Annotated in this window: 49 protein-coding genes, 2 tRNA genes, 2 rRNA genes, 2 pseudogenes and 1 riboswitch (1 of these 56 running past the window's edge); of the genes and pseudogenes, 33 read left to right on the top strand and 22 right to left on the bottom strand. The window is 62.4% G+C overall.

Translation table 11 applies throughout. The features are described from left to right. Positions 1–3: 3 nt before the first annotated feature. Genes RSO67_RS14605 through RSO67_RS14595 form a run of 3 tightly spaced genes read right to left on the bottom strand, consistent with a single transcriptional unit; the run spans position 4 to position 2528 of the window. Positions 4–900: a polysaccharide deacetylase family protein gene (locus tag RSO67_RS14605; protein WP_315844021.1), complete on the bottom strand. Its 897-nt coding sequence runs from the start codon at positions 898–900 to the stop codon at positions 4–6. Between the two features lie 36 nt (positions 901–936). Then, the gene (locus RSO67_RS14600; RefSeq protein WP_315844020.1) at positions 937–1836 is read right to left on the bottom strand and encodes a fumarylacetoacetate hydrolase family protein; all 900 of its coding nucleotides are present in this window, start codon (positions 1834–1836) and stop codon (positions 937–939) included. Further along, a complete protein-coding gene (locus RSO67_RS14595) occupies positions 1833–2528 on the bottom strand; it encodes a GntR family transcriptional regulator (RefSeq protein WP_315844019.1) in 696 nt (231 codons plus the stop codon). Before RSO67_RS14595 ends, RSO67_RS14600 begins: the two co-directional genes overlap by 4 nt. Before the next feature lie 217 nt (positions 2529–2745). Between RSO67_RS14595 and RSO67_RS14590 the strand changes: the two genes are divergently transcribed. Together RSO67_RS14590 and RSO67_RS14585 are read left to right on the top strand one after the other, a co-directional pair. Next, a complete protein-coding gene (locus RSO67_RS14590; RefSeq protein ID WP_315844018.1) occupies positions 2746–3822 on the top strand; it encodes a phospholipase in 1077 nt (358 codons plus the stop codon). 101 nt (positions 3823–3923) lie between these two features. Further along, positions 3924–4895, top strand: coding sequence for a S1C family serine protease (locus RSO67_RS14585; RefSeq protein ID WP_315844017.1), 972 nt, complete (start codon positions 3924–3926; stop codon positions 4893–4895). Positions 4896–4981: 86 nt separating this feature from the next. On the opposite strand, the gene RSO67_RS14580 is transcribed toward RSO67_RS14585, so the two are convergent. From RSO67_RS14580 to RSO67_RS14565, 4 genes are all read right to left on the bottom strand, one after another. Then, a complete protein-coding gene (locus RSO67_RS14580; protein ID WP_315844016.1) occupies positions 4982–5944 on the bottom strand; it encodes a DUF1775 domain-containing protein in 963 nt (320 codons plus the stop codon). 44 nt (positions 5945–5988) lie between these two features. Next, on the bottom strand, positions 5989–8202 hold the full coding sequence (locus RSO67_RS14575) for a TonB-dependent receptor family protein (protein WP_315844015.1): 2214 nt from the start codon (positions 8200–8202) through the stop codon (positions 5989–5991). A 70-nt stretch (positions 8203–8272) separates the two neighbouring features. Continuing rightward, positions 8273–8656, bottom strand: coding sequence for a DUF2946 family protein (locus RSO67_RS14570; RefSeq protein ID WP_315844014.1), 384 nt, complete (start codon positions 8654–8656; stop codon positions 8273–8275). A gap of 78 nt (positions 8657–8734) precedes the next feature. Continuing rightward, positions 8735–9622, bottom strand: coding sequence for a cation diffusion facilitator family transporter (locus tag RSO67_RS14565; RefSeq protein ID WP_175366000.1), 888 nt, complete (start codon positions 9620–9622; stop codon positions 8735–8737). 653 nt (positions 9623–10275) lie between these two features. On the opposite strand from RSO67_RS14565, the gene RSO67_RS14560 reads away from it, so the two are divergent. After that, positions 10276–10860, top strand: coding sequence for a L,D-transpeptidase (locus tag RSO67_RS14560; RefSeq protein WP_315844013.1), 585 nt, complete (start codon positions 10276–10278; stop codon positions 10858–10860). Between the two features lie 165 nt (positions 10861–11025). Then, positions 11026–12087, top strand: a complete 1062-nt coding sequence (locus RSO67_RS14555; protein ID WP_315844012.1) for a DUF2252 family protein — start codon at positions 11026–11028, stop codon at positions 12085–12087. A 21-nt stretch (positions 12088–12108) separates the two neighbouring features. Here RSO67_RS14555 and RSO67_RS14550 read toward each other — a convergent pair whose 3' ends face one another. Next, a complete protein-coding gene (locus RSO67_RS14550) occupies positions 12109–12849 on the bottom strand; it encodes an SDR family oxidoreductase (RefSeq protein ID WP_315844011.1) in 741 nt (246 codons plus the stop codon). A gap of 124 nt (positions 12850–12973) precedes the next feature. Between RSO67_RS14550 and RSO67_RS14545 the strand changes: the two genes are divergently transcribed. From RSO67_RS14545 to RSO67_RS14535, 3 genes and pseudogenes are all read left to right on the top strand, one after another. After that, on the top strand, positions 12974–13867 hold the full coding sequence (locus tag RSO67_RS14545; protein ID WP_315844010.1) for a LysR family transcriptional regulator: 894 nt from the start codon (positions 12974–12976) through the stop codon (positions 13865–13867). 11 nt (positions 13868–13878) lie between these two features. Then, a pseudogene (gluQRS, locus tag RSO67_RS14540) lies at positions 13879–14759 on the top strand (tRNA glutamyl-Q(34) synthetase GluQRS). 100 nt (positions 14760–14859) lie between these two features. Next, complete coding sequence (locus RSO67_RS14535; protein WP_315844009.1) at positions 14860–16122, top strand: ATP-binding protein; 1263 nt, start codon at positions 14860–14862, stop codon at positions 16120–16122. Here RSO67_RS14535 and RSO67_RS14530 read toward each other — a convergent pair. Further along, positions 16049–16909 (bottom strand): YihY/virulence factor BrkB family protein, encoded by an 861-nt coding sequence (locus RSO67_RS14530; RefSeq protein WP_210269064.1) that lies wholly within the window; start codon positions 16907–16909, stop codon positions 16049–16051. The two genes, RSO67_RS14535 and RSO67_RS14530, sit on opposite strands and share 74 nt — an antisense overlap. 199 nt (positions 16910–17108) lie before the next feature. On the opposite strand from RSO67_RS14530, the gene RSO67_RS14525 reads away from it, so the two are divergent. From RSO67_RS14525 to RSO67_RS14505, 5 genes are all read left to right on the top strand, one after another. Beyond that, positions 17109–17303: a twin transmembrane helix small protein gene (locus tag RSO67_RS14525; RefSeq protein ID WP_068730376.1), complete on the top strand. Its 195-nt coding sequence runs from the start codon at positions 17109–17111 to the stop codon at positions 17301–17303. A 33-nt stretch (positions 17304–17336) separates the two neighbouring features. Continuing rightward, on the top strand, positions 17337–17909 hold the full coding sequence (locus RSO67_RS14520) for a cob(I)yrinic acid a,c-diamide adenosyltransferase (RefSeq protein WP_315844008.1): 573 nt from the start codon (positions 17337–17339) through the stop codon (positions 17907–17909). Between the two features lie 138 nt (positions 17910–18047). Beyond that, positions 18048–18797 (top strand): electron transfer flavoprotein subunit beta/FixA family protein, encoded by a 750-nt coding sequence (locus RSO67_RS14515; protein WP_315844007.1) that lies wholly within the window; start codon positions 18048–18050, stop codon positions 18795–18797. Beyond that, positions 18797–19732 carry an electron transfer flavoprotein subunit alpha/FixB family protein gene (locus RSO67_RS14510; RefSeq protein WP_089267623.1) on the top strand — a complete coding sequence of 312 codons (936 nt, stop codon included), beginning with the start codon at positions 18797–18799 and terminating at the stop codon, positions 19730–19732. The genes RSO67_RS14515 and RSO67_RS14510 overlap by 1 nt, the downstream gene beginning before the upstream one ends. A 168-nt stretch (positions 19733–19900) precedes the next feature. Then, on the top strand, positions 19901–20782 hold the full coding sequence (locus tag RSO67_RS14505) for a 3-hydroxybutyryl-CoA dehydrogenase (protein WP_315844006.1): 882 nt from the start codon (positions 19901–19903) through the stop codon (positions 20780–20782). A gap of 258 nt (positions 20783–21040) precedes the next feature. On the opposite strand, the gene RSO67_RS14500 is transcribed toward RSO67_RS14505, so the two are convergent. Then, positions 21041–21424, bottom strand: a complete 384-nt coding sequence (locus RSO67_RS14500) for a tautomerase family protein (RefSeq protein WP_315844005.1) — start codon at positions 21422–21424, stop codon at positions 21041–21043. Between the two features lie 109 nt (positions 21425–21533). On the opposite strand from RSO67_RS14500, the gene RSO67_RS14495 reads away from it, so the two are divergent. Both RSO67_RS14495 and RSO67_RS14490 read left to right on the top strand, forming a co-directional pair. Further along, the gene (locus RSO67_RS14495) at positions 21534–22385 is read left to right on the top strand and encodes a LysR family transcriptional regulator (RefSeq protein WP_089267621.1); all 852 of its coding nucleotides are present in this window, start codon (positions 21534–21536) and stop codon (positions 22383–22385) included. A gap of 72 nt (positions 22386–22457) precedes the next feature. After that, complete coding sequence (locus RSO67_RS14490; protein WP_089267620.1) at positions 22458–22652, top strand: putative motility protein; 195 nt, start codon at positions 22458–22460, stop codon at positions 22650–22652. On the opposite strand, the gene RSO67_RS14485 is transcribed toward RSO67_RS14490, so the two are convergent. Continuing rightward, positions 22649–23638, bottom strand: coding sequence for an AraC family transcriptional regulator (locus RSO67_RS14485; protein ID WP_315844004.1), 990 nt, complete (start codon positions 23636–23638; stop codon positions 22649–22651). The genes RSO67_RS14490 and RSO67_RS14485 overlap by 4 nt on opposite strands. A gap of 68 nt (positions 23639–23706) precedes the next feature. Here RSO67_RS14485 and RSO67_RS14480 point away from each other — a divergent pair, with 68 nt between their 5' ends. Continuing rightward, positions 23707–24918 carry an MFS transporter gene (locus RSO67_RS14480; protein WP_315844003.1) on the top strand — a complete coding sequence of 404 codons (1212 nt, stop codon included), beginning with the start codon at positions 23707–23709 and terminating at the stop codon, positions 24916–24918. 41 nt (positions 24919–24959) lie between these two features. Here RSO67_RS14480 and RSO67_RS14475 read toward each other — a convergent pair whose 3' ends face one another. The 3 genes from RSO67_RS14475 to tlpA form a co-directional block, all read right to left on the bottom strand. Continuing rightward, positions 24960–25337, bottom strand: a complete 378-nt coding sequence (locus tag RSO67_RS14475; protein WP_315844002.1) for a VOC family protein — start codon at positions 25335–25337, stop codon at positions 24960–24962. Positions 25338–25357: 20 nt separating this feature from the next. Beyond that, complete coding sequence (locus RSO67_RS14470; RefSeq protein WP_315844001.1) at positions 25358–25717, bottom strand: DUF1428 domain-containing protein; 360 nt, start codon at positions 25715–25717, stop codon at positions 25358–25360. A 150-nt stretch (positions 25718–25867) separates the two neighbouring features. Then, positions 25868–26542, bottom strand: coding sequence for a thiol:disulfide interchange protein TlpA (gene tlpA / locus RSO67_RS14465; protein WP_315844000.1), 675 nt, complete (start codon positions 26540–26542; stop codon positions 25868–25870). 141 nt (positions 26543–26683) lie between these two features. Here tlpA and argH point away from each other — a divergent pair, with 141 nt between their 5' ends. From argH to RSO67_RS14445, 4 genes and pseudogenes are all read left to right on the top strand, one after another. Then, entirely contained in the window at positions 26684–28081 is a 1398-nt protein-coding gene (gene argH, locus RSO67_RS14460; RefSeq protein ID WP_315844252.1) for an argininosuccinate lyase, read from the top strand. A gap of 92 nt (positions 28082–28173) precedes the next feature. Next, positions 28174–28458: an LPS translocon maturation chaperone LptM gene (gene lptM, locus RSO67_RS14455; protein ID WP_089267832.1), complete on the top strand. Its 285-nt coding sequence runs from the start codon at positions 28174–28176 to the stop codon at positions 28456–28458. A 6-nt stretch (positions 28459–28464) separates the two neighbouring features. After that, entirely contained in the window at positions 28465–29730 is a 1266-nt protein-coding gene (gene lysA / locus RSO67_RS14450) for a diaminopimelate decarboxylase (RefSeq protein WP_315843999.1), read from the top strand. A gap of 321 nt (positions 29731–30051) precedes the next feature. Beyond that, positions 30052–32666, top strand: a pseudogene (locus RSO67_RS14445) (TIGR02302 family protein). Between the two features lie 191 nt (positions 32667–32857). On the opposite strand, the gene RSO67_RS14440 reads toward RSO67_RS14445, so the two are convergent. Together RSO67_RS14440 and RSO67_RS14435 are read right to left on the bottom strand one after the other, a co-directional pair. Then, the gene (locus RSO67_RS14440; RefSeq protein ID WP_315843998.1) at positions 32858–33235 is read right to left on the bottom strand and encodes a response regulator; all 378 of its coding nucleotides are present in this window, start codon (positions 33233–33235) and stop codon (positions 32858–32860) included. Positions 33236–33250: 15 nt separating this feature from the next. Next, positions 33251–34114: an MJ0042-type zinc finger domain-containing protein gene (locus RSO67_RS14435; RefSeq protein ID WP_315843997.1), complete on the bottom strand. Its 864-nt coding sequence runs from the start codon at positions 34112–34114 to the stop codon at positions 33251–33253. 128 nt (positions 34115–34242) lie between these two features. Between RSO67_RS14435 and ftsE the strand changes: the two genes are divergently transcribed. From ftsE to RSO67_RS14415, 4 genes are all read left to right on the top strand, one after another. After that, entirely contained in the window at positions 34243–34902 is a 660-nt protein-coding gene (gene ftsE / locus RSO67_RS14430) for a cell division ATP-binding protein FtsE (RefSeq protein ID WP_068729180.1), read from the top strand. Next, positions 34895–35866 carry an ABC transporter permease gene (locus tag RSO67_RS14425; RefSeq protein WP_315843996.1) on the top strand — a complete coding sequence of 324 codons (972 nt, stop codon included), beginning with the start codon at positions 34895–34897 and terminating at the stop codon, positions 35864–35866. The genes ftsE and RSO67_RS14425 overlap by 8 nt, the downstream gene beginning before the upstream one ends. An 80-nt stretch (positions 35867–35946) precedes the next feature. Continuing rightward, entirely contained in the window at positions 35947–36672 is a 726-nt protein-coding gene (locus tag RSO67_RS14420; RefSeq protein ID WP_315843995.1) for a YdcF family protein, read from the top strand. 26 nt (positions 36673–36698) lie between these two features. Further along, positions 36699–37472 carry a lysophospholipid acyltransferase family protein gene (locus RSO67_RS14415; protein ID WP_315843994.1) on the top strand — a complete coding sequence of 258 codons (774 nt, stop codon included), beginning with the start codon at positions 36699–36701 and terminating at the stop codon, positions 37470–37472. 159 nt (positions 37473–37631) lie between these two features. Here RSO67_RS14415 and RSO67_RS14410 read toward each other — a convergent pair whose 3' ends face one another. Beyond that, the gene (locus RSO67_RS14410) at positions 37632–38189 is read right to left on the bottom strand and encodes a gamma-glutamylcyclotransferase (protein ID WP_089267609.1); all 558 of its coding nucleotides are present in this window, start codon (positions 38187–38189) and stop codon (positions 37632–37634) included. A gap of 127 nt (positions 38190–38316) precedes the next feature. Here RSO67_RS14410 and RSO67_RS14405 point away from each other — a divergent pair, with 127 nt between their 5' ends. Then, positions 38317–39507 (top strand): DUF2125 domain-containing protein, encoded by a 1191-nt coding sequence (locus RSO67_RS14405; RefSeq protein WP_315844251.1) that lies wholly within the window; start codon positions 38317–38319, stop codon positions 39505–39507. A 126-nt stretch (positions 39508–39633) separates the two neighbouring features. On the opposite strand, the gene RSO67_RS14400 is transcribed toward RSO67_RS14405, so the two are convergent. The 3 genes from RSO67_RS14400 to RSO67_RS14390 are packed head-to-tail and all read right to left on the bottom strand — an operon-like array spanning position 39634 to position 42555. Beyond that, positions 39634–40572, bottom strand: a complete 939-nt coding sequence (locus RSO67_RS14400) for a prephenate/arogenate dehydrogenase family protein (protein ID WP_315843993.1) — start codon at positions 40570–40572, stop codon at positions 39634–39636. Position 40573: 1 nt separating this feature from the next. Beyond that, positions 40574–41677, bottom strand: a complete 1104-nt coding sequence (gene hisC / locus RSO67_RS14395) for a histidinol-phosphate transaminase (RefSeq protein ID WP_315843992.1) — start codon at positions 41675–41677, stop codon at positions 40574–40576. 26 nt (positions 41678–41703) lie between these two features. Further along, entirely contained in the window at positions 41704–42555 is an 852-nt protein-coding gene (locus RSO67_RS14390) for a chorismate mutase (RefSeq protein ID WP_315843991.1), read from the bottom strand. A gap of 203 nt (positions 42556–42758) precedes the next feature. Next, a riboswitch (SAM riboswitch) is annotated at positions 42759–42838 on the top strand. An 87-nt stretch (positions 42839–42925) separates the two neighbouring features. Between RSO67_RS14390 and RSO67_RS14385 the strand changes: the two genes are divergently transcribed. The 3 genes from RSO67_RS14385 (at position 42926) to RSO67_RS14375 (ending at position 45803) form a co-directional block, all read left to right on the top strand. Next, positions 42926–44128, top strand: coding sequence for a homoserine O-acetyltransferase (locus RSO67_RS14385; protein WP_315843990.1), 1203 nt, complete (start codon positions 42926–42928; stop codon positions 44126–44128). A 2-nt stretch (positions 44129–44130) separates the two neighbouring features. Further along, on the top strand, positions 44131–44817 hold the full coding sequence (gene metW, locus RSO67_RS14380; RefSeq protein WP_315843989.1) for a methionine biosynthesis protein MetW: 687 nt from the start codon (positions 44131–44133) through the stop codon (positions 44815–44817). Positions 44818–45158: 341 nt separating this feature from the next. Continuing rightward, positions 45159–45803, top strand: coding sequence for a TIGR02594 family protein (locus tag RSO67_RS14375; protein ID WP_068729161.1), 645 nt, complete (start codon positions 45159–45161; stop codon positions 45801–45803). 6 nt (positions 45804–45809) lie between these two features. On the opposite strand, the gene RSO67_RS14370 is transcribed toward RSO67_RS14375, so the two are convergent. Beyond that, positions 45810–46583: an MOSC domain-containing protein gene (locus tag RSO67_RS14370; RefSeq protein WP_315843988.1), complete on the bottom strand. Its 774-nt coding sequence runs from the start codon at positions 46581–46583 to the stop codon at positions 45810–45812. Positions 46584–46814: 231 nt separating this feature from the next. Between RSO67_RS14370 and clpB the strand changes: the two genes are divergently transcribed. Both clpB and RSO67_RS14360 read left to right on the top strand, forming a co-directional pair. Continuing rightward, positions 46815–49451, top strand: coding sequence for an ATP-dependent chaperone ClpB (clpB, locus tag RSO67_RS14365; protein ID WP_315843987.1), 2637 nt, complete (start codon positions 46815–46817; stop codon positions 49449–49451). A 72-nt stretch (positions 49452–49523) separates the two neighbouring features. Beyond that, a complete protein-coding gene (locus RSO67_RS14360) occupies positions 49524–50162 on the top strand; it encodes an NAD(P)H-binding protein (protein WP_315843986.1) in 639 nt (212 codons plus the stop codon). 80 nt (positions 50163–50242) lie between these two features. On the opposite strand, the gene RSO67_RS14355 is transcribed toward RSO67_RS14360, so the two are convergent. Then, a complete protein-coding gene (locus tag RSO67_RS14355) occupies positions 50243–52306 on the bottom strand; it encodes a M23 family metallopeptidase (RefSeq protein WP_315843985.1) in 2064 nt (687 codons plus the stop codon). Positions 52307–53141: 835 nt separating this feature from the next. Here RSO67_RS14355 and RSO67_RS14350 point away from each other — a divergent pair. The 4 genes from RSO67_RS14350 to RSO67_RS14335 all read left to right on the top strand — a co-directional run. Continuing rightward, positions 53142–54628 (top strand): 16S ribosomal RNA (locus RSO67_RS14350). A gap of 215 nt (positions 54629–54843) precedes the next feature. Continuing rightward, positions 54844–54920 (top strand) — tRNA-Ile (locus RSO67_RS14345). Positions 54921–55014: 94 nt separating this feature from the next. Next, positions 55015–55090: transfer RNA gene (locus RSO67_RS14340), tRNA-Ala, on the top strand. Between the two features lie 458 nt (positions 55091–55548). Continuing rightward, positions 55549–56376: ribosomal RNA gene (locus RSO67_RS14335) — 23S ribosomal RNA — on the top strand (it continues 1992 nt past the right edge of the window). The 16S and 23S rRNA genes sit together here with 2 tRNA genes alongside, the layout of an rRNA operon.

Here is a 56376-nt window from a genome sequence, read left to right as displayed (position 1 = left end):
GGTTCAGAACACCTCGTCCTTGAACCACCGGCCCTGCGCCAGCGCGTATTCGGCAATCTCCATACGTGTGCCGATCCAGACATCGTCGCGCTTGCGCGCCAGCTTGATCATGGCGTCGTAAACCCACGCGCCTGCCGGGCGACCGAACACATGGGTGTGCGCGGTGACGTCAAGCATGAACGGTGCCGCGTCGGCTTGGCTTGCATTGTCGAGAATGGCGCGGAACTGGTCGATCAGCGTTGCCGGCGCATTGCCGTAGCGGATGCTGTGCGGCAGGTCGTTCACGTCCATCGTCAGCGGAATGCCGACGATGCGTTGTTCCGGCGCATCCTTCTGCGCAATGATCGAGGGCAGGTCGTCGTCATTGCAGTCGCCGAACCAGACATAGCCTTCCTCAGCGAGCAGCTTGGGCGAAATCAGGCTTCCGGTGCCACGTGGGCTGATCCATCCTTTCGGACGTTCGCCGGTGACGGCGGCGATGAGGTCACCGGTGAGGCGGATATTGGCGCGCTCACCGGCCTCGTCGAAATAGACCGGGATGACATCCATGCCATAGGAATGCGCCACGATCTCGTGACCGGCGGCATGCAGCTCCTTCAGCACGGTCGGGTGGGTTTCGGCCAGCACGCCGTTGACCATGATGCTGGTCTTCACATCGTTTGCGGCAGCGATGCGCGTGAGGCGCTGGATGCCGCGCACGGCGCCGTAGCTTGCCCAGGAATGCGCGTTGGTATCGAAAAAGCCGGGCTGCAACACGTTGCCCATCGGCCCGATGCCCGGTGCCTTCCCGGGCGACCAGGCCTCATAGGCCAGGTTGAAGACGATGCCGATGCGTGCGCCATTCGGCCAGCGAAAGTCCGACGTCGCGCGCTGCACGCGAAATGTCCGGGAGTCACTCATGTTGTTGTCCTTGTTTTTGGTGAGTGCGGTGCCGTGTCAGGCCACGATGCTGTTGGACAGGATACCGATGCCTTCGATCTCGGCTGTGACGCGATCTCCCTTGAGCAGGAAGCACGGCGGCGTCATCGCATAGCCGACCCCGGACGGAGTTCCGGTGGCGATCACGTCTCCAGGCTCCAGCGTGAGGCCGCGCGTCAGATGTTCGATGATGGCCGGGATATCGAAGATCATGCGGCTGGTGCGGCTGTCCTGGCGTACCTCGCCATTGACCGTGCTGAAGATCCTGATGTCGGCAACATTCGGCAGCGCGGACGCATGGACCACAACCGGCCCGAACGGGCAGGAGCGATCTAGGCCCTTGCCTTTGAACCACTGGCCGTAACGACGCTGCATGTCGCGACCGGTGATATCGTTGATGATCGAATAGCCGAACACATGATCGAAGGCGTTCTGCGCGGAAATGTTGCTGCCCGGCTTGCCGATGATGACGGCGAGCTCGACTTCGTAATCGAGCTGTTCGGTGACATTGGCATGCTGCGGAATCGTTTCACCTGAAGCGATCACGGCGGTCGGCGGTTTGGTGAAGAATTCCGGCACGCTTGGCAGCGGGGCGGGCGCCTTGCCCTGCGCGCGCATGCCTTCGTCGATATGATCCTTGTAATTGCGGCCAACGCAGAAAACGTTCTTCTTCGGCCGCGGGATCGGTGCCATCAGCGTCAGAGATGCCAGCGCAACAAGGTTCGCGGCATTCGCGGTGGATGCGAGATTACGCACGATGGCGAGCCCCGCTTCGCCGGCTTCGGCGAGATCGCCCACATGGCGCGGCGCGGAGGCCTGGCCTGCATCTGGCCACGCCTTCGTCAGATCGAGCACATTGTCATCGATCACTAGGCCCAGATGCGATCCGTCTGCGGCTGCAAAAGTCAGGAAGATCATGTGGTGGTCTCATTCTGTTCGTGGGGGTCAAATTCTTTCAACGACGCCGCTGCCTGGTCGCGCAGCAAACGGACATGCCGTCGTGCGAGCATTTCCGCGCGGTCGGGATCGCGCTGTGCGATCGCGTCGATGATGTCGTGGTGCTCATGAAACGATTGCGAGCCGCGATTGAGACGCTCGATAAAGCGCAGCCCCGCCATTTTCAGATGACCGAATGAGTCCCATGTTTTGCCAAGCAGGGCGTTGCCGCTCTCTTTGATCATCAGCGCATGAAAGGCGGTGTTGGCAGCGGCATATTCGGCGGGGCGTGCCAGTGCGCCGGCTTCATCGAAATCGGCGAACACGGCCCGCAGGCGGGAGGCGACATCACTCGCACCGTTGAGGGCCACCTCGCGCGCTGCCAGACCTTCCAACATTTCCCGGATCGACAGCCATTCGAGATATTCCGGCAGCGATGTCGGCATCAGCCGTGCGCCGCGGCGCGGGCGAAACGTGATCAGCCCTTCCTGTTCGAGCCTGCGCATGGCCTCACGTACGGGCGTCCGGCTGACCCCGAGCTCTGCCGCAAGCTCCTCTTCTCGAAGTCGCAAGGGGGCCGTGAGGCCGGCCGCGCGCACCCCCAGCCGAACTTTCAGGGCCGTATAGACTTCGTCTCTCAGATAGGGTCTGGCGGCGATCGGGCTGATGCTCATGAATTTTGTATATGTATACAAAATCGAGAAGTCTATGGTATTTCAATGTTGCGTCGCAGCGATTGTGCTGGATTTGAGCGATTTTGATGATCAGCAGCTGGAGCTGCCGGATCTCGCAGGGCGCGGAGATGGCCGCTTTGCCGTCGTATCGATATGGTCTTTGGCCTCTTGCTCGGTCCTGGGTTCATGGGGCCAAACGATCTGCCCGGAGTTTCCGATGAGCGACCTTGTCGTCGACGATATCGTGGTGCTGTTGCCGCCGCTGCTGCAGTCGCTCGAGGCGCTGCAATTCGTTGCGCGCAATCTGCATCCTCCGACTTTCGGTGCCGTCATGGAAGCGGTGGGCGAACCCGATCAGGCGCTCAAGGCGGTGCGCGCAGAGCTCAACGCATGGCCGGATGATTTTAGTGAGCTGCGGGCACATCTCGATGCGGCGAGCGACGCGGCGCTGACGGCCTTTACCGGCTTGCGCGCCGCCCTGCAGCCCGGCGGCGATCTGCCGATGGTGTCTCGTGCATTGCGGCATGCGACACGCGCACAGGAGGCGCTCTACGCCACGGTGGCGCGGCTGCCGCCGGTGAGTACGTTCTTTCTTCCGCCCGACATGCGCGAGAACACGGCACTGCTCGAACGGCTGGCCTCGCCTTCGGCAGAGAACACCGGCGTCATTCATGATGGCGAGCCCGGACGTCGCGGCGGTTTCTCGATGTATGTGCCGGAAACCTACACGCCGGATCGTGCCTGGCCGCTGGTGATGGCGCTGCACGGCGGGAGCGGCAACGGCCGGGCTTTCTTGTGGAGCTGGCTCGCCGATGCGCGCAGCTCTGGCGCGATCCTCATCGCGCCGACGGCGATCGGCAGCACCTGGGCGCTGATGGGCGACGATGCCGATACGCCAAATCTTTCGCGCATTCTCGATCTCGTGCAGTCGCGCTGGCATATCGATCCCGCGCAGCTGTTGCTGACCGGCATGAGCGATGGCGGCACCTTCTGCTATGTCAGCGGCCTCCGCGCCGAGTCGCCCTTCACCCATCTGGCGCCGGTGGCCTCGACCTTCCATCTGCTGATGGCGCAGTTCGCCGATGCAGATCGCCTGCGCGGTCTGCCGATCCATCTCGTCCATGGCCGTCTCGACTGGATGTTTCCGGTGCAGACCGCGCGCGAGGCACAGCAGGCGCTCACGATCGCCGGCGCCGATGTCACCTATCGCGAGATCGACGATCTCAGCCACTGCTATCCGCGCGAGGTCAATGCGGTGCTGCTCGCGTGGCTCGCACAACGTCCCGGTGCGTAACCAAACGCCGCAGGGCCGCTAAGTTCACAGGCTGGACTTCCACGTCCGCCATCGGTTCTTATATGGCGGGGGCTACCCATCCCGGACAAAGGAGATTTTGCATGCCTTCACTGACCGAGTGGAAAGTGCCCCCGGGCGTGCAGCCGCGTGCTGAGGATTACGGATTCGACCTCGAACAGGCGCTGGAGGCGGTGGTTGGGCTGCATTGCATTATCCCGGAAGATGCTTTCACGGCAGATACGCTCGGCTCCGAGCGCGCCGGCAATGGCGTGTTGATCGGTGACGGTCTCATTCTCACCATCGGCTATCTCATCACCGAGGCCGAAACGATCTGGGTGCATCTCGGCGACGGCCGCGTGGTGCAGGGCACGGCGCTGGGCGTCGATCAGGAAAGCGGTTTCGGACTCGTGCAGGCGCTCGGCGAGATCGACATCGCGCCGCTGCCGCTCGGTGAGTCGGCGAGCGCGAAGATCGGCGATCGCGTGGTGGTCGGCGGTGTCGGCGGACGCACGCGGTCCGTGGCCGGGAAGATCGCCGCGACGCAGGAATTCGCCGGCTATTGGGAATACCTGCTCGACGACGCGATTTTCACCCATCCGGCGCATCCGAACTGGGGCGGTGCCGCCCTGATCAACGCCAAGGGCGAGTTGATCGGCATCGGCTCGCTGCAGATCGAGCGCGAGCACGGCGGCAAGAACGAACACCTCAACATGATCGTGCCGATCGATCTGCTGAAGCCGGTCCTCGACGATCTCAAGACCTATGGTCGTGCCAACAAGCCGCCGCGGCCGTGGCTCGGGCTGTATGCCGCCGAGGTCGAGGACAAGGTCGTCGTGGTCGGGATCGCCAGGAAGGGCCCCGCGGCCCGGGCCGAGCTCAAGACCGGCGACGTGATTCTTGCCGTCAACGGTGAGGAGGTATCCGATTCCGTCGAATTCTATCGCGCACTCTGGGCGCTAGGTCCGGCCGGTGTCGACGTGCCGCTGACGCTCTATCGCGGTGGCGATACATTCGATGTCGAATTGGTGTCCACGGACCGCTCCAAGATGCTGAAAGCTCCCCGGCTGCACTAACGCCAGTATACACGCGACACAATCGCGGCCTTGTCGCAGACATCAGGCGCACCGCAACACATGCGGTGCGCAGCATCTTGACGTGATCAGTGCGCGTGTCCGCCGCCGGCCGGTGCCGAAGCGCCGACGGCGTTGACGTCGAGTTCGATGTCCACCTTGCCGGCCTTCTCGAACTGCAGCTGCACTTTCACCTTGTCGCCCTTGGCGAACGGCTTGGCGAGATCCATCAGCATCAGATGAAAGCCGCCGGGCTCGAGCTTCACGGTGGCGCCGGGCTTGATCTCAAGCCCGTCATTAAGCAGACGCATCTTCATCACGCCATCGGTCATGCTCATCTCATGCACCTCGATGCGGCTGCCGCCGGTGAATGTGCCCCCCAGGAGTTTGTCGCTGGTCTTGCCGTTGTTGGTGATGGTGAGATAGCCGCCGGCCACCTTGGCCGCGGGCGGTGTGGCACGCGTCCAGGGCGTCATGATCATCAGGTCGCCCGCATGGACCATGCCGGCCATCTGCGCCATTGCATCGTGTGGTGATGCCGCGGCAAGGCGCACGATCGGCGCCGGTGATTTCAGGCTGTGCGGATCCTGCCCCGCAGCCGGGATCTGCGCCCAGTCTTCCGAACCCTGCTCGCAGCTCTGCAGTGTCGGCAGATACAACGGTGCATCGGCCTTCAATGCGGCAGGCATATAGGCCGAGAATACGAACTCGTCGTAGAAGTCGTTGTCGAGCTTGCCGGTCCAGGTGATTTCCTTGACGCCCTCCGACGCTTTCATGCCGTGCATGAAATCGTAGGACTGCGCATAGGCGCCTTTCTTCACGGCGATGGTCCAGCCCGGCTTCGGCATCGGCTTCACCGCGATCATGCCTTCCGGAATCTGCACGGTGATCTTCGTCGTTGGCGAGGCGCCGCAGCCATGCGGCACGGCGAGCACCGCGCGATAGGAGCCGCCGACCGTGGCCGGACCGCTCTGCACGAAGACATGGGCGTAAGCAGGTGATGCCACTGCGCCCAGCGCGGCGAGAAGCAACAGCATGGAGCGGTTGGTCATGGAACGTCCTTTCGTGGATTGAAGCATAGCGGAATTCGTCATCTTCACCACCTCGCCTTGACGCCGGCATAGATGGCGCGGCCGGTGCCGGGTTCGAATAGCGGCGATGTCGCTGTGGCTTGATTGAGAATGCTGGCGGACGCGATGTAGCGGGTGTCGAGCACGTTGCGTGCTTCGATATAGCCCGAGTATGTGCCGCCATTGTCGACGCCGGCCTTCAGGCCGAGCAGCGCATAGGGTTCGGTCTTCAGCGTATTGGCGCTGTCGACATAGTAAGCTTCCGGCACCCATTCGAGATTGGGGCCGAGATAGAAGCCGTTGGCGTGCTTGTAGAGCAGTTCCGCGCGCAGATAATGACGGGGCGCGCCCGGCAGCAGGTTGTTGCCGAAAGTCGCGTCATTGTCGAAGCGGAAGTCGTTGAACGTATAGGCCATGTTGAGCCAGAGCTTGTCGGGCTGCGGCGAGGCGTCGAACATGCCCTTGAACACGGCGATGCCGAGGCCGGCCTCGATGCCCTGATGGATGGTGCGATCTGCATTCGAGACGTTGCAGCTTCCGTTGGAGCTGTAGATGCACTGTAACTCGTCCCTGATTTCCGCCCGGTAGCCGGTTAATTCCCAAGTCAGGTCAGGACGCCGACCGCGGGTCCCGATCTCATAGGTCGTTGCGCGCTGCGGCCGGATGCTGGTGAAGGGGATCATCGGATTGCTCGCGCCCGAACTGTCCCTGCCAGACACGCTCTCGCCGAAGCTCGGCACTTCGGCGCTGCGCGAGATGTTCGCATAGGCCTGCCATGTCGGGTCGATATTCCAGAGCAATCCGCCCTTCGGGCTCCACAGATTGAACTCGGTTGATCCCGATCCGTCGACCCCATTGGGCTTCAAACGATCCTGTCTGTCGCGCGTCGCATAAAGGAATTGCGTGCCACCAATGACAGCGACAGTCGGCAGGAAATAAAACGAATTCTCAGCATAGACCGAGGTGTTCTTCGATCGATCGATGAACGAGAATGTCAGTGCGCCCTTCTGGCCGGCGACGTTGACATACTGGTTGTTGTCGATCCGGCCATTGATCACATTGACGCCGGCGACAAACACGTTGCGATAGCCGCCGATATTGCGGTCGTCGGTCACTTTCGCGAAGCCGCCATAGTCCTGATAGCTGTAGTCCAGATACTGGAAGATCGGATGCATCAGGTGCCGATCGACGCCGAAGACGCCGAAATCGATCGTGGTGTTGTCGAGACGGATGGTTGTCTTGTTGGCGAGGCGCACGGTGTCGATATTGCGCTGCTGGTCGCCGGTGAGATTGCCTGCTGCTGCCGTCTCAGGAGAATTCAGTGCCGACGCCTTGCTCACCGAGCCTGGAATGCGCTGACGTACGCTGTTGGCATTGAGATAGAAGCGGGTCTCGAAATCCGGCGAGAACTGGTAGCCGACATTGCCGCTGACGCGTGTTGCCTCGCCACTGCTGTGATCGCGGAAGCCATCGGCGGACTGCGTCGAGGCCGTGATAAAACCATCCCACGGACCATTGGCGCCGCCGGCGTTGGCCTGCAGGCGGCGGAAGCCGAAGGCACCCATGTCGATCGACGCGCCGTTCGGAAAAGGATCGCGGCCGGTGGGCGTCACGAAATTGATCGCGCCGCCGAGTGAATTGGCGCCAAAGCGCAATGCGTTGCCGCCCTTGAACACCTCGACATATTTATAGGCGGTCGGGTCGATCTCCTGGAAATCGCCATAGCCGTCGGCAGTGTTGATCGGGATGCCGTCCATATAGAGCTGCACGCCGCGCAGATGGAAATTGCGCGACAGGCTCGATCCGCGGATCGATAGGCGGGTGTCGTCGCCCCATTTCGGCTGCGCGAACACGCCCGGTACGTAATCGAGGATGTCCTTGATGGTGTTCGACGGCGTCGATGTTCGCCACGCATCCGCCGTCACCAGCGCGACGCCGCCGGGCGTCTGCTGGATCTCGCGGAGTGCCTGCTGGGCGGTGAGCACTGTAAGGGCGCCCGGGACGCTCGGAGTCTGCGTCCCTGGTATTGGCGTTGCCGCAGGGGTGCTGCGGGCCGTGCGGGCGCTTGGCGCGGCGTTGCGTGGCTTGCGCGAGGCAGCAGCGCGCTGCTGCGCAGGCGCATCGACGGTGACCGCCGGAAGCGATGTGGAAAGGGCCGATTGGGCCGACACCGCGCCTGGAACGAGCGCGGCCGCGGATGCGAGCAGGACGCTGCGCAGCCGCATGGAAACGGATAGCATGGGGAAAACTCCACCGGGATTAAACTGAGCAACGCGCGCGCTGATGCGCGGCGTCTGACGGCGTGGAACGTCAGCTCAGGCGCGGTGGCGCGCGGGCCCGGTGGTCGGAGGTTGCGGCGGTCGCGACGATGCGATCGTCGAGAGCAGCCACGGGAGCGATCGCGATGGCGATGCGCGAGACGACGAAAGTCGCGGAGGCAGGGGGGGCACCCGGCGCATGGGTGCCGACGCAGATCGGGCAATGCACCGCCGGAGCGCCGGTGGTCTTGCCGGCGTCGTCAGGGGAGACGGCAAGGTCGGGATGGGTAAGGCAGAGCTCGAAGCCTGCGGCCTGCGCAGTCGGCGAGATCGCGGCGAGCAACAGGCTGGACAGCACGACATTGAGCACAAGCGCATAGGCAGCGGCCAAAGATGCCACGGCCCCAAACCAGCGTTTGCGCGAAACATGTGTCACGGGAACGATCCTCGCCTCCCGATTAACACGGGGGCGGAACCTGTCAAAGCCGTTCGTGACCGGATTCGTTGATCCAGGTCAGAGAACCACGATGCCGGAATGCTTCGCCTTGTCGTCGGGTTCGACATGGATGGTGATCAGAGCCTCGCCGATCTCCTGGCGGATCGCGGTCTCGAGCTTGTCGCAAATGTCGTGCGCGGCGCTCACGGTGGTCGATCCTGCCACCACCAGATGGAAATCGATAAAGGTCATGCTGCCGGCGCGGCGGGTGCGCAGGTCATGCGCCTCGATGGCGCCGTCGGCATGGGCCGATATGGTCTGCTTGATGCTCGCGAGCATGGCTGGCGGGATGGCCTCGTCCATCAATCCGCTGAGCGACTCCTTCATCAGGCCCCAACCTGCCCACAGGATGTTGAGCGCGACGAGCGCCGCAAGGATGGGATCGAGAATGGCGATGCCCGACAGGGCCGCTACTCCGACGCCGCCGAGAACACCGATCGAAGAATACACGTCGGACAATAGATGGCGGCCGTCTGCTGCGAGAGCCGGTGAGCGATGGATGCGACCTTGCCTGATCAGTACCCATGCCCAACCTGCATTGATGACGCTCGCCGCTGCGTTGAGGAGCAGCCCGACCCAGGGCGCTTCGACGAGGCGCGGCACCAGATAGCTTTGATAGGCTTCGCGCAGGATCAGGATCGCGGCGAGCACGATCAGCACGCCTTCGAGCACGGCCGAGAAATATTCAGCCTTATGATGCCCGTAGGGATGATCGTCGTCTGCCGGTTTCGCGCTCAGCGTGGTCGCAAGCAAAACAACGATGGCTGTCACGACATTGACGATGCTTTCAATCGCATCGGACAGCAGTGCGACGCTGCCGGTCAGATGATAGGCAGCGTATTTCATCCCGAGGACCAGCAGGCCAACGGCAATGCTGCCTTGCGCAAGACTGCGAACGCTTGTCATCTGAAGATCTCGTTGGGGTAACGCGACGTCTCACGCGGCTGTGTGCTCTAATATGCCGATCAGAACGATGCAAGCCGTGAAATCCAGCTGCAAGTGCTTCGCATTATAAGGCGCGTGTACTTCATCGAACACGTCGTCCGCCCAATGGACATGATATCGATCTCGTCATGCGCGTGGCGTTTGTAGGGGTCATCCGCGCATTGATAGTTGCGGGAAGACATCGTGCGGAATCGTGTCGTCATGGTGCGGCCCTCGATGTTGCCGGTCTCGACGAGGCCGGTGAGACCCACGGTGGAGTGATCCGGCACGCATCGGCGGGCCTAGCTGCTGCGGTTCCGAGGGCAGGCTCGCGCTGCGCGCCGGCCGATCCTCAAAGGCGATCGATCAACCTGAGGTTATTCGTGAGCCTGCGCGGCTGTGGCGCGATCACCACAGCGGCGCGCAAAGTGCGGCGCAGAGCTGTTCCATGAGCGAAATGACACGCTGTTGAGCCTGATTTGATCGCTCAGCCCTGTATGAGGTGCGGGTCGTCCGCGTTGGGCGCGTTGCAGCAAGGGTTGGGAATGACAGGTTTTGGTGGATCACGCGGGCTGCGCCTTCTGGCGCTTTTGATGTTGCCCGCTGTGCTGGCAGGATGTGCAAGCAGCGGGGGGATGGTGTCGTCCACCGGCTTTGGCGGCCCGTCCGCCAGCTATGCCGAGTTGAATGACGGCGAGCACACGCTGCCGGCCATCGACGTCTCCGCAATCGATTCGGCGATGCTGCGTCAGCGCGTCGCTTACCGCACCAAGGAGCCCGTCGGCACCATCGTGGTCGATACGGCCGCACGGCATCTCTATCTCGTCGAAGGCGATGGCAAGGCGATGCGCTACGGCATCGGCGTCGGCAAGGCCGGCCTCGCTTTCGCCGGCGCTGCTGTGATCAAGCGCAAGGCCGAGTGGCCGCATTGGACCCCGACGGAAAACATGATGAACCGCGAACCCGCGCGCTACCGCAAGATGGCGGGCGGCCTGGAGGGCGGCATCGACAATCCGCTCGGGCCGCGCGCGATGTATCTCTATCAGGGCGACCGCGACACCATGTTCCGCATTCACGGCACCACCGAGCCCGAGACCATCGGCCATGCGGTGTCCAGCGGCTGCATCCGGCTGATGAACCAGGATGTCGTGGATCTCTATAATCGCGTGAAGATCGGCAGTCGCGTGGTGGTGATCCAGAGCGGCCGCGCCGACTCCTGAGACGCGCCTTCGACCCAGAATTCAAAACGCCGGGTGTCTCTGATGCCCGGCGTTTTGCGTTCGGCGCCGCGAAATTTGCCGTGGCCGGTTTCGTTGCGCTGTCTTATGGTGCATTCTGTATTAAATACATCTTTTGATTGTCCTCTGAGCGACCGCGAGGCCCAGATGTCTTTCCGCGAAGATAATACTGCGTATGAGGATTGGCTGCGTGGCCAGTGCGACGTCGTGGAAACGGACCTGAAACTCAAGCACAGACTGATGCGCGAGGATTCGTTCGTCTTTTTGCGTGGCACGTATTTTCGGTGGGCAAGGAAGATCGAAGAACTCTGCCCGACTTTATGTGATGCGCCGCATGTCCTCTGCGTCGGAGACGTGCATCTCGAGAATTACGGGACCTGGCGCGATGCCGAAGGGCGTCTCGTATGGGGCATCAACGATTTCGATGAGGCGGCGAAGATGCCGTATCTGTTCGATCTCGTTCGTCTTGCGACCAGCGCGTTGCTTGCGCCGGGCATGAGACTTGGGAGAGCGGCGATCTCGCGTGCCATTCTTGCCGGCTACCGCAAGGGTCTGGCAGATCCCCATCCGGCATTATTGGATCAACGCGAATTCTGGATGCGGCCCTATGCCGTTCGCGCGCGCAAGAAGCCGGCGAAATTCTGGAGCGATGTAAAGAAGTATCCGGCAGCCAAGCCACCGGCCAAGGTGGTCCAAGCGCTCAAGAAGTCTCTGAAGGGTGCGCAGATCGAGCGACTCTGCAGTCGTGTGGCGGGCACCGGTGGCCGCGGCCGGCCGCGCTATGTCGCGGTTGCCGTTGCTGAAGGCGGTTTTTGCTTGCGGGAGGCAAAGGTGCTGGTGCCTTCAGCGTGGCTCTGGGCCCACGGTAGCAAATCCCCGAAATCCCATCTTCACGCCTTGGCGTTCGGACCTTATCGCGCGCCGGATCCGTTTCTGGCCATTGACGGCAAATTCGTGATCCGCCGGCTCGCACCCGACTCCCAGAAGATCGAACTCGGCAAGAGCCCGGGCTCCAAACTGGCAAAACTGACAACGCGATTGCTGAATGCGATGGGACACGATCTCGCATCGATCCATGCCGCGAGCAAGATCGGCGCAAAGGCACTGCGGGCCGATCTCCGGAAACGTCCGCCGGGATGGCTGGGCGAGGCCGCAAAGACCATGTCTGAACTGGTCGAAAGCGACTACCGCGCCTGGAAAAAGAAGTGAGGCGCGGCAGTCGCTCCGATCTCACACAAGCCCGCCATTGGCGCGCAGCACCTGGGCGTTGATCCAGCCGCCCTCAGGGCCGACCAGGAAAGCAACGGCATTGGCGATGTCTTCGGGTGTGCCGAGACGCTCCATTGGCGTCGCCTTGGCGAAACGCTCGATCAGTTCGGGCGACTTGCCATTGAGGAACAGGTCGGTTGCGGTCGGGCCGGGTGCGATGGCATTCACGGTAATCGAGCGGCCCCGCATCTCCTTGGCCATGATACCCGTCATGGTTTCGACCGCAGCCTTGGTGGCAGCATAGATGCCGTAGGTTTCCAGCTTGGTGCCGACGACACCCGTGGAGAAGTTCACGACCCTGCCGCCATCGCGCAGCCGCTTGGCGGCCTCGCGCATGGTGTTGAACGTGCCCTTCAGATTGACCGCGATCTGCTGGTCGAACGACGCATCGTCAGCATTGGCGAATGTGGCGAGCTTCATGATGCCCGCATTGTTAATCAGCACGTCGACGCCGCCAAAGGCGGTCTCGGCGGCATCGAACATCCCGCGCACCGCGGCGGGATCGCTGACATCGGCCTTGGCGGTCAGCGCGCGGCCACCGGCGGCCTCGATCTTCTGTGCGACGGCTTCGGCCGGTGCGGCATTGCCGGAATAATTGACGATGACCGTGAGGCCGTCGCGGCCCAGCCGCTCGGCGATGGCTGCACCGATGCCGCGGGACGCCCCGGTGACGATGGCTACTTTGTTGGACTGGTTGGTCATTCGCTTCTCCTCGATGGGGCGGCCAACTGGCCGAGCCGTTCTGATGGGAGAAATCTAGACAGTTTCATTTGCCGGATAATGATGCATTATCTGGCATCACAATCCGGATTTAACGAACAAAAAGATGGACCGTTTCGAGACGATGCGGGTGTTCACCCGGGTGGTGGAGCGGCGCAGTTTTACGGCTGCGGCGGCGGATCTCGGCCTGCCGCGGTCGACCGTGACCGATGCCGTGAAGCAGATCGAGGCGCGGCTCGGCGTGCGGCTGCTCGAGCGGACCACGCGGCTGGTGCGGCCGACGCTGGACGGCGAGGCCTATCACCAGCGCTGCCTGACGCTGATCGCCGATCTCGAAGATGCCGAAAGCGCGTTCTGCGGTGCCAAGCCGAAAGGGCCGTTGCGGGTGGACATGAACGGCACGCTGGCGCGCAATTTCGTGCTGCCGCATCTGCCGGACTTTCTCACCGAATATCCTGACATCCAGCTCTATCTCAGTGAGGGCGACCGGCTGGTCGACCTGATCCGCGAGGGCATCGACTGCGTGGTGCGTGTCGGCGAGCTCCGCGACAGCGATATGGTGGCGCGCCGGCTGACCATGATGGACGAAGTCACCTGCGCCGCGCCGTCCTATCTCGCGCGCATGGGCGTGCCCTTGTCCATCGATGCGCTCGAAGGTCATAGCATGGTCGGCTATCACTCCTCGGCGACAGGCGCGGTGCTGCCGCTGGAATTTCAGGGCAACGGCGCGCTGCGTCATGTCACATTGCCGGTGGCGATTACTGTGAACAGCGCCGATAACTACGCGGCGATGGCGAAGCTCGGCTTCGGTCTGGTGCAGGTGCCGCGCTATCGCATCAAGGATGAACTCGCCGATGGCACGCTCGTCGAGGTGCTGCCGCAATATCCGCCGACACCGTCGCCAGTGTCATTGCTTTATCCGCGCAACCGCCAGCTCTCGCCGCGGGTGCGCGTGTTCATGGACTGGCTGACGCGTGCTTTCGCGCGTGACCTGATCTAGGCAAACCTGTGATGGCCCCTGTTTTTCGCTTCGCGCCCAGCCCCAATGGCTACCTACATCTCGGCCATGCCTATTCGGCGCTGCTGAATTTCGATCTGGCGCGCGAGGCCCGCGGCCGGTTTCTGCTGCGGATCGAGGATATCGATGTCACGCGTTGCCCGCCGGAATTCGAGGCGGCGATCTACGAGGATCTCGCCTGGCTCGGCATCGCCTGGGAGACGCCGGTGCGGCGGCAGTCGCAGCATTTCGCCGACTACCGCGCCGCGACCGAGCAGCTCGCCGCTATAGGACTGTTGTATCCCAGCTTCGAGAGCCGTGCCGAGATCGCGCGAATGATCGCGGCCGAAGAAGCGAAAGGCTCATGGCCGCGCGATCCCGACGGTGCGCCTCTCTATCCAGGCAGATCGTTGTCGCCGCAGGCTGTGGCCGAACTCAGACAAGCAGATGCCCCGATGGCGCTGCGGCTCGATATGGCCAAAGCCATTGTGGCGAGCGGTTCGCTTACATGGACCGAGCAGGGCGCGGGTCCAGGCGGCGAGACGGGTACCGTCACCGCGCAGCCGGGTGCCTGGGGCGATGTGATCCTGGCCCGCAAGGAAACACCGACCAGCTATCATCTCTCGGTTGTGATCGACGACGCGCTGCAGGGGGGACCCATGTGGTGCGCGGCCAGGATCTGTTCTGGTCGACCAGCGTGCACCGGCTGCTGCAGCAACTGCTCGGCCTGCCGCAGCCGGTCTATCGGCATCATCCGCTGGTGCGCGATACAGCTGGCGCCAAGCTGTCCAAATCGACCGGCTCGACCAGCCTGCGTGAGTTGCGAGCCGGGGGCGCTACACCAGCGGATATCCGTCGCATGGTCGGGCTGCCTGACCCCGATGCCGCAAGTTAGCCGCAAGCGCGCCGCAAGAAATTCGCAAGCCTGACCAGGCCCGCTGCGTGACTCCGCGCGCCTCGCCGTGGCATGGTGCCTCCGGGACGGGTGGCAACATATGGCGCTGACATCGCGCTCTCCGCGCAAGATGCGGACGCGCACCAAGCAAACGCTGAAAAAACGCGTGGTCAAGAAGCGTGCGGTGAAGAAGCCCGCGCCGAAGCCGCGTGCGAAGCGCAGGTCCGTGCCTGCGGATACGATGGTGGAAACCGCGCTGGCGGTGTTCGCCCATGAGGTGCGGACGCCGCTGACCGGCATTCTTGCGGTCAGCGATCTGCTGGCCACCTCCGACCTCGACGAGCGTGAGCGGCGATGGGTCGAGACGATCAAGGCCGGCGCCGAACATCTGGCGGGTCTTGCAACGCTGTTCGTCGATGCGGCGCGCAGCAGCAAATCCAGGTTCGAGCTGCGGCAGGATTTCTTCGATCTGCGCGCGCTTGCCCGCAACATCGGCGACTCGCTCGCAGGCCGCGCGGCTGCCAAGGGGCTGCTGTCGCGGGTTGCGATCTCCGACAGACTGCCGGTGTTCGTGATCGGCGATCCCGTGCGGCTGCGCGCGGCGCTGGAAAATCTGATCGACAATGCGGTGAAGTTTACCGAACAGGGCAATGTCGCGCTGAAAGTTTCGCCCGTGCGCATGGCGGGCAAGGTCGGCGTATCCTTCATCGTCTCCGATAGCGGCATCGGGCTCACGCTCGCCGAGATCAAGCGGCTGTTTAAACCGTTCTCGCAGGCCAATGTGTCGATCGCCTCGCGCTTCGGCGGTGCCGGCCTCGGTCTGTCGTCGGTCAAACAACTCGCCCGCGCCATGGGTGGCGATATCACTGTGGCGCAGAGCCGCGGTGGTGGGACAGTGTTCACGCTGACGGTCGGCCTCGACAAGACGAATGGTCCGATCGCCATCATGTCGAGCGCCGATGATGCGGCTCTTGCGCCGGGACAGGCGCTGCGGGTCTTGAGCGTCGAGGACAATCCGTTTGGTCGTGTCGTACTCAATGCCGTTCTCACCGAACTCGGTCATCAGGCCGAGTTCATCGGTCGTGGCGAAGCAGCGGCGGAGCGCGTCGCGCAGGGCACTTTCGATGCGGTGCTCATGGACATGGTGCTGCCGGGTATCGACGGCGTCGAGGCGATCCGGCAGATCCGTGCGCTGAAGGCGCCGCATGGCCGCGTCGCGATCATTGGGGTGTCCGGTCGCAGTGAAGACGAAGCTGCATCGCGTCAGGCGGGCGCCGACGCGTTTCTGATCAAACCGGTGTCTCCGCGGGCGCTAGCGACTGCGCTGCTTGAAGCGAGACGCCGTGGGGCAGCCGCGACTTGATGATGGCGGCATTGAGTTCGCCGCCGAACACGAAGATCGCCGCAATGAAATACAGAAACACCAGAGCGATGATCACCGATGCCAGGCCGGCATACATCGTCACGTAATTGTTGGCGAAGCGCGCCAGATAAAGACCGAAGCCGATACCTGAGGCCAGTGACGCCAGCATCGTGAAGATGATGCCCGGCAGGATCTGACTGAAGGTGCGGCGGCCTGCCGGCAGCCACACATGCAGGATGAACAATGCGATCACCATGGCGACGATGGTGATGCCGTAACGCGCCACCGTCAGCAGCCGCTCGTTGTTCTCGACCATCAGCGGGACATAGCGCCTCACGATTTCCAGCATCAGCGGGCCGAGCACGATCAGGAACGCCATGGCGAGCGCGGTGACGGCAGCGACCAGCGTATAGCCGATCGACTCCAGCCGCAGCCAGTACCAGCGCCGCAGCTCGATCACCGAGTATGCGCGGTTTAGCGCGACGCGCAGGCTCTCAACGCCGTTGGAGGCGAAATACACCGCGAGCACGAGACCGATGGTCAGCGCATCGCCGCGGGTGGTGGTCAGTACGTCGTGGATCTGCGAGGACAGCGCGCCGGCCACCTGATCGGGCCAGACCTCCAGCAGCAGGCCGACGGCCTGATCTGCGAGATTCTTGGAGCCGAAAAAGCCGGCCAGCGAGGCCAGCACGATCAGGAATGGAAACAGCGCCATCAGGGTAGAGAGAGCGATATGGCTGGCGATCGCCCAGCCGTCATCGGCCAGAAACGTATAGAAGGCGTCCATCACGACATCGTAGACGGTGCGTATCTGCCCCACGTGCCACCTGGTTCCGGATCGGCCCGGCAAATCACCGGCCCTCATGTTAGCTTCTGATATCTAACGCGAAAAAGCCAGATCGTTGCATTGCGGCGCGTGCGTGACCGCTGTGCCATTTTGACGGTCGTCGATAGCGCAGCCTGTGACGCAGTGTTATGTAGCCGATATGACATCAACGCTCAGCAACATTATCCTCCCCATCGCGGTCGGCGCCGTTGCACTGGTCCTGCTGCTCGGCCTGTTCAACATGATGCGCGGCGGCTCGCCGGATCGCTCGCAGAAGCTGATGCGATGGCGCGTGGTGCTGCAATTCGTCGCCATTATCCTCACCATGGCCACCGTCTGGGCCATGGGCCGCTGATACAAATTCCTTAACTGGCGCTGGATCAATTCGATGGTCGTTCTCAACCGCATCTATACCCGCACCGGCGACGACGGCACGACGGCCCTCGGCACCGGCGAGCGTCGGCCGAAATACGATCTCCGCGTCAGCGCCTATGGAACCGTCGATGAGACCAATGCCGCTATCGGCGTGGTGCGGCTGCATCTCTCCCATGCACCGGCGCTCGATGCGATGCTGGGGCTGATCCAGAACGACCTGTTCGATCTCGGGGCGGACCTCGCGGTTCCGCAGCGCGAGGGCAAGGCCGAACGGCTGCGTCTGCTGGCCGGCCAGGTCGAGCGTTTGGAGAAGGACATTGATACGCTCAACGAGCCGCTGGCCGATCTGACCTCGTTTGTTTTGCCTGGCGGAACTCCAGCCGCTGCTCACCTTCATGTCGCCCGGACGATCTGCCGCCGTGCGGAACGGATCATGGTGGAACTCGCCGCCCAGCCCGATGAGCCGGTCTCGGATGCTGGTATCCAGTATATGAACCGGCTGTCGGACTTCCTGTTCGTCGCCAGCCGCTCGCAGAACGACAATGGCGCCGGCGACGTGCTCTGGGTGCCCGGCCAGAACCGGTAATTTCGGCCAAATCGGCTGGCCTAGAGACATTCGATTTTAGGGTCTGGCGCGTTGACCCCGTGTGGCAGGGGCTTTAGGTTCCGCGCCCAAGCTTCCGAGCAAGCTCTGAAACAATAAAACTCACACGAAAGAGGATCGATGAAGGTTCTGGTCGCGGTCAAACGGGTGGTCGATTACAACGTCAAGGTTCGCGTCAAGAGCGACGGATCGGGCGTCGAACTGTCCAACGTCAAGATGTCGATGAATCCGTTCGACGAAATCGCTGTCGAGGAAGCCCTGCGCCTGAAAGAGGCCGGCAAGGCAACCGAGGTGGTGGTGGTGTCGATCGGTCCCGCACAGGCGTCCGAAACCCTCCGCACCGGCCTCGCGATGGGTGCCGACCGTGGCATCCTCGTCAAGGTTGAAGGCACTGTCGAGCCGCTCGCCGTGGCGAAGATCCTCAAGGCCGTCGCCGATGAGGAAAAGCCGGGCCTGGTGATCCTCGGCAAGCAGGCGATCGACGACGACGCCAACCAGACCGGCCAGATGCTGGCCGCGCTGCTCGGCTGGCCGCAGGCGACCTTCGCCAACAAGCTCGTGATCGAGGGCGACGCCGTCACCGTGACCCGTGAAGTCGATGGCGGCCTGCAGACCGTCAAGCTCAAGGGACCGGCGATCGTGACTACCGACCTTCGTCTGAACGAGCCGCGCTACGCATCGCTGCCGAACATCATGAAGGCGAAGAAGAAGCCGATCGACGAGAAGACCGCCGATGGTTACGGCGTCGATATCTCTCCGCGTCTCGAGATCATCAAGACCAGCGAACCGGGCGGCCGCAAGGCCGGCGTCAAGGTCAAGGACGTTGCCGAACTGGTATCGAAACTCAAGACTGAAGCCGGGGTGCTCTAATGCCGACATTGCTGCTTGCCGATCACGACAACGCCACCCTGAAGGATTCCACCAACAAGGCGCTTACCGCCGCGACCCAGATCGGCGGCGAGGTGCATATCCTCGTTGCCGGCCAGAATGCGAAGCCGGCCGCGGAAGCTGCCGCCAAGCTGCAAGGCGTCACCAAGGTGCTGCTCGCCGACGACGCCTCCTATGCCCACGACCTCGCCGAGCCGCTGGCCGCGCTGATCGTGTCGCTGGCGCCCGCCTATGACGTGCTGATCGCCGCTGCGACCACGCGCTCGAAGAACGTGATGCCGCGCGTCGCCGCCCTGCTCGACGTGATGCAGGTGTCGGAAATCACCAAGGTGATTGCGCCTGACACCTATGAGCGTCCGATCTATGCCGGTAACGCGATCCAGACCGTGAAGTCCAAGGATGCCAAGAAGGTCATTACGGTGCGTACCTCGACCTTCGGTGCAGCCGGTGAAGGCGGCAGCGCGGCAGTGGAAGACGCCAAGACGGCCGAGAATCCCGGTCTGTCGACCTTCGTCGGCGAGGACATGGCCAAGAGCGATCGTCCGGAACTGACCTCGGCGAAGATCATCGTGTCCGGTGGCCGTGCCATGCAGAGCCGCGAGAACTTCGCCAAATACATCGAACCGCTCGCCGACAAGCTCGGCGCCGGTGTCGGCGCGTCGCGCGCCGCGGTAGATGCTGGTTATGCCCCGAACGACTGGCAGGTCGGCCAGACCGGCAAGGTCGTGGCTCCGGAGCTGTATATCGCTATCGGCATTTCCGGCGCGATCCAGCATCTCGCCGGCATGAAGGACTCCAAGGTGATCGTCGCGATCAACAAGGACGAAGACGCGCCGATCTTCCAGGTTGCCGATTACGGCCTGGTCGCCGATCTCTACCAGGCCGTGCCGGAGCTGACCGAAGCACTCGGCAAGTAGAGGCCCCGGCAGGCAAGGATTTGGCAAATAAGGCCTTGCTGAATTAGGGCTTTGCGCCTCAATTAACGACATCGGCCGGAGTGACTGACTCCGGCCGATATTTTATGTAAAGATAGCTTTCCGAACGCGGCATGCGCGGGCGGCGTGTTCCCAGAGATGACAAGCAAGATGGCGGTTATGATCAAGAAAGTCGGCGTGATCGGCTCGGGCCAGATGGGCAATGGCATTGCGCATGTGGCTGCATTGGGTGGCCTCGATGTTGTGCTGAACGATGTCTCTGCCGACCGCCTGAAGTCTGCCATGGCGACGATCAACGGCAACCTGTCGCGTCAGGTGTCGAAGAAGATCATCACCGAAGACGCGCGCAAGCAGGCGCTGGATCGCATCACCTCGTCGGACTCGATGGACGGTCTTGCCGATTGCGATCTCGTGATCGAGTCCGCGGTCGAGAAGGAAGAGGTCAAGCGCAAGATTTTCCACGATCTCTGTACTGTCTTGAAGCCGGACGCGATCATTGCTTCGAACACGTCGTCGATCTCGATCACGCGTCTTGCGGCATCGACCGACCGTCCCGAGAAGTTCATCGGCATTCACTTCATGAATCCGGTGCCGGTGATGGAGCTGGTCGAACTGATCCGCGGTATTGCCACCGATGACGCGACCTTCGACGCGTCCAAGGAATTCGTCACCAAGCTAGGCAAGCAGATCGCCGTCTCGGAAGATTTCCCGGCCTTCATCGTCAACCGCATCCTGTTGCCGATGATCAACGAGGCGATCTACACGCTGTATGAAGGCGTCGGCAATGTCGAAGCCATCGATGCCGCGATGAAGCTGGGTGCGCATCACCCGATGGGCCCGCTCGAACTCGCCGACTTCATCGGCCTCGATACGTGCTTGTCGATCATGCAGGTGCTGCATGAAGGCCTTGCCGACTCCAAGTATCGGCCGTGCCCGCTGCTGGTGAAATATGTCGAAGCCGGCTGGCTCGGTCGCAAGACACAGCGCGGTTTCTACGACTACCGCGGCGAGAAGCCGATCCCGACGCGCTAAGGCGAAGCGCCCGTCTTTTTTACGATAGAACGCTGTCATTGCCGGGCTTGACCCGGCAATCCACCTTTACGCATGCAACAAAGAAGGATGGATCCGCGGGTCAAGCCCGCGAATGACAACGGTGTGTGTAGTTCGCCTCACGGCCAAGTTAAACCAACATCCGCATCAAGCTCACCGTCGCCGGTACCATCCCGACGATCGTCGCCATGCCCATGCCGACTCCGCACAGATGCGCCATCAATGTCTCGCGCTGCGTAATCATGTCACGTACTGCGCCACGCCGTTACCGAACGACCAGTTCTCCGGCAGCACCTCGACGAGATTGATGAAAACGTCCTCGGGCCGCAGGCCCGGTCTGTCAGTCAGCTTCTCGACGATCCGTTTGTAGAGCGCCTGCTTCTGCTCACGAGGACGGGTGTTACTCACCGTCAGCTGGATGATGACGAGGTCATCGGTCCGGCGAATGCCGAGATAATTCGGATCATAGATGAAAGTGCCATCCTCGTGCTCCGAGATGGTGACGAAACGGTCGCCCTCCGGGACGTTGAAGGTCTCGCGCAGCGCCTGATAGACACCGTCGGCGATCGCCTCCCGATAGGCGGCGGGCTTGCCCTTCTTCAGTGAAATGCGAACCAGCGGCATGGTGGTCTCCTGTCGTTCAAATCCGATGCAGCAAACCTAATCCCATATTGATCATTGGAAAATCGTATGAAATAATATTTCAATGATGTCGTATTGAAATGATTGGTCGATGAAAGCGCTCGATATCGAGGCCGTGCAGGCCTTCGTGCTGGTGGCCGATCTCACCAGCTTCACCCGCGCCGCCGAGGCGATGGGCAGCACGCAGTCGGCGATCAGCCTGAAGATCAAGCGGCTGGAAAGCGGGCTGGGCAAGCGCCTGCTGGAGCGAACGCCGCGGCTGGTGCGCCTGTCAGCCGAGGGGGCGGCTTTTCTGGCCTCCGCGCGAAATCTCGTCGCGGCACATCAGTCGGCCATTGGCTCATTCGCTGCGGAGCGCCGGCGTCTCGTGGTGGGGATCAGCCATCATCTCGTCGGCGCCGATCTGGCCGACGTATTGAAACGCATGAGCGCGACCGATCCGTCCTTGGTGATCGAATTGCGTATCGAGTCATCACGGGTCCTGCTGTCGGCCTATGACGCTGGCGATCTCGACGCGGCGATCGTGTTGCGCATCGACAGGCGACGTGGTGACGGCGAGGTCTTGATGGAAGAACCATTTGGCTGGATGGGCACACTGGATTTTCGGCACGCGCCCGGTGAGCCGCTGCGACTCGCGGCGCAATCCGCGCCATGTACGGTCCGTTCGGCGGCGATTGCGGCGCTCGATGGGGCTGGTATTCCGTGGACCGAAGCCTTCGTTGGTGGCGGTGTTGCGACCATCGGCGCGGCGATCTCCGCCGGTCTCGCCGTTGGTGCGCTGGTCCGCCGTGTTGCTCCCGCCGGCAGCATCGATCTCGGCCCGCGCCTCGGTCTGCCGAAATTGCAGGATGCAGAGACGATGCTGCATTCCAGCCTCACTGACGCGAGGGCCCGCGGCGCGCTGCGCACGCTGGGTGCGGCATTTCGGGCGAATGCCGGCTGACTGTTGCACGAGGTCAACATTCGTTAACCCCGCATCGCTATACCGGCGGTACGACGTTACGGAGTGTTTCTGATGGATATGGCCTTGGTTGCCAGCGCGCTTGCCATGAAGGCAGCGGGGACGCAGCAGCAGATTTCGACCTCGATCATGAAGTCGAATGCCGACATGGAGAAGAACACCGTGCTCACGCTGCTTGGCGGCGCCCAGCAGGCCTCCCAGGCCAATCTCGGCGCAGGCGTCGGCGGCAACCTCGATATCGCCGCTTAAGGCGCTGTCGAGCCTGGCCGTTCGCCGCCGGAGGCAGCAGTCAGCGTCGCGCGAAAATGGCTCGGCGGTGCGCCAATGATGCGCTTGAAGGCACGGCTGAACGCGGCTTCCGATTCATAGCCAAGCCGACGCGCGACGACCGCGATCTTCAGGCGGTCGCGCGTGAGCCACTGCTTTGCTTCCCGCATCCGCAATTGCGCGACGTAACGGGCCGGTGTCTGGCCGACCACATTGGCGAAGCGCAACGCAAATGCCGAGCGTGACGCATGCATGACGTTCGCCAGCGCCTCGACGGTCCAATCCCTGGTTGGATCGCGGTGGATCGCAGCAAGAACGCGCCCGATACCGGGGTCGCGCGCGGCAGCGACCCAGCCGTCAGAGCCGCAGCCTTTCTCCACCCAGTTGCGGATCAGTGCCGCGGCGACAACATCGGCCAGCCGCGTTAGCATGCCGCCGGCACCGACGCGATCCAGCGCCAGTTCGGACGTCATGGCCTCAAGCAGATGGGGGATGGCAGGCTCGTCGGTGGCAAGTTCGTGCATCTGCATCAGCTCAGGCATCATCAGAAGCAGGGGATGCTGGCTGTCGAGGTTGAAGGTCATACCGGCACCGAACAGCACGGTTTCTTCGCCATTGCTGTTGCCGCCGCTGCAGGTGTCGAGGATGCCGCAGCAAACCGGCTCGAACTGGCAATTCTCGACTGGTGCCGGGAAGGCATCGGGTGAACTGGCCAGTGCGTGTTCCGCGCCGCGCGGCAGCAAGACCGCATCACCCGGTTCAAGGCGGACCCACGCGTTATCCAGAGTTCGCAGCCAGCAGCCGCGCTCGGCGACAAAGTGAAATTGCGCCTTCGGCCGTGCCGGGAAGACCAGCCCCCATGGCTCGGTCATGCGGCAGCGGACGTAATCGACGCCCTCAATCTTCAAGCCCCGGAGCATTTCGGTCAGGGGGTGCGTGACGACAGGTCTGGACGAATGATCAAGCATCGCGGGTTTTCTAGCATGGAAACTCCAGGAGGTCACCTCCATCTCCGGTGTCCCTTCTGGAGGCTGCCATGACTGATTCCGCCACTGCCGCACTTGATGCCGATATTTCTCCCGTAACCACTGAGCGGGCGAACCCGGCCTGGGCGGCTGTTGTCTCCTTGATGCTTGGCGCGTTCAGCCAGGTCACTGCTGAATTCCTGCCCGCCAGTCTGCTCACGCCGATCGCCAGTGATCTCGGTGTCTCTGTTGGCGCTGCCGGGCAGGTGGTCACGGCGACCTCCCTCGTCGGGATCATCGCCGGGCTGGCCACCGCCATCGTGACACGCGCCATGGATCGCCGCCTCGTCCTGTGGCTGCTGACGGTGCTGCTGATCGTGTCCAACCTGCTGTCGGCGACGGCGAGCAACCTGCCGATCCTGTTGTTTGCCCGCGTGCTGCTCGGCATCAGTCTCAGCGGCTTTTGGGCGATGGCAACCGCCACCGCGATGCGACTTGTTCCGGCGGAGGCGCTGCCGCGCGCGATCTCGCTGATTTTCAGCGGCGTTTCGATCGCCACTGTCAGTGCTGCGCCGATCGGCGCATATCTCGGCGATCTCTGGGGTTGGCGGAGCGTGTTTTTGCTGGCCGCCGCCGTCAGCGCCGTCGTGCTTGTCTTTCAGATGCTGACGTTACCGCGCTTGCCGCCGCTCACATCACCGGATGTGCGTACGCTGTTCGTGCTGATGCGTCGGCCCAGTGTCCGGCTCGTGATGATCGCGATCGCCGTCAGTATCTCGGGCCACTTCGCCGGCTTCACTTACGTCCGGCATTTCCTCGAGCAGGTGCCGAAGCTTCCGGTCACTGCAATCTCAATCGTCCTGCTCGCTTATGGCGTCGGCGGCTTCTTCGGCAATTTCGCGGGCGGGGTGCTTGTCGCCCGCAGTGCGAAACTTGCGATCGTCACGGGGTCTGCGGCCATCGCCGTGCTCGCGCTGGTTCTGCTTGTTTTCGGCAGTTCGGGCCTTGTCGCAGGCATCGCGGTGGGCCTGTGGGGCTTTGCATTCGGCGTGCTGCCGGTTGGCTTCCAGACGTGGATGGTGCGGGTCGCATCGGACGAAGCTGAATCTGCGGGTGGTCTGCTCGTCTCGGCTTTCCAGGTCGCGATCACGGTCGGCGCAGTGGTCGGCGGCCTTCTGGTCGATGGCTTCGGCCCGTTTGGTTCCGTTGGTTATCTTGCAGCGGCGACGCTGGCGGGCGCACTGCTCGTGTCGCTGTCGCGCAGCGGTGAGGTGGTGGCTTGAAGCGAGAAGAGAGGCAGCAGCTTGCTGCCTCTCGGCTTCTCTTACGCGAACGGCGTGATCCAGCCGATCCCGGCGCCGCCGGGCTGCAGCAGGATTGCGAGCCGGCCGACATCGGGAATGTCGAATACCGGCCGCATCAGCGTCGCGCCGGCAGCGACCGCTTTCTTCACCCGTGCGTCGACGTCATCGACGGCCAGATATGGCATCCAGCCGTCCGGGACATTCTGGTAGCCCGGACCTTCCGCGTGGAAGATGCCGCCGACGCGCACATCGTCCATCATCGCGATCCAGTAGATCCCGCCGCCCGCAAGCGTCTTTGGCTGATAGGTCCAGCCGATGGTCTCCTGATAGAAGCGCTTGGCGCGTTCGGGGTCGCGCGTCACGAATTCATTCCAGTTGAAATGGCCGTGCGGCGTCATGGCGTCCTCCCACTATTGCATCAGACCGAAACCAGCGTCTTGAAGCCACCATAGATCATGCGCTTGGCATCGAACGGCATCGCCTTCGGATCCATCATCTTGGCGAGGCGCGGATCCTTCATCACCTTCGCATTGATGCGGTCGCGATCCTTGCGTGACTTGTAGATGATATAGGAAAACACGACGGTCTCGTCAGGTTTCAGCTTCACGCTGCGCGGGAACGAGGTCCATTTGCCAACGCTGACGTCATCGGCAACATATTCATGATAGTCGAGCGCGCCGTATTCGCGCCAGATCTTGCCGGCCTTGCGTGCGAGGCTGCGATAGGCGGCGAGGTTCTTCTTCGGCACCGGAACAATGAATCCGTCGGTATAGGCCATCGGTCGTTTCTCCCTGCTGTCATGCACAAGCGCCGGGCGTGAAGCCCGGTTGTTTTCAAGACGAACGTCATTGCGTCCATCCGACAGGATGGCGGGGGATTTCGCGGCTGGGGCAGGCGGCCGTATGTCGCAGTCGTTTATGTCGCGGTCTCAGAAACTCGCTGCGGCGGGCTTCACCGCCGCTTTCAGCAGCTTGATGGCATCTTCGCTGTCCCATTCGGCGGGGCCGGCGATGGTTGCGATCTCGCAGCCTTTGCCGTCGATCAGCACTGAGGTCGGCATACCCAGTGCACGGCCGATGCCCTTGAGGTCCTGGAACACCTTGGCCGAGGTGTCGGTGAAATAATCCAGCCGGTTGAGGCCGCCGTCCTTCAGAAAGGCCTTCGGCTTCTCGGCGTCGCGGGTGTCGATATTGATTGCAACGACCTGGAAATCCGGGCCGCCGAGCTTGCTCTCGAGGTTATTCAGGGCCGGCATTTCCTTGCGGCAGGGCACGCACCAGGTGGCCCACAGGTTCACCAGCACCGTCCGGCCGCGCCAGTCGGACAGTTTCTTCTCCTGGCCGTCGGCATCCCTGAAAGCGAGGTCCGGCAATTTCAGCGGCGTTCTGGCCATGGTCAGGCCGGCGACTTCGCCGCGCGCCAGCGGTTCGATCTTCTTCGACAGCGCGATGGCCGGTGCACAGGTCGGATCGCCCGGCGCAGCCTGTTGCCACAGCCGATCCATATTGGATACCGCGGCAAATCCGACCACGGCGCCTACGAGCACCGCGCCAAGCACGATCAGGCGGCGTTTGGCCGGACGGGGGGCGGGCTGGTCAGGCATAGGGTTTGTCATTCGGTCTCAGTTAGGGCTATGCAACGGTTGGCGACGGACGATCCGTCGGCTGCGGTTAAAGATGAGTGACAATTCATGGCTTCGCGCAAGGGCAACGGCAAGTCCGGCAATGACGGTAAGGGCTCCAATGTGAGCAACAAGATGTGGGGCGGGCTGTTCGATGAAAGCCCCGACGCCATCATGGAGGAAATCAATGTCTCCATCGACGTCGATCGCCACCTCTATGCCCAGGACATTACCGCGTCCAAGGCCCATGCTGCGATGCTTGCCAGGCAAGGGATTATCACCGCGAAAGATGCGAAAAATATCGCAGGCGGTCTAGACACGATCCTGTCAGAGATCACCAAGGGGTCGTTCACATTCAAGCGTGCGCTCGAAGACATTCACATGAATGTGGAGAGCCGGCTCGGCGAGCTGATCGGTCCGGCTTCCGGCCGCCTGCATACCGCGCGTTCGCGCAATGATCAGGTGGCGACCGATTTCCGGCTGTTCGTGCGCGATACGATCGACGAGATCGACGCAGCCTTTGCGTCGCTGCAGCGGGCATTGGTCGATCGTGCGCTGGAACATGCCGACACGGTCATGCCTGGCTTCACCCATTTGCAGACCGCGCAGCCGGTGACCTTCGGTCATCATCTGCTGGCCTATGTGGAAATGGTGTCGCGCGATCGCGGCCGTTTTGCCGATGCGCGCAAGCGCCTCAATGAAAGCCCGCTCGGCGCCGCGGCGCTGGCCGGCACGTCGTTCCCGATCGACCGCCATGCCACCGCCAAGGCGCTCGGCTTCGATCGCCCGATGGCCAATTCGCTCGATGCGGTGTCGGATCGCGATTTCGTGTTGGAGACGCTGTCGGCGGCGTCCATCGCGGCCGTGCATCTGTCGCGCTTCGCCGAGGAGATCGTGATCTGGACCTCGCCGCTGGTCGGTCTCGTCAGACTCTCCGACAAGTTCACCACCGGCTCCTCGATCATGCCGCAGAAGCGCAATCCGGATGCGGCCGAACTGGTCCGCGCCAAGACCGGTCGCGTGATCGGATCGCTCACCGGATTGTTGATTGTCATGAAGGGTCTGCCGCTGGCCTATCAGAAGGACATGCAGGAGGACAAAGCCGGCGCTATGGAGGCCTATTCGGCGCTGTCGCTGGCGATCCGCGCGATTGCCGGCATGGTTCGCGATCTCGTGCCCAATGAGGAGCGCATGAAGCTTGCTGCTGGCGAGGGCTATGCCACCGCCACCGATCTGGCGGACTGGCTGGTGCGGACGCTGAAAATGCCATTCCGCGAGGCGCACCACGTCACCGGCCGGATCGTCGGCATCGCCACCAAGAAGGGCGTGGCGTTGCATGAGCTCGACCTGAAGGAGATGCAGGCGGTGGAATCGAAGATCACGGCAGAAGTGATGAAGGTGCTGTCGGTGGAATCCTCGGTGAAGAGCCGGGTCAGTTATGGCGGCACGGCGCCGAAGAATGTGACGTCACAGGCGAAGGCCTGGCTCAAGCGACTGGAAAAAGAGCGGAAATTGGGCTGAGCGGGCTTGGCGTGCGAAAATTCAATGGATTTCGGGGTCTCGCCAGAGCGCGGCAATCTTTGTATGGTGCGCCCGCATTTGGGGATTTCGCTGTGACTTGTCCGACCCGCCCTGCGTCCGCGCGATGGGCCATTCTCGTTCTGACCGCTTCTGCTTTGGCGCTGGCTGGCTGCGGCCGTAAAGGTGGCCTCGATCTGCCGCCACAGGCGTCCGCACAGCCGATGGGCACCGGCGCTCCGGCGGCGGATCCCGATGCACAGTCGGCTGCCAATAAGGGCAGGGACGTGTTCGCGCCTTCGAACGGTGTGGATGAGGGCCCGCCGGCGGCGACCCGTGGTCGCAAGAAGCCGTTCCTGCTCGATCCGATCCTGGACTAACTCGCCATGCGCCATTTCGACTATCGCAACGGCGTGCTGCACGCCGAAGGCGTTGATATTGCCGAAATGGCGGATGCCGTCGGCACGCCATTCTATTGCTATTCGACCGCAACGCTGGAGCGGCACTACCGCGTCTTCACCGACGCCTTCGCCGATACCAAGGCGCTGGTCTGCTACGCCATGAAGGCGAATTCCAACCAGTCGGTGCTGCGCACGCTGGCCAAGCTCGGCGCGGGCGCTGACGTGGTCTCCGGTGGTGAGTTGAAGCGGGCGCTGGCCGCAGGTATCCCGCCGAAGAAGATCGTGTTTTCCGGCGTCGGCAAGACCGCGGACGAGCTGCGGCTGGCGCTCGATGAGGACATTCTCTGCCTCAATATCGAGTCGGAGCCTGAACTCGCATTGCTGTCGGAGATCGCCAGCGAGACCGGCCGTACGGCGCGGATCTCGATCCGCGTGAATCCCGATGTCGATTCCGGCACGCATGCCAAGATCTCCACCGGTAAGTCCGAAAACAAGTTCGGCATCCCCATCAGCAAGGCACGCGAGGTCTATGCCCGCGCTGCGAAGCTGCCGGGCATTGAGGTCACCGGCGTCGATATGCATATCGGCAGCCAGATCACCGATCTCGCCCCGATGGAGCAGGCATTTCGCATCCTGGCCGATTTCGTCACCGTGCTGCGCAACGACGGCCACACGATTTCGCATGTCGATTTCGGCGGCGGTCTCGGCATTCCCTATTACGAGGACCGCGCCGCGCCGCCGGAGCCGATGGCCTATGCGGCCATGGTCAAGCGCGTCACGCATAATCTCGGCTGCACGCTGATGTTCGAGCCCGGCCGGATGATCGTCGGCAATGCCGGCATTCTCGTCGCGCGCGTCATCCATGTGAAGCATGGTGACGGCAAGACCTTCGTCATCATCGACGCGGCCATGAACGATCTGATCCGGCCGACTTTGTACGAGGCCTATCACGAGATCCTGCCGGTAGCGGCGCCCGCACCCGGTGCAAAGCTGTCGGCCGTCGATGTGGTCGGCCCGGTCTGCGAGACCGGCGATTATCTTGCCCTCGACCGCAAGCTGCCGGAGTTGAAGTCCGGCGATTTGCTCGCGATCATGACCGCCGGCGCCTATGGCGCCGTGCAGGCGGGAACCTACAATACCCGCGCGCTGGTCCCGGAAGTGCTGGTGAAGGACGATCAGTATGCGGTGGTCCGCCCGCGCATCGAAGTCGAGCAGCTGATCGCCATGGACAAGGCCGCGCCCTGGTTGTGAGGCGGTGATTTTACCTCTCCCCGCACTTGCGCGGGGAGAGGTCGCCGCGCCTTCGCGGCGGGTGAGGGGCCAGGGCTCTCTTCAAGCTCAAGCGCAGGTAGGCGGATCTCGAAGAGCCCCTCACCCCACCCTCTCCCCGCAAGAGCGGGGCGAGGGAGCGCACGGCCGGCGTTCCCTTACAAAGACCCCTCACGCCTTCGTGACCCCAATCGCTCCGAATCGACTTAGGCTCAGGCTTTGCATGTGCACGGATGGCCCCCGTGCCATGCCTCATTGCCGCCGCCGTGCTAGTGTGTCGTGCGGTAACATCGGAGATCGTCGTTGAGCGCTGCGCCCCCCGACCGACCACAACCACCACACGATCCAAATGCCGATCGACAGGCGGCGGCGCAGCTTCAGCTCGCGCAGGCGCTGCAGCGTGCCCGGCTGGCGATTGGCTGGGAGCGGGGGTGGCCGCATCTGGCCCGGCTGCTCAGTGTCGTCGGGTTGTTTCTGGTGGCGTCCTGGGCCGGTCTGTGGCTGACGCTTCCCTTCACGGCGCGTGCCATCGGTCTTGCGTTGTTCGTCATCGCTGCGCTGGCGACGCTCGTTCCTCTCCTGAAGTTTCGCTGGCCGTCGCGTGAAGAGGGCCTGTCGCGCCTCGATCGCGGCACCGGGATTGCGCATCGCCCCGCAACGGCGCTGACCGACACGCTGTCGTCGCAGGACCCGATGGCCCGGGCGCTGTGGCTGGTTCAGCGCGAGCGTACGTTGGCCTCGCTCAAGAAAATCCGCGCTGGCCTGCCGTCGCCGCGCCTCGCGATCCATGACCCTGGGCGCTGCGCGCCATCGTGGTCGTGCTGCTGTTCGCCACCTGGTTTGCCGCCAGTGGCGAGCGCGGCGCACGCATCATGGCGGCGTTCGACTGGAACGGCGTGCTGGCGCCGGCGAATGTGCGCGTCGATGCCTGGATCACGCCGCCGCCTTACACCGGCAAGCCGCCGATCATCTTGTCTGCCGCCAACAAGGATGCGTCCACTGCCGATGCCGCTGCATTGCCGGTGCCGTCGGGCTCGACGCTGATCGTGCGCTCCAGCGGCGGTGCGCTTGATGTCGTTCTCACCGGCGGTGTCGCTGACGTGGCGCCGACGGCGGAAGCCCCGAAGGGCACTAACGAAAAGCATTTCACCATCACGTCTGACGGGACAGCACATGTCCGTGCGCCGTCCGGCCAGCCGCAGTGGAAGTTCACGGCAACGGGCGATCGTCCGCCGACCATCGCGCTCGCCAAGGACCCGGAGCGTCAGGCGCGCGGTTCGCTGCAGATGTCCTACAAGCTCGAGGACGACTACGGCGTTACCGAAGCCCATGCGCAATTCGCGGCGCGTCCCGCCGAGACGAAGGATGGCATCAAGGAAGCCGCCAAGCCGCGGCCGTTGTTCGATGCGCCGTCATTTGCGCTGGTGCTGCCAAATGCGCGCACGCGCAACGGTGTCGGCCAGACCGTCAAGGATCTCAGCGAGGATCCCTATGCCGGCGCTGATGTCACGCTGACGCTGACGGCCAAGGACGAGTCGGGCAACGAGGGCAAGAGCGAGCCGTTCAACATGCGGCTGCCGGAGCGGCTGTTCACCAAGCCGTTGCCGCGCGCGCTGATCGAACAGCGCCGTATCCTGGCACTCGACGCCAATCAGCGCGGCCAGGTCTCCTTCGCGCTGCAGGCCCTGATGATCGCGCCGGAAGCTTTCACGCCGGAAGCCGGTCAGTATCTCGGGCTGCGCAGTGTTGCCACCCAGATCGAACGCGCCCGAACCGACGCGGCCCTGAAAGAAGTCGTCGCCAGCCTCTGGGCGCTCGCCGTCACCATCGAGGACGGCGACATCACCGATGTCGACAAGGCGCTGAAGGCGGCACAGGACGCGCTGAAGCAGGCGCTGGAGCGCGGCGCCAGCGACGAAGAGATCAAGAAGCTTACCGAGAACCTGCGCGCGGCGCTGGATAACTTCCTGAAGCAGCTCGCCGAGCAGATGAAGCAGAATCCGCAGCAGCTGGCGCGTCCGCTCGACAAGAACACCAAGGTGATGCGGCAGCAGGACCTCAACAACATGATCGAGCGCATGGAGCGGCTGTCGCGCTCCGGCGACAAGGACGCCGCCAAGCAGTTGCTCGAACAGATGCAGCAGATGCTGGAAAACTTGCAGATGGCGCAGCCCGGCCAGTCCGGTGACAGCGAGATGGATCAGGCGATGAACGAGCTTGGGGACATGATCCGCAAGCAGCAGCAGTTGCGCGACAAGACCTTCAAGCAGGGCCAGGACCAGCGCAACGAGCGCCGTCGCGGCAAGCAGGGCGAGCAGGGTATGGGCGATCTGCAGCAGGATCAGCAAAACCTGCGCGATCGCCTCAAGCAGCTGCAGGACCAGCTCGCCAAGCAGGGCATGGGCCAGGGTCAGAAGGGCCAAAAAGGGCAGGGGCAAAAGGGCCAGCAGGGGCAACAAGGCCAGCAAGGTCAAGGCGGCGACGATCAGGCGGACGCCGATGGTGACGGCGATGGTGATGGTCTCGGCGATGCCGACAGTGCCATGGGCGATGCCGGTGGCCAGCTTGGCGAGGGTAATGCCGACGGCGCGGTGGGTTCGCAGGGCAAGGCGCTCGATGCGCTCCGCAAGGGCGCACAGAAGCTCGCGCAGGCCATGCAGCAGGGCGAGGGTGAAGGCCAGAACGACGGCCCCGGCAACAATCCCGGCCGCCAGCAGAGCGGTGGCCGGCAAAGCGATCCGCTCGGGCGTCCGCTGCGTGGCCGCGAACTCGGCGACGACCTCACGGTGAAGATTCCCGGCGAGATCGACGTGCAGCGCGTGCGGAGAATCCTGGAAGAATTGCGTCGTCGCCTCGGCGACACGACCCGGCCGCAGCTCGAACTGGATTATATCGAGCGGCTGCTGAAGGATTATTGAGGGGCAGCTGTTGAAGCGCTGGCGGCAATAGCATCCCTCCCCCTTGCGGGGAGGGTCGGCCGATAGGCCGGGGTGGGGGTGCCACAAGCAGCGCTCTCACGTGGGGCGAGACCCCACCCGTCTGGCCTTCGGCCAGCCACCCTCCCCGCTGCGCGGCTCCGCCGCTTGGGGGAGGGATAAGAAAGAGCCCTCTATCCCTTGTTCTTTACCGCCAGTGCGTCCGCGACCGCAGTGCGGATATCAGCGACCGAGAACGGTTTCGTCACCACATCGTGCACGATCGCATTCAGGCCCGTCGCGCGTTCGCGCTGGTCGGCATAGCCGGTCATCAGCAGGATCGTGAGTTCGGGGAAATCGCGCGCGACGGCCAGCGCCAACGCGATGCCGTCCATCACAGGCATCTTGATGTCGGTCAGCAGCAGGTCGAATGCGCCGCCCTGCTCGTTGAGAATCTCCAGCGCCTCGGCGCCGTCTTCGGCCGTGACGATCTCGTGGCCATCCATGGCGATGGCGCGGCCGACCAGCAGCCGCATCGATTCTTCGTCATCTGCAATCAGGATACGCGCCACGACAACTCCTCAGACTTACGCGCCGGCGACGTCGCGCTTGTTGAAGAAGCGCACATCGATACTGCGGCCCTCGGCCGGCGGCGAGGCCAGCCGCGATCGAAACCATGTCTTGTCGCCGGGATTGAGGCCGGGCTGTTCGAGCACGGCGTTCCAGCCATATATTTCAGTCCCCTTCTCGTCGCGTACCACGAAACGCAGGCGCGGCAATGCGGTGGGGATGCGGGTCTCTGACACGATCAGGCCCTCGATGAGCAACACCGACTTGCCATCGACGGTCTCGGTGGTGACCTTGACGTCCTTGAAGGCAAGGCCGCGCACATTCACGTCGAGGCCGACCGCCTGATAGAAAGTCGCGGTTTGCGGCATCAGCTTGACCAGATCGACGCGCCAGATCACCAGTGCGAGCAATAGCGACGCCATGGCAGCGGTAGCGATCGGCAGACTGTGCCTCGGCATGACGAACAGGCGCGGCAGCGACGGTACGAAACGGCGGAGCGCGGCAAGGCGCGATGGCGGAGTGGCCCGCATCGCGGCCACGGCGTCGTGCTGCGCCAGTGTGGCCCAGTCGGCCTCCTCGGTACGATCATTGGCATCGACCGGCCAGTCGGCCGAAATCGACGGGCTTTCGACCACCGGAACGTTTGGCGCCGAGGCGTCGTCATCCTCGGTCACGCCCCAGGCGCTCATGTCCTCGTTCGGATCGGGCTCGCTGGCCTTCGCCGCCATGGCGGGAACACGGGCTTCGGCACGGGAGAGGTCCTCCGGCCGCGCCAGCCAGACTTCCTTGCAGCGGGCGCAGCGCACCGTCCGTCCGGCATCGCCGAACGTGGCCGGGTTCACGGCGTAGGACGTCGTGCAATTGGGGCAAACGATATGCATGGAGCCGATAGCCGATGACATGGCCGGCAGGCTACAAGACGACCGTTAACGAATCGGAAACCATAACGGCCGCACAAGCAATTGACCGTCTTTTTGAGGCTTTTTGAACCCATCGAACGGAGCTGAATGTGGTCCGGTTCGAAAATGTTGGTTTGCGCTACGGGCTTGGCCCGGAGATTCTGCGCGACCTCAATTTCCAGATCCCTGCGCATTCGTTCCAGTTTCTGACCGGTCCCTCCGGCGCCGGCAAGACCTCGTTGCTGCGCCTGCTGTTCCTGTCGCTGCGGCCGACCCGCGGCCTGGTCAATCTGTTCGGCCAGGATATCTCGCTGCTCGGCAAGGACGAGATCGCCGACCTGCGCAAGCGCATCGGTATCGTGTTGCAGGATTTCCGTCTGCTCGACCACATGACGACCTATGAGAATGTCGCGCTGCCGTTCCGGGTGATGGGGCGTGAGGAGTCCAGCTACCGGCGCGAAGTCATCGATCTGCTGAAATGGGTGGGCCTCGGCGACCGCATGGACGCACTGCCGCCGATCCTGTCGGGCGGCGAGAAGCAGCGCGCCGCCATTGCGCGCGCCGTGATTGCGCGGCCCATGCTGCTGCTGGCGGACGAGCCGACGGGTAACGTCGATCCGACGCTGGGCCGGCGTCTGCTGCGGCTGTTCATCGAACTCAACAAGTCGGGCACCGCGGTGATTATCGCAACCCACGATATTACATTGATGGATCAATACGACGCGCGGCGCATGGTGCTGCATCAAGGCCGGCTGCATATCTATGAGTAGAATCGGCGAAGAACACGGCCCGCTGATGGACCTCGGCACCGATCGCCCGCAGGTCCCGGCGAAGGCGCGCAATGCATCCCCGATCGTGCCGCGCGGTTCGATCGCCGGCCGCGCGCTGGTCGCCGTCGTCGCCATCATGACCTTCCTCGCCTCCATCACCACAGGCGCAGTGCTATTGATCAGCGCGTCGGCGTCGGAGTGGCAATCGGAAGTCGCCAGCGAAATCACGATCCAGGTGAAGCCGGTGGGCGGCCGCGATCTCGACCGCGATACACAGGCGGTGACCGATGCCATTCGCGGCCAGCCGGGGATTGTCGAGGTGCAGCCCTATAGCCGGGAGCAATCGGCGCAGTTGCTGGAGCCGTGGCTGGGCACGGGACTGTCACTCGACGACCTGCCGGTGCCGCGCGTGATCATTGCGCGCGTCACTCCAGGCGCGGCGCTCGATATCGTTGGTTTGCGCAAACGGGTGACGCAGGCTGTGCCCTCGGCCAGCGTTGACGATCATCGCGCCTGGGTGGAGCGGATGCGCTCGATGACATCGGCAACGGTGCTGGCCGGGCTCGGCATCCTTGCGCTGGTTATTATCGCCACCATTATCTCTGTATCCTTTGCGACGCGCGGCGCGATGGCGGCGAACCGGCCGATCGTCGAAGTGCTGCATTTCGTCGGCGCGGGCGACCGCTATATCGCCAATCGCTTCTTCCGCCACTTTCTGCGGCTTGGCCTGCAGGGCGGTATCATTGGCGGCGGTGCCGCGATGCTGATGTTCGGATTTTCGGAGTCGATCGCGAGCTGGTTTTCCGGCACGCCGGTGGGCGACCAGTTCGCCGCATTGCTCGGGACGTTCTCGCTGCGGTCGTCAGGCTATCTCGCGGTGGCAGGGCAGGCGCTGTTGATAGCAGGAATTACCGCCTGGGCATCGCGCCGCACATTGTTCTCGACGCTGAACGATATCGAGTAACGCGTCAGGCACCGGCGGTGGCATCGCCAAGGCGCCGAAAAATACCTAAGATTGCTGCCAAAGGACCAAACGCCAGACCGATGACCTTGCTCGACGACCAGGACACCACGGGGATGCACGTCGCCGCGCCACCGCGGCGGCGCGTCATCCGTGCGGCACTCGTGGTCGCGTTCGCGCTGTCTTTCATGGTCGGCGCCATCGGCTTCGTTGCGTTTCTTGCGCAACTCCGCAGTGGCGAATTAAAGCCATCCGCCAATGCCGACGGCATCGTGGTCCTGACCGGCGGGTCGTCGCGCGTTGCGGACGCGCTCGAACTGCTCGCCAATGGCTTCGGCAAACGGTTGCTGATCTCCGGCGTGCATCCCACCAACGGTGCGGCCAATATCTCGCGCACGCTACCGGACAGCCAGCGGCTGCTGGATTGTTGCGTTGATCTCGATCGCTCCGCCGTCAATACCCGCAGCAATGCGGTGGAGACCAAACGCTGGGTCCATGAGCGCGGCTTCAAGTCGCTGATCGTGGTGACCTCGAATTATCACATGCCGCGCGCGATCGTCGAAATGTCACATGAGATGCCGGATATCGAGCTGATTCCGTTCTCGGTGATTGGCGACAAATGGCGTGACGAGCCGTGGTGGACCAGTGGCCCGACGCTGCGGTTGCTGCTATCGGAATATGTCAAATATCTCGCGGCTGAAGCGCGGGTGCGGCTGGCGAATATCGGCATTGATCTGATGCCGGATTCCGGCAGCGACCAGCAGAGCGACGCGCCGCAACGCCGGCCGGCCACGGCGTCTGCGAATTGAACTGCAATTGAGCTGATCGGAACACCATGACTTCGATATTCGTGCGTTCGTTGATCTACAACGTGCTGTTCTATGTGCTGCTGGTGTTCTGGATCCTGGTGGCGATTCCAACCTTCGTGATGCCGCCGCGCGCCTTCATGGCGATCGCGAAAGCGTGGGCGACCAGCAGCATCTGGCTCATGCGTATCGTCTGCAATACCAGGGTCGATTATCGCGGTCTCGAGAAAATTCCGGCGGGGCCGCTGGTGGTCGCCTCGAAACATCAATCGATGTGGGAGACCTTCGCGCTGATGCCGTTCTTCGATCGGCCGCTGTTCATCTACAAGCGCGAGCTCGGGCAGATTCCGTTCTTTGGCTGGTACCTCAAGAAGTCGAAGATGATCGGCGTCGATCGTGATGGCGGGGCGCGTTCGCTCATCGATATGGCTAAGCGCGCCACCGAAGAAATCCAGCTCGGCCGTCAGCTCATTATCTTTCCCGAAGGCACGCGTCGGCCTGTCGAGGCACCACCGGATTACAAACCCGGTGTCGCGCAGATCTACGCCAAATCCGGCGCGCCGTGTCTGCCGGTGGCGCTGAATTCCGGCCTGTTCTGGCCGCGCCGCACTTTCCTGCGCTATCCCGGCACGCTGGTGGTGGAGTTTCTCGACCCGTTGCCGCCCGGCCTGCCACGCAAGGAATTCATCGCGGCGATCAGCACGTCGATCGAGGCAGCCACCGATCGCATCGTTGCCGAGGCGCGCGCGGAGCAGGCGACGATCTTCGGGCGCGTGCCGAATGTGGCGGTGAAGGAGTCGTGATCTTCCCTTCTCCCCTTGTGGGAGAAGGTGGCGCGGCCGAAGGCCGCGACGGATGAGGGGTAGCCGCAGGGCGCGGAGCCTGTGGCTACCCCTCACCCGTCTCGACCGCTAACGCGGTCGATCCACCCTCTCCCACAAGGGGAGAGGGCAAGACAGATCTCACTCGTGCAGCATGGCTGCGAGCTGATGGAGCTGCGCGTCGCGAAAACCCTCGGCCTCGATGGCCTTCACGGTCGACAGCACGTAATCGCGGTTCAGCCCGGAACGGCCGTGGCCCTGCCGCACGAAGTGCAATTGTTCGCTGAGGCTCAATCGTCCGGCATATTGCACATGGCCGCGATCGACCACATAGGCCAGCGCGCTGACCCGGGTGCGCTCCACGTCATCCAGCCAGACCGAGCGCATGACCTCGCGATAGACATGGGTGGTCTGCTCGCGCTCCCTGAGATAGGCGATGGTGTCGTGGCGCAGCTTGGCGGCCACGCGAAAGGCAATGCCGCGGCAGGCGCCGCCGCGGTCCAGGCCGAGCACGAGGCCGGGCTTTTCCGGCGTGCCGCGGTGGTCAAAGGAATAGACGCAGAGCGCCCGATGTTCGCCGATCAGCCGGGCTGGGACCTGTTCGATGAACTCGAAGCCCGGCCGCCACATCAGCGAGCCATAGCCGAACACCCAGAGATCGCTGTCGGAATCGGGCTCGGCGGTGATTTTCGCGGTCATCCTGCCGACCTAGCAGAAACCTTGGGCCCGGGCGATCTTGATTTCCTGCAATGTGGCCCTGCGACGACAGGATAACCCCATGAAAGGGATCGCCGATTTGACAAAATCATGCGATCTACGTCCCGCCATGTCCGAATATGCACAGCCCACCCAGCGCCGCCTCTGGCCGATTTTCATCCTGCCCGTCATCATCGTCGTCCTTGCGGCGGCGTGGAGCGGCTTCTGGTTCTATGCCGCGTCCAAGGTCGACGAAAACGTCGATATCTGGCGCGCCCGCGAGGCCGCGGCTGGCCGCGTCTATGATTGCGCCAACCGTTCGGTCTCCGGCTTTCCGTTCCGGCTCGAAGTCCGCTGCAGCGGTGTCAGCGTTTCGCTGACCTCGCAAACGGCCACCCAGAATGCGACGCAGGTGCCGATCACCGCGAAGCTCGGTGAGATCGTCGTGGTTGCGCAGATCTACACGCCGCGGCTCCTGGTCGCCGAATTCACCGCGCCGGCCGTCCTGTCCGATCGCGGTCAGCCGGCGATGGTGATGAATTGGAGCTCCGCCCGCAGCAGCATCACCGGTCTGCCGGGTACGCCTGACAGCGCCGACATCGTGTTCGACGACGTGTCGCTCGACCGCTTCGCCGGCTCGGTGCAGGCGCCGACCGCGCGCGCCAAACAGGTCGAATTGCACGGCCGCACGGCAGTGAATTCGACGCCGGACAAACCGGTGATCGAGACGGCCCTGCAGATCAGGAGCGGCAGCATTGCCGATGTTCATCCGATCCTCGCAGCGCCGTTCGATGCCGATATCCGCGCATTGCTCAGCGGCCTCAAGGATGTCTCGCCCAAGCCGTGGCCGCAGCGTTTCCGCGAGCTTCAGGCTGCAGGTGGGCGCGTCGAGATCGTGCAGTCGCGCGTCCAGCAGGGCGAGATCCTCTCGCTGGCGACGGGCTCGCTCGGTCTGACCGCCGCGGGCAATCTCGACGGCGAATTGCAGATGACCGTGGCGGGGCTGGACAAGGCTATCGCCGCCCTCGGGATCGACAAGTTGCTGGAGATGGGCGTGCCTCAGGAGGCGCTGGATCGCATTGCGCCCGGCGTGAAATCGCAGGACGTCAACAACATCCTCGGTGCGCTGGATCGCGCGATCCCCGGTCTCGGCAATGTCGTACGCAAGAACGCCGGCAGCGGCCTTGCCGCCGGCGTCAATTCGATCGGGACTGCGGCTGTCCTGGAAGGTAAAGCGGCGCGGTCGTTCCCGCTGAAATTCGTCGATGGCGCGGTGTTCCTCGGGCCGCTGCGCGTGGCGCAGATCCCGCCGTTGTTTTAGGCGTGAGGTTCACCGGCCTCTCCACGTCATTGCGAGGAGCGAAGCGACGCGGCAATCCAGAAGCCGCAAAGCAAGTAAGGCTGGATTGCTTCGCTTCGCTCGCAATGACGGCTGTTGGTCCTGCGCTCAGTCCTTCTTCGTCAGGGCCTGATGCTTGCGCCCGAAGTCCGGCGCCGCTTCATCCTGACCGATACTCACGATGCCGCGGCGGATCGCACGCGTCCGGGTGAAATGCTCGAACAGCGCATCGCCGTCATCGCGGCGGATGGCGCGGGTCAGCTTCGACAGGTCTTCCTGGAAGGTACCGAGCATTTCCAGCACCGCGTCCTTGTTGGCGAGGAATACGTCGCGCCACATGGTCGGGTCTGATGCTGCGATACGGGTGAAATCGCGGAAACCGCCCGCGGAGAACTTCAGCACTTCCGACCTCGTGACGTCTTCGAGCTCGTCGGCCGTGCCTACGATTGTATAAGCGATCAGATGCGGCAGATGGCTGGTGACCGCGAGCACCAAGTCGTGATGCGCGGCCTGCATGATCTCGACATTGGCGCCGAGTGCAGCCCAGAAGCCGGTGAGCTTCTCGACGGCTGCGGGATCCGCGCCCTCAGGCGGCGTCAGGATGCACCAGCGATTGCTGAACAATTCGGCGAAGCCGGAATCCGGACCGGAGTTTTCCGTGCCGGCGACCGGATGCGCGGGAATGAAGTGGATGTTGTCCGGCAGATATTCCGACATCGCATGCAGCACGGAGGCTTTCACCGAACCGACGTCGGAGACGATCGCGCCAGGCGAAAGATGCGCCGCGATGCTCTTTGCCACGTCGCCCGCCACGCCGACGGGTACGCAGGCGATGACGAGATCGGCATCCTTTACCGCGCTGGCATTGTCGTCGGCTATGCGATCGGCGAGTTTGATCTCGACGGCGCGCGCGCGCACGGCCGCCGAATTGTCGGTGGCAACCAATTCACCGGCAAGGCCGAGCTGCTGGATGCCGCGCGCCAGCGACGAGCCGATCAGGCCAAGCCCGATCAGCGCGATACGTTTGAAGGGCGGCGTGGCGCTCACGTCATTGCCCCGAATTCGATGCCATGAATTCACGCAGCGTCTCTATCACCAACCTGTTGGCTTCCTCGGTGCCGATGGTCATGCGCAGCGAGTTCGGCAGGCCGTAATTGGTTACGGCGCGCAGCACCAGCCCGCGCCTGGTCAGGAACGCATCGGCATCCGCTGCGGTCTTGCCGGTCGCCGGAAAATGCATCAGCAAGAAATTGGCTACGCTTGGCGTCACCTCAATGCCGAGCTTGGTGATTTCCTCGGTCAGGATGCCGATCCACTTGGCGGTGTATGTGCGCGACATCTCGACATGGCCGGTGTCCTCGATCGCCCCCACTGCGGCCATCATTGCCGGCGCCGAGACGTTGAACGGCCCACGAATCCGGTTCATCGCATCGACGATGTGCGCAGGGCCGAACATCCAGCCGATCCGCAAGGCGGCCAGGCCGTGCACCTTCGAGAAGGTGTAGGTGGCGACGGTATTCTCGGTGGTCTTCGCCAGCTCCAGGCCGTTGTCGTAGTCGCCCTTGGTCACGTAGTCCCAGTATGCGGCGTCGAGCACCAGCAGCACGTGCTCCGGCAGGCCGGCGCGCAGGCGCTTGATCTCGGCGGACGGCAGATAGGTGCCAGTCGGGTTGTTCGGGTTCGCCAGCCACACCAGCTTGGTGCGCGGCGTGACGCAGTTCAGAATCGCGTCGACGTTGCAGGTGAAGTTGGTTTCCGGAGCGACCACATTGGTGGCGCCGTTCGCCTGGGTAGCGATTGGGTAGACCAGGAAGCCGTGTGCGGTCGAAATCGCCTCGTCGCCGGGGCCGAGATAGACATGCGCAATCAGGTTGAGAATTTCGTCGGAGCCGGCACCGCAGATGATCTGCGCGGGATCGAGGCCGAAGCGGTGGCCGAGCGCCTCGCGCAGTACCTTCGACGTGCCTTCCGGATAATCCTCGAGATGCGCGACAGCGGTGGCAAAGGCGTCCTTGGCGCGCGACGATGGGCCGAACGGCGTCTCGTTGGCCGACAGCTTGTAGGTCTTGCGGCCCGGCTCCACCACCGGGCTCTTGCCAGGGGTGTAGGGCGCGATATCGAGAATGCCGGGCTTCGGCACAGGACGGGACATCTTCAACTCCAGAACGTCAGATTGGCTTACGAGCGCGGTGCGCCGCCGGCGGGCACGGTATAGCGGGTTGCGTGGCTGCCGACGAGAGCCGTGGAGCGCACCGAGGCACCAGCCTCGATCAGCGCCGACTTGATCTTGTCGAGGCTCGAGGCCGAGGTGATTGAGATCAGCAGCGCTGCACCGTCAAAGGCGGTATCCGGCACGGCGACGATTTCGGCCAGCGGCGACAGCGCGCGCGCGGTCTCGGCATTCCAGCCGGATACTCGCACGCTCCACATCTCGACTTCGGTCACCATGGCGCTGTCGGCGACGCGCGACACCACAAACACGGGAAGCGCGGCCGGATGGTCGGCGCGTTCGATGAACGGCAGGCGTGCGATGATCTTCGGCGCGCCCTGGGCTTCCAGTGGAATCCACCATGGCGTGCGGCTGGACGTCGCCGAGACAAGCGCGAGATCGCCCTTGGACTTGGCCACGGCCTCGACCGCTGCGGCGGCGCTGAAATGCGCGACGTAAGGTACGGTGAAGCCGAAATGAAAGCGCGCGGAATCCCGCATAGCGCTTTCGCCGAGCGACAGATCCGCATGCACCGAGAACGGCGCCTGAACGTAAGTGAAAGTCGAGATGATCACCCGCCAGATGCTCTCGACGGTGTCGATCGGCAGGATGCCGCGATGGCGCTGCACCAGACGGCGCATCATGTCGGCCTCGCGCGCCGGCCGGAAGGCGGAGCCGACCTCCTGGGTCTGCTTCACCGAAATCAGCCGGTCGATGATGTCGCCGCGCTGCATCAACAGGGCGTGAACCTGCGCGTCGATGCTGTCGATCTCTTTGCGCAGTTCATCCAGCGAGGGCGGAGCGGGTGGTAATTTCGACATGTTCAAAACCTTCGGGACGGGAGGCGTGATAGGTCCCGTCAAGCTTGCCGGGCCGGCTCCGGGGAGCCGGCGGGCACGGCCATTGATTAGGTAAGACGGTGCCGGAAAGCAAAGAAAACATGGAGGATTTGGCCGCAGGGCAGTTGGGCAATTTGACCGGGGGATGCCCATATTGACGGCAGGCGGGTGTGGGACTAGTTTCTGGGTTCTTCCGTGGTCATTTGAGCCGGCCGGCTTGCAGCCACGTTAAACAACTCGCTAAACAGGCCGGGGACAGTTTGATCCCGGCCGAGCTATTTGTTCAGGCCGGGTTTTTTATGGCCTGATTCCGGTTTTGGTTTGAGAACCTCCTGAGGAGGCCGGTATCAAGATGGTAAATGTCGAACTGGTGAAGAGTCCGGTTGTCCGCCCCGATGAGCGTGGACATGAAGCCGATCATCCGACCTCGCTGGTCGCGGGTTTTGGCATGGATCAGCCGCTGCGGCTCGACTGCGGCATCGACCTCGCCCCGTTCCAGATCGCCTATCAGACCTACGGAACGCTCAACGCCGACAAATCCAACGCCATCCTGGTCTGCCACGCTTTGACCGGCGACCAGCACGTCGCCAATATCAATCCGATCACCGGCAAACCCGGCTGGTGGCAGACGCTGGTCGGCCCCGGTAAAGCGCTCGATACCGAACGCTACTTCATCATCTGTTCGAACGTGCTCGGCGGTTGCATGGGCTCGACCGGTCCGGCCTCGACCAATCCCGCCACCGGCAAGATCTGGGGACTGGATTTCCCGGTCATCACCATTCCCGACATGGTGCGCGCGCAGGCGATGCTGATCGACAGTCTCGGTATCGGCCAACTGTTCTGCGTCGTTGGCGGTTCCATGGGCGGCATGCAGACGCTGCAATGGACTGCGGCCTATCCGGAGCGCGTGTTCTCCGCGCTGGCGGTTGCCTGCAGCACGCGGCACTCGGCGCAGAATATCGCGTTCCATGAATTGGGCCGTCAGGCCGTGATGGCCGATCCCGACTGGCGCGGCGGGCGCTATTTCGAGGAAGGCACGCATCCGCATCGCGGCCTCGGCGTCGCGCGGATGGCCGCGCATATCACCTATCTGTCGGATGCCGCTCTGCACCGCAAGTTTGGCCGCCGCATGCAGGACAGGGAGTTGCCGACATTCTCCTTCGATGCGGATTTTCAGGTCGAGAGCTATCTGCGCTATCAGGGCTCGTCCTTTGTCGAGCGCTTCGATGCCAACTCCTATCTCTATCTGACGCGTGCGATGGACTACTTCGATATCGCAGCCGATCACAACGGCAAGCTTGCGGAAGCGTTTCGCGATACGCAGACGCGCTTCTGTCTGATGTCGTTCACATCAGACTGGCTGTTCCCGACGGCGGAATCGCGCGACGTCGTGCACGCGCTGAATGCCGGCGGCGTCCGCGTGTCCTTTGCGGAGATCGAAACCGACAAGGGCCATGATGCCTTCCTGCTCGACGTGCCCGAGTTCCTCGATATCGCCGGTGCATTTCTGAACTCCGCAGCCTCCGTGCGCGGCCTGCCTGTTACGGGGACATAGAGATGGCGTTTCCACAACAAGTCTTGCCGCTGAATTCTGCGGTGGCGACGCCGGCGCCGCGCGGCACGCAGGATTATCGTGGCGATCACCTCCTGGTCGCGGAGATGATCAGGCCGGGCTCGAAGGTGCTCGACGTCGGCTGCGGCGATGGCGATCTGCTGCAGCTCCTGGAGAGCCGCGGCATCGACGGCCGCGGCATCGAATTGTCGCGCGAAGGCGTCAACCGCTGCGTCGGCAAAGGCCTCGCAGTGGTGCAGGGCGACGCCGATACGGACTTGATCAACTATCCCGACGATGCGTTCGACTACGTGATCCTGTCGCAGACGCTGCAGGCGACGCGGCAGCCGCGTGTCGTGCTGGAAAATCTGCTGCGCATCGGCCGCAGCGCGATCGTGTCGTTTCCGAATTTCGGCTTCTGGAAGATGCGCGTGCAATTGCTTGTCGGCGGCCGGATGCCGCGCACGGAGAATCTGCCCGCGACGTGGTACGACACGCCGAACATCCACTTCTGCACCATCAAGGATTTCGTTGTTCTGTGCGACGAGATCAACGTGAAGATGGAGCGTGCCGTTGCACTCGATCTCTATGGCCGTCCGCTCCGCCTCAATGCGCCGTGGTGGTTCTGGAACATGTTCGGGGAGCAGGGCGTTTTCCTGCTGAGCCGCGCGAGTAAATCGGCGCAACCCTGATCGCGTGTAGATTTCCGCCTGATGGAAGCAGAAATACCGCATTCTATGCGGCTTTTCACGCCGTGTGCCGGTCTGCGATGCACGCCAAAGATGCGCTTAAAAGCTAATTCGAATAGGTAATATAAGCGCGCATTCTGTCGAATGGGTGGCTGGTATGTCTATACGTATGGCGTCCGTTGAAGTTGAAGCGATTCACTCCGATGTCGCCGTTAAAAAATCGTCACTTGAACCGTTCTAGGTCTTGTTATCGCCATACCAACTTCGTTACCACGCCCGTCCCGATTGTTGGCCCGCGTATTTGGGCCGATGGGGTTCGGGGGTGTTAAGAGGAAAAATTCGGTATGGTTCAGTTCTTTGCGTATCGCCGTGCACTTCGCATCTCGGCTCTTGCGGTGTGTTCGGCGGCAGTTCTCGCGTCGGTCTCTCCTGCGTCGGCACGTCCTCATCACGGCGCTTCGCGTCATTCGCACCACGTCGGCAAATACACACACAGCACGCGTCATCACGTCCGGCATCGCGCGCGGTATGCGCGGCGCAGTGCCCGAGTCGAACAGCAGGCGCCTTCGTTCGGCGACTCCACAAATTTCAATAACGCCAATGCAAGCATGAACCAGCCTTCCGGCGGCTTCGGCGGTTCGGGCATCGTCGATGCAGCGCGCAGCTTCATCGGTCGCGGCAATCCGACCGCCCGCGGTCGCTTGTGGTGCGCAGCGTTCATGAACCTCGTATTGAAGCGCACCGGCCATCAGGGCACGGGCTCGGATATGGCGCGCTCGTTCTCGAGCTATGGCCAACGCATCTCCGGTCCGCAGGTCGGCGCCATCGCCGTGATGTCGCGCGGTCGTCGCGGCGGTCATGTCGGCGTCGTCTCGGGCGTCGATGCCAAGGGCAACCCGATCATCGTCTCCGGCAATCACGGCAACCGCGTCGCCGAGTCGGTGTATTCGCGTGGCCGCGTTTACGCCTACGTGATGCCGACGAGCTGAGCTCGTCTATTCTTCGACGACGATCTTATCGCCGGCGGCGATCGTGCCGCCGGTGATGACCTCAGCGTAAATTCCGCAATCGGCATGACCGTAGGTCTGCAGCAGCGTTTTCGGAATCGTCAGATCTCGCGCGGCCGTATCCGGGTCGACATTGGTCGCTGCACAGCGGACGATGCGCTTCACCACCTTGAGCCGGGTGCTGCCGATGGCGAGCGTTCGGTCGATCAATTCGAATTCATACCAGGCCGGCCAGCCCGTTACATGCAGGTTGCCGCGAAAGCGCAGCGGATGCACCGGCTGTCCGACGGCTTTTTCGAGATCTTTGACGCTGGCGAGGTTGATGATCGACACCACCTTGCGCGGCACGTCCGAAAAGCTATGGCCGTCCGCGAACAGCACCTTGGGTGGTCCGCGCAATTCATCGGCAAAATGTGCAGCGAAGAACGCTTCGATTTCCGCACGTCCTTCGGCCGTCTGCAGATCGGCTCGCGCTGCCTCCACATTGTCCTGCCGGATCGTCAGCGTATGGCTGGCGTCGTCGTAATGGCTGCGGAGCGCCGCCAGGCGCTCGTTGCGCATCAGCATCAGAAACTGGGTCTTGGGAAAATATTGCGGCGCTGTCGGGTCGAACCCGATCGGGCCGTTCTCGATGGCGTATCGCCGGTCGGCCGGCAGGGTCTGGCCGGGCTTCAGCGTGACTTGTTGCAGAGGCTCGGGCGTCAGGCCCTTCACGGGATAGCGGTAGATGCTGGCAACGCTGGCGTAAGACTGTTCTGGCATGGTTCCGGTCTTAAGAGATTTGGGCCCGCGGCGCCATCGCCTGGCCGATTGGAATTTTATGCGGACCCCTTCCGTTTCGGGAACTGGCTGCCCACATTTGCATCAAGCTGGTTTTGACGCCAGCGACGACCGCAGCCGGTTGACGACAATCAATGCGGCCTGCGGATACCCAATGAAGATGCCCAATCCGTGCTTTCGAGGCGGACAGGGCAGGCCGAGGGACAACACACGATGAATATTGAGAAATACACCGAACGGGTGCGCGGCTTTATCCAGTCGGCGCAGTCACTGGCCGTGCGCGAGGGCCATCAGCAATTCTCGCCGCTGCACATTCTGAAGGTTCTGCTGGACGATAGCGAAGGTCTGGCCGGCGGCCTGATCGATCGCGCCGGCGGCAACTCCCGCGCCATCCTGAAGGCGACGGAAACCGAGCTGGGCAAGATGCCCAAGGTCTCGGGCGCAGGGGCCGGGCAGGTCTATCTGGCGCCGGCGACTGCGCGCGCCTTCGATGCCGCCGAAAAGGCCGCCGAAAAGGCCGGCGACAGTTTCGTCACCGTGGAGCGGCTGCTGCTTGCGCTGGCGCTCGACAAGGACTCCGAAGCCGGCAGCCTGCTCAACAAGGGCGGCGTCACCCCGCAAAATCTCAACGCGGCGATCAATGCGCTGCGCAAGGGCCGCACGGCGGATTCCGCCACGGCCGAAAACGCCTATGACGCGTTGAAGAAATATGCCCGCGACCTGACCCAAGCCGCGCGCGATGGCAAGCTCGACCCGGTGATCGGCCGCGACGAGGAAATCCGCCGCACCATTCAGGTTCTCTCGCGGCGGACCAAGAACAATCCCGTGCTGATCGGCGAACCCGGCGTCGGCAAGACCGCCATCGTCGAAGGTCTTGCGCTGCGCATCCTCAATGGCGACGTGCCGGAGAGCCTGAAGGACAAAAGCCTACTGTCGCTCGATCTCGGTGCGCTGATTGCCGGCGCGAAATATCGCGGCGAGTTCGAGGAGCGGCTGAAGGCGGTACTCGGCGAGGTCACCTCGGCCGAAGGCGGCATCATCCTGTTCATCGACGAGATGCATCAGCTGATCGGCGCCGGCAAGGGCGACGGCGCCATGGACGCGTCGAACCTGTTGAAGCCTGCGCTCGCCCGCGGCGAATTGCATTGCATCGGCGCCACCACGCTCGACGAATATCGCAAGCATGTGGAGAAGGACGCGGCGCTGGCACGGCGTTTCCAGCCGATCTTCGTGGCTGAGCCGACTGTGGAAGACACCGTCTCGATCCTGCGTGGCCTCAAGGACAAATACGAACAGCACCACGGCGTCCGCATCACGGACTCTGCGCTGGTCGCTGCCGTCACGCTGTCGAACCGCTACATCACCGATCGTTTCCTGCCGGATAAAGCCATCGACCTGATGGACGAAGCTTCGGCGCGGCTGAAGATGCAGGTCGATTCCAAGCCCGAAGAACTCGACTCGATGGACCGTGAAATCATCCGGCTCAAGATCGAGCAGGAGGCGCTTGGCAAGGAAACCGATGCAGGCTCGAAGAGCAGGCTCGAAACGCTCAAGAAGGAACTCGCCGAGCTCGAAGAGAAATCGGCAGCGCTCACCCAGCGCTGGTCAGCCGAGAAGAACAAGCTGTCGAATGCGCAGAAGCTCAAGAGCGAGCTCGATGGCTTGCGCTTGGAACTCGCCGAAGCTCAACGCCGCGGCGAATATCAACGCGCGGGTGAGCTGGCCTATGGCCGGATTCCCGATCTTGAAAAGCGGCTGGCCGATATCGAAGCCAACGAGAATTCCGAGATGATGGAAGAGGCGGTCACCGCCAATCACATCGCGCAGGTGGTCTCGCGCTGGACCGGCGTGCCCGTCGACAAGATGCTGGAAGGCGAGAAGGACAAGCTGTTGCGGATGGAGCTGAGCCTCGGCGAGCGCGTCGTCGGCCAGGCCGAAGCCGTGCGTGCGGTGGCAACTGCCGTCCGTCGTTCACGCGCGGGCTTGCAAGATCCGAACCGGCCGATCGGCTCATTCATGTTCCTCGGCCCCACCGGCGTCGGCAAGACCGAGTTGACCAAGGCGCTGGCCGCCTATCTGTTCGACGACGAGACCGCGATGGTCCGTCTCGACATGTCCGAATACATGGAGAAGCATTCCGTCTCCCGCCTGATCGGCGCGCCTCCGGGCTATGTCGGTTATGACGAGGGCGGCGCCCTCACCGAAGCTGTGCGGCGGCGGCCCTATCAGGTCGTGCTGTTCGACGAGGTCGAGAAGGCGCATCCGGATGTGTTCAACGTGCTGCTGCAGGTGCTCGACGATGGCCGTCTGACCGATGGTCAGGGCCGCACTGTCGATTTCCGCAATACGCTGATCATCATGACGTCGAATCTCGGCTCCGAATTCCTGGTCAATCAGCCCGAGGGCGAGGATACGTCCGCGGTACGCGACCTGGTGATGGGCAATGTCCGCGCCCATTTCCGGCCGGAATTCCTCAACCGCGTCGATGAGATCATCCTGTTCCACCGCTTGCAGAAGAGCGAGATGGGTCGGATCGTCCAGATCCAGTTTGCGCGGCTCACCAAGCTGCTGGAAGATCGCAAGATCACGCTGGTACTGGAGGACGAAGCTCGCGACTGGCTCGCCAACAAAGGCTGGGATCCCGCCTACGGCGCCCGTCCCCTCAAGCGGGTGATCCAGCGCAATGTCCAGGATCCGCTGGCCGAGATGATCCTCGCCGGCGACGTCAAGGACGGCGACCATGTCGACATAAGCGCCGCCGGCAACGTCCTGACCTTCAATGGCAAGCCTGCCCGGACCGCGGAGATCGCCGAGTTCGAGGCGCCGGTGCCGAAGCGGCAGCTGAACTGACGGCACGGGTTTAAACGCAACGAAACGGCCTGAACCTCACGGTTCAGGCCGTTTCCACGTCGGAGAAAGATCATGACCCGCATTCTCGTCGTCGGCGCCACCGGCCTTGTCGGCCGCCATGTCATCGCCAAAGCGCTCGCCGACAGTCGGATCACGCGCATCGCTGCGCCGACGCGGCGGCCGCTCGAGGCGCATGTGAAGCTCGACAATCCGCTGGTCGATTTCGACCGGTTACCAGCCGAGGCCGACTGGTGGGATGTCGATGGTGTGATCTGTGCACTCGGCACGACGCGCGCCAAGGCCGGCTCGGATCAGGCGTTTCGCGTTGTGGATCATGACTATCCGCTCGCAGTCGCCCGGCTGGCGCGCAAGCACGGCGCCAGCCGTTTCGCGCTCAATTCGTCGGTGGGTGCCAATGTGCGCTCAAAGCTGCTTTATCCGCGTACCAAAGGCGAAGTGGAGGAAGCGCTGAAGGCGATGGGCTTTCCGTCTTTGACGATTGTGCGGCCAGGCCTGATCGGCGGTGATCGCGACGAATTCCGGCTGGGCGAGCACGTCGCGGCGGCGGTGCTCGGTGTGCTAGGTCCGGTTCTGCCGCGCAGCTACCGGATCAGTCCGGCCAACAAGATCGCCGACGCATTGATCGAGGCCGCCGTGATCGGCGCGCCTGGCGTTCACCTGATCGGGTCTGCAGAGCTCGCCGCGGATTGATCGCCGGACCTCAGCGACTCTTTTGCTACTGTCCCGAGCGTCCCCTAGCCCACGCGGCGTTGGTCTGACGCGCAGCGAATTTAGCGGCTGGTCGTCGGCCGTGCTGGTGGCACCGCGCCGGTCACGCCTGCGTCGGACACGCGGGCGCCGGGGCCACGCATGGTCATCTGGGCGTCGATCCGGTCACGTTCCTTCTCGAAGCCGGCCATGATCGGCCCTTCGAGCGAGCGGCCGCGCGGCAGTTTCACGCGCATCGGATCGACGAAGCGCCCGTTGACCAGAATTTCGTAGTGAACGTGGGCGCCGGTGGACATGCCGGTCGAACCGACGAAGCCGATGACCTGGCCCTGCCGCACGCGCTTGCCGGGCTCCATGCCCTTGGCGAAGGCCGACATATGGCCGTAGGCGGTCTCGTAGCCGTTATTGTGTTTGATGCGGATATATTTGCCGTAGCCGCCTTCCCAGGCGGCCTTTTCGATCACGCCGTTGCCGGATGCGAAAATCGGGGTGCCGTAGGGCGTCGACCAGTCCACGCCGGTATGCATCTTGGTGTAGCCGAGGATCGGGTGGCGGCGTCCGCCGAAGCCCGAACGCATGATGGCGTTATTGACGGGTTTGCGGACCAGGAACTTCTTCGCGCTCTTGCCGGTCTCGTCATAGTAGTCGACGACCGAGTCGTCGGTGGTCAGGAAGCGATAGTATTTCTTGGTTTCGCCGCCCACCGTAAGCGAAGCGAACAGCACTTCGGTCTTTTCGGTGATGGTGGCGCCTTCGTCTTCGCCGGCAAAGAACACGTCGAACGAGTCGCCGGGCTGTACTTTGCGCTGGAAATCCACGTCGTAGGAGTAGATCCGGATCATGTCCTCGATGACGGTGGCCGGGACCTTGTTGCGCAGCGCCGTCTCGTAAATGCTCTGATAGAGCCGTACGCCGGTGCCGTCATCCTCCTCGTCATCATCCGATGCGCTTGGCGCTTCGGCGACCGTGTTCATGCTGGAGACATCGACGGCGACGTATTTGCCGAGATCGGAGAGGGCGGCGACCGCCTCGATGGTGGAATCGTTGGCGACAATGACGCGGTAGGGCTGCAAGCGCTGGCCAGGTCCGGCCGGTGACATCAGGATTCGAACTTTCTGGCCTTCCTTCAGTCCGCCGTCGCGGCCGCGGGCACCCAGCGTGTAGGCAATGGCCTTGGCTTCCTCGGGCATCGCGCCCTGGTCGCGCAGGATCGTCAGGATGGTGTCGCCCTTCTTGACGATGTGAATACGCTCGCCATTCGGGTTGCCGCCGGTCGCCTGATCCTTGGTCTTGGCCAGCAGCGTGACGTTTTCCGGCACGATGCGGGTTTCGAAGCCGGCATAAGGATCGGCCGTGGTACCTTCGGCGGCATAAGCCATCTTCATGTCAGGCTGTCCGCCGATATCGCCGGTGGCGCTGGCGACTGTCGTGTAGCGAACGCCGGTATTGCCGCGCCAGTTGGAGGCGTCGCGCACGCGCATCAAGACTTCATCGATAGCAACGCTGGCGCCGATCTTGGCTTTCGGCAGTACCTGACCGAGATCGCGGGTGACGAAGGAGACTTCGGCATCGGGCTCGACGGCATTCGGATTGGCCGCGGCGTCGTCGCTGTTCGGAACGGGGCTGCCGACATCGGTCAGCAGGCGCTGCGCATTAAAGGGCGGGATCTTGGCGCTGAGATCGCTGGTCGCCATCGCCAGATTGCCGGAAATCCGGATGAAGGGTCGCACACGCATAACGTCGCGATTGCCGACGCGGGTGACGGTTGAGACCTTGAGTACCTGGCGCGCTGCGGAAGCTTCGCTCGGGGGCGGCAGGCGGTCTGACTTATGCAGGCTGGCTTGTTTGTCGGTAGCACTAAAGGCGCCGCGCAGCGCGCCTTCGACACGTTCAGGTACCTTGGCAAAGGTCATCTCGCCGTCGAGCGACGCAAAAACGGCGCCGCCGATCAGAGCTGCGCCGCAGAGACCTGTGAGAATAGTACCGCTGAACCACTGTACCGATACGCGGCGACGATCGATCACCGCGGCTTCGGAGCCGTCAACGGATAGCGGCGGCTCGTGGCCGAGATCGATCATCCCGGTCTCACGATTATAGGCGCCACCGCGTGACAGTCCGTGATTCAAGCCGACATCCCCCGAATTCCCAGCATCATGCGAAGAGTCTTCCCCAAGCACATCGCATCGACGGTCGAACAGTGCGCGCCAAAATGCTGGCCGAATGGACGAACGTCAATGCTGCAAACTCTTTCGCGGTGTTCTCTTTGGCCCAAAAGCGCACTGCGATGACGCAGCTCGTTCTTTCGAGAGACCGTTGGGCCCAGATCCGGTTCGACCGCCCCCAAAAAGTTTCAGGGGCGACGCAGAATCTTTGCACAAGGCATGCTCAGAACGTCGGAGGAATGTGGCTCTTGTACGGCGTCACCCCTGTAAAACCTACGCTTTTTGGGCCTTGGGGCCTCCTCCACAGCACGTGACGATTTTCTGACGAATGGCGTTGACAGTTTCGGGTGAGGGGGCCTATAACCCGGCCACTGAGCGCGGCGGCGCCGGGGCCTTCGGCCCGGGCGGTTGTTTGTGTCTCGGAAGCTCATCACCGCGAAGAGTGCTTCAGTAGCCGATAGGTGTCGGCTGCTGTTCTGTTGTCGGGTGATTGAGTGATGAGATTTTCTCCCTTTTGGGGAGATTGACGCATCTGCGTCGGGCTGTTTGACAAGTTAAATTGAAGAAAGAGAAACGTGGACGGCGGAGTCCTTGCGGGTCTCGTTCGATGGAAGCTTCGGCTTCTTGAGGCGGGGCCGGACGAAAGACTTCGGCGGTACACGTTTTGAACAAAGGTTAACACCATCGTTGTTAGCGCTGTGAAGCGCGGACAGCAGATTGGCTGAACTTCGGTTTGGTCGATTTAGTATGGTGGGACCTCGTCAATACGTTGTGATCAGCCGGTTTAAAGTTTCAAGTCCAACTTGAGAGTTTGATCCTGGCTCAGAGCGAACGCTGGCGGCAGGCTTAACACATGCAAGTCGAACGGGCGTAGCAATACGTCAGTGGCAGACGGGTGAGTAACGCGTGGGAACATACCTCTTGGTTCGGAACAACACAGGGAAACTTGTGCTAATACCGGATAAGCCCTTACGGGGAAAGATTTATCGCCGAGAGATTGGCCCGCGTCTGATTAGCTAGTTGGTGGGGTAAAGGCCTACCAAGGCGACGATCAGTAGCTGGTCTGAGAGGATGATCAGCCACATTGGGACTGAGACACGGCCCAAACTCCTACGGGAGGCAGCAGTGGGGAATATTGGACAATGGGCGCAAGCCTGATCCAGCCATGCCGCGTGAGTGATGAAGGCCCTAGGGTTGTAAAGCTCTTTTGTACGGGAAGATAATGACGGTACCGTAAGAATAAGCCCCGGCTAACTTCGTGCCAGCAGCCGCGGTAATACGAAGGGGGCTAGCGTTGCTCGGAATCACTGGGCGTAAAGGGTGCGTAGGCGGGTTTTTAAGTCAGAGGTGAAATCCTGGAGCTCAACTCCAGAACTGCCTTTGATACTGAAAGTCTTGAGTATGGGAGAGGTGAGTGGAACTGCGAGTGTAGAGGTGAAATTCGTAGATATTCGCAAGAACACCAGTGGCGAAGGCGGCTCACTGGCCCATAACTGACGCTGAGGCACGAAAGCGTGGGGAGCAAACAGGATTAGATACCCTGGTAGTCCACGCCGTAAACGATGAATGCCAGCCGTTAGTGGGTTTACTCACTAGTGGCGCAGCTAACGCTTTAAGCATTCCGCCTGGGGAGTACGGTCGCAAGATTAAAACTCAAAGGAATTGACGGGGGCCCGCACAAGCGGTGGAGCATGTGGTTTAATTCGACGCAACGCGCAGAACCTTACCAGCCCTTGACATGTCTATGACCGGTACCAGAGATGGAACCTTCCCTTCGAGGCATAGAGCACAGGTGCTGCATGGCTGTCGTCAGCTCGTGTCGTGAGATGTTGGGTTAAGTCCCGCAACGAGCGCAACCCCCGTCCTTAGTTGCTACCATTTAGTTGAGCACTCTAAGGAGACTGCCGGTGATAAGCCGCGAGGAAGGTGGGGATGACGTCAAGTCCTCATGGCCCTTACGGGCTGGGCTACACACGTGCTACAATGGCGGTGACAATGGGATGCAAAGGGGCGACCCCTCGCAAATCTCAAAAAGCCGTCTCAGTTCGGATTGGGCTCTGCAACTCGAGCCCATGAAGTTGGAATCGCTAGTAATCGTGGATCAGCATGCCACGGTGAATACGTTCCCGGGCCTTGTACACACCGCCCGTCACACCATGGGAGTTGGTTCTACCTGAAGGCAGTGCGCTAACCGCAAGGGGGCAGCTGACCACGGTAGGGTCAGCGACTGGGGTGAAGTCGTAACAAGGTAGCCGTAGGGGAACCTGCGGCTGGATCACCTCCTTTCTAAGGATGGTTCTTCAGATGCTTGCATCTATCGAACCTCTTTTGAAACATCAGTGGCCAGATATTGGATCAATGTCTGAGCTGCATAGGCGGGACACCGCCGTCTTCGTTTCTCTTTCTTCGCGGACGAACACACGCTGGGGCGTGCTCGTGCTGCTTGTTGGCGTTTGATCGCAAGGTCACGTCGATGGGCCGAGCGCAGTCCTTTGTTGTTAGGGCTTGTAGCTCAGTTGGTTAGAGCGCGCGCTTGATAAGCGTGAGGTCGGAAGTTCAAGTCTTCCCAGGCCCACCATATTTGCGCGCTTTGCTTTCAAGGCTGCTGCTCACGTCACGACATCGCATCTGCAAAACGCGAACTACAGCGTTGAGCATTCGTCTTCTGGAACGGGGGCATAGCTCAGCTGGGAGAGCGCGTGCTTTGCAAGCATGAGGTCGTCGGTTCGATCCCGTCTGCCTCCACCAGAAACTTTGGTTGGATGCTGATGAGCGATCGAGACGAAAACAACTTCAAGACATTCAGTGTGTTCAGACAGTGCGCGCCACATGGGCAGCGCCTGATTTAGTCCGCGGTATAACTTCGCTTGTCGGTCTTTACGGGATCGACTGCGGGATTTATGACATCGTAAAGAGGAGATCGTTCCGAGGTTCGGATCTGCAAGCAATTGCGGGTGCCGCAATCATAATCTCCAGGAATTGAGTGCGAACGCTTTGCTTGCAAAGCTTCCGCATCTTTATTCCTTTTCAACGAAGCTTGACCGCCTCGTTGTCGGTTCGATCTTACGAAGCAAACTGGTCTTTCTAAATCATATCCAGCTGCATGAAGTGCGCACGGCTTGACCGCCGGCGTGCGGATTTTGCGTTTAGGCGCAAAGCAGCATGCAGCAAACTCTGCCGAGTGTGTGGATATTGATAATGAGAGCAATCAAGTGTCTTAAGGGTATTCGGTGGATGCCTTGGCAATGAGAGGCGATGAAGGACGTGCTACGCTGCGATAAGCTATGGGGAGCCGCGAAGAGGCTTTGATCCATAGATTTCCGAATGGGGAAACCCACCTTCGATAGCCGAAACTCTAAGGTCATCATCACGCAAGTGAGGGTGGTTTTGGATTTTCGGTTATCAGTTGAAGGTATGAAACTCCTGAATACATAGGGGGTTTCAAGCGAACCCGGGGAACTGAAACATCTAAGTACCCGGAGGAAAGGACATCAACAGAGACTCCGTTAGTAGTGGCGAGCGAACGCGGACCAGGCCAGTGGCATATCAAAGACAACCGGAACCAGTCAGGAAAGCTGGACCTCAGAGGGTGATAGTCCCGTACGGGTAATGCAATGATATGTCCTTGAGTAAGGCGGGACACGTGAAATCCTGTCTGAACGTGGGGGGACCACCCTCCAAGCCTAAGTACTCCTCATTGACCGATAGCGAACTAGTACCGTGAGGGAAAGGTGAAAAGCACCCCGACGAGGGGAGTGAAATAGACCTGAAACCGGATACCTACAAACAGACGGAGCCCAAGATACGTTCTGGGTGACGTCGTACCTTTTGTATTATGGGCCAGCGACTTAATTTAACGAGCAAGCTTAAGCCGATAGGTGTATGCGCAGCGAAAGCGAGTCTGAATAGGGCGCTAAGTTCGTTGTATTAGACCCGAAACCTAGTGATCTAGCCATGGGCAGGTTGAAGGTGAGGTAACACTCACTGGAGGACCGAACGGGTGTCTGTTGAAAAAGACTCCGATGACCTGTGGT

Source organism: Tardiphaga sp. 709 (assembly GCF_032401055.1).
Taxonomy (GTDB): domain Bacteria; phylum Pseudomonadota; class Alphaproteobacteria; order Rhizobiales; family Xanthobacteraceae; genus Tardiphaga.
Note: the sequence above shows the minus strand (reverse complement) of the source record. Positions and strands in the feature narration are given on the sequence as shown.

Excerpts from the sequence above, each read along its gene's own strand:
- RSO67_RS14470 (WP_315844001.1), bottom strand. The coding sequence starts at position 25,717 with ATGGCCTATACCGACGGATTCATTGTTCCGGTGCCGAAGAAGAACCTC.
- RSO67_RS14535 (WP_315844009.1), top strand. The coding sequence starts at position 14,860 with ATGGCGCTGACATCGCGCTCTCCGCGCAAGATGCGGACGCGCACCAAG.
- RSO67_RS14415 (WP_315843994.1), top strand. The coding sequence starts at position 36,699 with ATGACTTCGATATTCGTGCGTTCGTTGATCTACAACGTGCTGTTCTAT.
- RSO67_RS14370 (WP_315843988.1), bottom strand. The coding sequence starts at position 46,583 with ATGCCAGAACAGTCTTACGCCAGCGTTGCCAGCATCTACCGCTATCCC.
- RSO67_RS14545 (WP_315844010.1), top strand. The coding sequence starts at position 12,974 with ATGGACCGTTTCGAGACGATGCGGGTGTTCACCCGGGTGGTGGAGCGG.
- RSO67_RS14600 (WP_315844020.1), bottom strand. The coding sequence starts at position 1,836 with ATGATCTTCCTGACTTTTGCAGCCGCAGACGGATCGCATCTGGGCCTA.
- metW (WP_315843989.1), top strand. The coding sequence starts at position 44,131 with ATGGCGTTTCCACAACAAGTCTTGCCGCTGAATTCTGCGGTGGCGACG.
- RSO67_RS14575 (WP_315844015.1), bottom strand. The coding sequence starts at position 8,202 with ATGCTATCCGTTTCCATGCGGCTGCGCAGCGTCCTGCTCGCATCCGCG.
- RSO67_RS14385 (WP_315843990.1), top strand. The coding sequence starts at position 42,926 with ATGGTAAATGTCGAACTGGTGAAGAGTCCGGTTGTCCGCCCCGATGAG.
- RSO67_RS14420 (WP_315843995.1), top strand. The coding sequence starts at position 35,947 with ATGACCTTGCTCGACGACCAGGACACCACGGGGATGCACGTCGCCGCG.
- RSO67_RS14505 (WP_315844006.1), top strand. The coding sequence starts at position 19,901 with ATGGCGGTTATGATCAAGAAAGTCGGCGTGATCGGCTCGGGCCAGATG.
- RSO67_RS14605 (WP_315844021.1), bottom strand. The coding sequence starts at position 900 with ATGAGTGACTCCCGGACATTTCGCGTGCAGCGCGCGACGTCGGACTTT.
- RSO67_RS14405 (WP_315844251.1), top strand. The coding sequence starts at position 38,317 with ATGTCCGAATATGCACAGCCCACCCAGCGCCGCCTCTGGCCGATTTTC.
- RSO67_RS14480 (WP_315844003.1), top strand. The coding sequence starts at position 23,707 with ATGACTGATTCCGCCACTGCCGCACTTGATGCCGATATTTCTCCCGTA.
- RSO67_RS14435 (WP_315843997.1), bottom strand. The coding sequence starts at position 34,114 with ATGCATATCGTTTGCCCCAATTGCACGACGTCCTACGCCGTGAACCCG.
- RSO67_RS14560 (WP_315844013.1), top strand. The coding sequence starts at position 10,276 with ATGGTGTCGTCCACCGGCTTTGGCGGCCCGTCCGCCAGCTATGCCGAG.
- RSO67_RS14495 (WP_089267621.1), top strand. The coding sequence starts at position 21,534 with ATGAAAGCGCTCGATATCGAGGCCGTGCAGGCCTTCGTGCTGGTGGCC.
- RSO67_RS14520 (WP_315844008.1), top strand. The coding sequence starts at position 17,337 with ATGGTCGTTCTCAACCGCATCTATACCCGCACCGGCGACGACGGCACG.
- RSO67_RS14580 (WP_315844016.1), bottom strand. The coding sequence starts at position 5,944 with ATGACCAACCGCTCCATGCTGTTGCTTCTCGCCGCGCTGGGCGCAGTG.
- RSO67_RS14595 (WP_315844019.1), bottom strand. The coding sequence starts at position 2,528 with ATGAGCATCAGCCCGATCGCCGCCAGACCCTATCTGAGAGACGAAGTC.
- RSO67_RS14390 (WP_315843991.1), bottom strand. The coding sequence starts at position 42,555 with ATGTCGAAATTACCACCCGCTCCGCCCTCGCTGGATGAACTGCGCAAA.
- RSO67_RS14590 (WP_315844018.1), top strand. The coding sequence starts at position 2,746 with ATGAGCGACCTTGTCGTCGACGATATCGTGGTGCTGTTGCCGCCGCTG.
- lysA (WP_315843999.1), top strand. The coding sequence starts at position 28,465 with ATGCGCCATTTCGACTATCGCAACGGCGTGCTGCACGCCGAAGGCGTT.
- RSO67_RS14410 (WP_089267609.1), bottom strand. The coding sequence starts at position 38,189 with ATGACCGCGAAAATCACCGCCGAGCCCGATTCCGACAGCGATCTCTGG.
- hisC (WP_315843992.1), bottom strand. The coding sequence starts at position 41,677 with ATGTCCCGTCCTGTGCCGAAGCCCGGCATTCTCGATATCGCGCCCTAC.
- RSO67_RS14475 (WP_315844002.1), bottom strand. The coding sequence starts at position 25,337 with ATGACGCCGCACGGCCATTTCAACTGGAATGAATTCGTGACGCGCGAC.
- RSO67_RS14515 (WP_315844007.1), top strand. The coding sequence starts at position 18,048 with ATGAAGGTTCTGGTCGCGGTCAAACGGGTGGTCGATTACAACGTCAAG.
- RSO67_RS14525 (WP_068730376.1), top strand. The coding sequence starts at position 17,109 with ATGACATCAACGCTCAGCAACATTATCCTCCCCATCGCGGTCGGCGCC.
- RSO67_RS14485 (WP_315844004.1), bottom strand. The coding sequence starts at position 23,638 with ATGCTTGATCATTCGTCCAGACCTGTCGTCACGCACCCCCTGACCGAA.
- RSO67_RS14500 (WP_315844005.1), bottom strand. The coding sequence starts at position 21,424 with ATGCCGCTGGTTCGCATTTCACTGAAGAAGGGCAAGCCCGCCGCCTAT.
- RSO67_RS14425 (WP_315843996.1), top strand. The coding sequence starts at position 34,895 with ATGAGTAGAATCGGCGAAGAACACGGCCCGCTGATGGACCTCGGCACC.
- RSO67_RS14510 (WP_089267623.1), top strand. The coding sequence starts at position 18,797 with ATGCCGACATTGCTGCTTGCCGATCACGACAACGCCACCCTGAAGGAT.
- RSO67_RS14360 (WP_315843986.1), top strand. The coding sequence starts at position 49,524 with ATGACCCGCATTCTCGTCGTCGGCGCCACCGGCCTTGTCGGCCGCCAT.
- RSO67_RS14375 (WP_068729161.1), top strand. The coding sequence starts at position 45,159 with ATGGTTCAGTTCTTTGCGTATCGCCGTGCACTTCGCATCTCGGCTCTT.
- tlpA (WP_315844000.1), bottom strand. The coding sequence starts at position 26,542 with ATGCCTGACCAGCCCGCCCCCCGTCCGGCCAAACGCCGCCTGATCGTG.
- RSO67_RS14490 (WP_089267620.1), top strand. The coding sequence starts at position 22,458 with ATGGATATGGCCTTGGTTGCCAGCGCGCTTGCCATGAAGGCAGCGGGG.
- RSO67_RS14555 (WP_315844012.1), top strand. The coding sequence starts at position 11,026 with ATGTCTTTCCGCGAAGATAATACTGCGTATGAGGATTGGCTGCGTGGC.
- RSO67_RS14530 (WP_210269064.1), bottom strand. The coding sequence starts at position 16,909 with ATGGACGCCTTCTATACGTTTCTGGCCGATGACGGCTGGGCGATCGCC.
- clpB (WP_315843987.1), top strand. The coding sequence starts at position 46,815 with ATGAATATTGAGAAATACACCGAACGGGTGCGCGGCTTTATCCAGTCG.
- RSO67_RS14550 (WP_315844011.1), bottom strand. The coding sequence starts at position 12,849 with ATGACCAACCAGTCCAACAAAGTAGCCATCGTCACCGGGGCGTCCCGC.
- RSO67_RS14565 (WP_175366000.1), bottom strand. The coding sequence starts at position 9,622 with ATGACAAGCGTTCGCAGTCTTGCGCAAGGCAGCATTGCCGTTGGCCTG.
- RSO67_RS14585 (WP_315844017.1), top strand. The coding sequence starts at position 3,924 with ATGCCTTCACTGACCGAGTGGAAAGTGCCCCCGGGCGTGCAGCCGCGT.